Here is a 55571-nt window from a genome sequence, read left to right as displayed (position 1 = left end):
CCTTCAGCCGCAGACGGTCGCCCGGCTTGAACCGCAGGGCGTCGGCGCGCAGGAGTGTGCGCCAGGCGGTCTGCGGTGTCCGACCGTCGTCGCCGTCGTCTCCCTGAGGACTGAGATAGAACGTTCGTCCGTCCTTGGGGTTCTCCAGCAGGGGTACGTACGGGGCGGGCGCGCTGCATCCGGCCAGCAGCAACGCGGTCGCGCACAGGCAGGCCGCGGTACTGCGCCGCAGCGGACCGGCGACCGCCCAGGTGCTCTTCCGGTGGGCCGACCGCTGCAAGCCGGTGGCTCCGTCGCCTTCGTTCCGCTGGCGCAACATCGCTCCTGTCTGCTCGATGGCCGAGCGGACCCCGATTCATGGAGGCCGCAGACTCACCCTGACGTGCGAGGCAGGGATGGGTGGGCCAGCACGCGGAGTTCGGCTCAAGACATGCCTGATTGGCCTCCTGCCGGTACCGCTGACGGAGACCCGGAGACGCTCCCGAGACAGGCGTGCGGCATGATGACGCTCATGTCCCCGCAGTTCCAACCGGTCCTGGAGCGCATCGCCGCCGAGATCGAACGGACCCCCGGCCGCGGCAGGCCCGCCGACTACATCCCGGCGCTCGCTGCCTGCGACCCGCGCAGCTTCGGCATGGCCGTCGCGGAGCTGGACGGCACGGTCTACGGCGTCGGGGACTGGCGCGTGCCGTTCTCGACGCAGTCCATCACCAAGGTCTTCACCCTCGCGCTCGACCTGGCCCGCGAGGGCGACCAACTCTGGGAGCACGTGGGCCGCGAGCCCTCCGGCAACCCCTTCAACTCCCTGGTCCAGCTGGAGTACGAGAACGGCATCCCGCGCAACCCGTTCATCAACGCGGGCGCGCTGGTGGTCACCGACCGCCTCCACAGCCGTACCGGAGACGCGGCCGGCGAACTGCTCGACTTCCTCCGCTCGGAGTCCGGCAACCCCACCCTGGACTTCGACATGGAGGTCGCCGCCTCCGAGTCCGCGCACGGCGACCGCAACGCCGCCCTGGCCCACTTCATGGCGTCGTACGGCAACGTCGGCAACCCGGTCCCGGTCCTGCTCGACCAGTACTTCCGGCAGTGCTCGCTGCGGGCCTCCTGCTCCGACCTCGCTCTCGCCACCACGTTCCTGGCCCGGCACGGAGTGCGCGCCGACGGCACGCGGCTGCTCACCCAGAGCCAGGCCAAGCAGGTGAACGCAGTGCTGCTGACCTGCGGGACGTACGACGCGGCAGGCGACTTCGCCTACCGCGTGGGCCTGCCCGGCAAGAGCGGTGTGGGCGGCGGCATCATCGCGGTGGTCCCGGGCCGCTGCACCCTGTGCGTATGGAGCCCGGGTCTGGACGAGCGGGGCAACTCCGTGGCGGGGGTGGCGGCCCTGGACAGGTTCACGACGCTGACGGGTCTGTCCGTGTTCTGAGCGGGGGTGAGCGCATCGCACCCGACCACGCACCGGTCACACCCCGGTCGTCACCGCGTCGCCTTCCAGCCACCCGAAACTGACACGCTGCTGACGTGTTGGCCAAGGTTCCCGTAGATCTCCGTCGCTGCCAGATCCTCGGTCTGGTCGGCACCGCCTTTCTCGCCGCAGGTGGCGAGACCTCAGGAGCTCTGCCCGTCCGTGAACTCCTGACCCCGGCCTCGCCCCAGGCGGCACTCGGCCTGGTCGGTGCCTACTTCGGCGTCGTCCTGCTGATAGCGGCCTGGCTCCTCCTCGGCCGCCTCGTGCGCAGCCCCGAACAGCGGCCCAGCACGCGCGAACTCATGGCCGTCCTTGTCATCTGGTCCATTCCGCTGCTGCTCGCGCCGCCCCTGTTCAGCCGGGACGTCTACAGCTACCTCGCCCAAGGCGCCATGGCCGACGCCCACATGGACGTCTACAGCCATGGCCCCGCCCTGCTCGGCGGTCCCCTCGCGGACGAGGTCGCCCCGACGTGGCGCAACACGGCCGCCCCGTACGGCCCCGTGTTTCTCGGCGTGGCCTCCGCGCTGGCGAAGGCGTCCCACGGCGAACTCCCCGCCGGTCTGCTCGGGATGCGGCTCGTCGCCCTGCTCGGCGTCGCTCTCATGGCGGCCGCCCTGCCCCGGCTCGCCCGCCACAGCGGCGCAGATCCGGCTGCCGCGCTCTGGCTCGGCGCCCTCAACCCGCTCGTGCTGCTGCACCTGGTCGCCGGTGCCCACAACGACGCCGTCATGCTCGGTCTGCTCGGCCTCGGCCTGGTCGCCGCCCTTGGCCGGTGGCCGATCCTGGGCGCGGTCCTCGTGACGCTCGCCGCGCTGGTGAAGGCGCCCGCCGTCCTGGGGCTGGCGGCGATCGTCGTGCTGCGGATCCGGGCCGGTGACCACCCGGCGAGGGCCGTCCTGACAGCCACCGTCTCGGCGGCCGTCACCACGGTCGCCGCCACGGCCGTCGCGGGCACCGGCTATGGCTGGATCGGCGCCCTCAACACCCCTGTGTCTTCCGGCAACTGGGCCCTCACCAGCCTCCTCGGCCGCGCCACCGGAGCCCTGCTGGAACGTCTCGGCAGCGACCTGGCCCCGCTGGCCGTCCCGGCCTGGCACGCCCTCGGGGTCGTGACAGCCGTCGCCGTCATCGGCCACATATGGCTGCGCCTTCGCCCGCGCCCCGTCTACGCCCTGGGCCTGAGCCTCGCCACCGTCGCCGCCCTCGGCCCGGCGATCCGCCCCTGGTACGCCCTGTGGGGACTGTTCCTGATAGCGGCTGCCGCGCCCAGCGCCTCGGTACGGCACCGGGTGGCCGCCGTGACGGGCGTGCTCGCGCTCGCCACCCTCCCGAACGGCGGCCCGGCCGATGCCGGGCAACTCGTCCTCGCCGTCTCCGGAGGCGTCCTCGCCCTGGTCGTGCTCGTCCAGGCCCATCAGACGGCCCAGGCCCCGATGACGGGACACACGGCATGAGGACATACGGCATGAGGGCGCCGACCACGGATCGCGGCCGACTGCTGCTGGTCCTCGCAGCCGGCGCCGCCGTCACCGCCTTCACGGCGACGGTGCCGCTCCTGCGCGACTGGTTCGACCTGCGCGTCTACCACGGAGCCGTCGACACCTGGATCCACCACGGCGGACGGCTCTACGACTACCGGGTGCCGGGGACGACGTACGGCTTCACCTACCCGCCGTTCGCGGCCGTCGCCATGCTCCCGATGGCCCTGTTCGACCTGCGCACGGCGATCGCCGTGGGTCTGCTGCTCAATCTGGCGGCACTGGCCGTGGTCGTGCGGCTCCTCACCGGCCGGGCCTGGCGGCGGTACGGCTGGTACGGCTGCGCTCTCGGCGCCTGCGCGCTCGCGCTGTTCGAACCGCTGCGCGACACCTTCAGCTTCGGCCAGGTCAACCTCCTGCTGCTGGCCCTCGTCCTGCTCGACGGGTGGCTGCTCGCGACGGGCCGGGAACGCCGGGCCGGTGTCGGAATCGGTCTGGCCGCCGCCGTGAAGCTCACGCCGGCCCTCTTCATCGGCCTGCTCCTGATCGCCCGGCGCTGGCGCGCGGCGGCTGTCGCCACGGTCGTGGCCCTGGCGGCGACGGGGTTCGCGGCCGTCGTGGCCCCGGACGCCTCACGTTTCTACTGGACCGACGCCCTGTGGGACACGACCAGGGTGGGCCGCCTCGACTACGTCTCCAACCAGTCGCTGCAGGGCATCCTGGCGCGGCTCGGCGAACCGGACCGCGCGGTCTGGGCGGTCGCCGTGGCGCTGACCCTCGGCGTGTGGGCCGTACGGGGCCGGCGGGCCGTGGTGGCGGGGGACTGGGCGGCCGCGTTCGCGCTGACCGGGCTGACCGCGTGTCTGGTGAGCCCGATCACCTGGGTGCACCACCTGGTGTGGCTGCTGCCCTCCTTCGCCGTGCTCGTGCGTACCGGGCACCTGCGGATCGCGGGCGCCCTGTACGCGGTGCTGTGCACCAGCGTGGTGTGGCTGTGGTTCGACGACGCGTCGGGCATCGACGGCTTCCTCGGCAGCAACACCTACACCTGGATCACCCTCGGCCTGCTGCTGTGGCTGCCGGTGGGTCAGCCGCGAGGGGCAGGCCCGAGCCGGGACCGCAGCGCCAGGGCCATCGACCCCGCACCGAGTCCGGCGGCGCCCAGGATGGCCCAGGTCTCCAGCCAGCCCGGCCCGTCGTCGGCCGGTGCGACCGCCGCCGCGACCGGCACGGCGTCGGGCCCCGGCCGCGGTCTCGCCCGCAGCGCGTCCAGCGAGCCCACCGGATCCACCCGCCCGGCCGCGCCGAACCCCCAGTCGAGCAGCCGGCGCGCCTCCTCGTAGACCGCGAAGCCACCGCCCGACTGAGGGTTCATCACCGTCACGACCAGCGTCCGGTCGCCCCGGCGGGCGGCGGCGACGAGCGTGTTGCCCGCATGACTTGTGTAGCCGTTCTTGATCCCGATCAGCCCGTCGTAGGGCTCCACCCCGTCGGCGCCGGTCAGCAGCCGGTTGGTGTTCCGGATCCCGTACGACCATCCGCCCGGGCCGGGGAACGCCGCCTCGGCCGTGCCGCAGTACCGCGCGAAGTCCGCGTTGCGCAGCCCCGCCCGGCCGAAGACCGCCAGGTCGTACGCGGAGGAGACCTGCCCCGGGGTGTCGTAGCCGTCGGGGGAGCGGACGTGGGTGTCACGGGCGCCCAGGGCGCGCGCCTTGGCCTGCATCCGGGTGGCCGCCGAACGCCAGCCGCCGCTGAGCCGGGCCAGGACGTGCACGGCGTCGTTCCCGGAGTTGAGGAACACCCCGCGCCACAGGTCGGCCACTTGATAGGTCTGTCCCTCGGCCACCCCGACGAGACTGCTGCCGGGGCCGATGCCCGCGAGGTCCTCCGCGCCGACCGTGTGCCTGAGGCCGCCGGGCAGCACCGGCAGGACGGTCAGGGCGAACAGGGTCTTGAGGGTGCTGGCAGGCGGCAGCCCGCGGTGGGCGTCGTGCGCCGCGAGGACCTCTCCGCTGTGGGCGTCGGCCACCACCCACGACAGCGCGGACACGTCAGGGACCCGGGGTGCGCCCCGGTGCGGCCGGACCTGGGTGCCGGCGTGGTACAGCAGGTCGGGCGATGCGGCCGCGGCCATCGGTCCGCCGGGCGCGGCGGGGTCGGAGCCCGTGCGCGCGGCCGCCGTCGCGGGGGCGCACACCAGAAGTCCCGTCATGCACAGTGCGCAGGCCGAGACGGCAAACCGGGAGGGAAATCCGATAGTCATACTGCAAAGCTAGGAACGGACCGGCCCTGTATCGCGCTGGCCGGGCCGTGGGGCGGGCCCGAGCACCCGGATGCCGCACACCGCCCGGCGTGTCGCGGCGCTCCGCACGGGCTGGCCGACAGGCCCCGCCTAGCCGACGGGCAGCGTCGGCTGGATTCGGCGCAGGAAGGTCGCGTTGTCCGGCGTCTCGCGCATGCGCTCCAGGAGCGTCTCCAGGTTGGCCTGGCCGTCCCGGCTCTGCAGTGCCCGGCGCAGACCGTGCACGGTCGCCAACTCGGCCGGGGGCAGGAGAAGTTCCTCGCGGCGGGTGCCGGAGGGGTTGATGGCGACGGCCGGGAAGACGCGCCGGGAGGCGAGCTCGCGGTCCAGCCGGAGCTCCATGTTGCCGGTGCTCTTGAGCTCCTCGAAGTAGAAGTCGTCGGCGCGCGAGCCGGTCTCCACCAGGGCGGTGGCGAGGATGGTGAGCGAGCCGCCCTCCTCGGCGAGCCGGGCGGCTCCGAAGAACTTCTTCGGCCCGATCAGCGCGGTGGCGTCGACGCCACCGCTGAGGGTGCGGCCGTTGCCGGGGGCCGCGTTGTTGTGGGCCCGGCACAGCCGGGTCAGGGAGTCGAGCAGGATCACGACGTCCTCGCCGGCCTCGACGAGCCGCTTGGCCCGTTCGATCACCAGCTCGGCGAGCGCGATGTGCTCCTTGGGCGTGCGGTCGAACGTCGAGGCGAACACCTCGCCGCGCACGGAGCGCCGCATGTCGGTGACTTCCTCGGGGCGTTCGTCGAGCAGCACCACCATCAGGCGGCACTCGGGATGGTTGCCGGCGACGGCGGCCGCGATCTGCTGGAGCAGTACGGTCTTGCCGGTCTTGGGCGGGGCCACGATCAGCCCGCGCTGGCCCTTGCCGACGGGTGCGATCAGGTCGGCGACCCGCCCGGTCAGGCCGGACGCCGGGTGTTCGAGACGGATCCGCTCGCGGGGGTGCAGCGGGGTGAGGTCACGGAAGTGACGGCGATTGTTGTCGGGTGTACGCCCGTTGACCCGGGCGACCTCGGTGAGGGCGCGCTGGGTGCCGCGCACCCCGTCGACGACGTCCCCCTTGCGCAGGCCGAACCTGCGGATCAGCGCCGGGGAGACCTGGAGGTCGGTGGGTGAGGGCAGCAGGCCGGCGGAGCGCAGGTGGCCCTTCCCGCCCGCGTCGATGTCGAGGACGCCGGTGACGGCCCGGACCGGGGGCTGCTGCTGGACTGGAGGGTGTTCGAGAGTGGTGGTCATGGTGGTCTGTCCTTTCGAGGACGGAAGGCATGGGACATGCGGAAGGAAGGGGGGAAGCCGCGAGAGGGAAGGCGGACAGCGCCTTCGGCGGCGGGAAACAGCACCTCGGGTGTGGCAGGGCCACTGATCACGAGATGATGAGGAGAAGCCGGTACACCGACCGGCGAACTGAGGAGGAACTGGCACCGGCGCCCACAGCAGGGCGTACACAAGTGCTGTCGGCAGAGTAGCACGCGGCTGTCAGCGGTGGGCCAGAAGTCCGTAGAGAAGCGGGATCCGCGGCTCGGGAAGACGCCACCAGCCGGACGGCGTGCGCTTCATGTGGGGCCAGCGGGGCCACGGCAGCTCCTCGCTCTCCCGGAGCCGCCGGACACTCAGTCCCGCCCCCGTCAACGCGCCCAGGACCTCACCTATTCCGTGCATCCACTCGTAGCTTTCGGTGGCCCCCTCGACGGGCGGGCCGTCGGTGTAGGTGTGGGTCGCGTCCCGGTGCACGGGCCCCTCGCCACCGAGGTAGTCATGGCGCAACAGCAGCTCGGGGCCCTCGCCCGGCGCGGGCTTCGGGCCCAGCGAGTTGAGCAGCGGATGGAACTCGACGACGTACAACAGACCGCCAGGACGCAGCAGTTGGGCGATCACGCCGGCCCATCGCTCGAGGTCGGGCAGGTAACACAGGGCGCCCTTGCCGGTGTAGACGACGTCGAAGCGCCGCCCGCCCAACGCCTCGACGGCGTCGTAGACGTTCGCCTGTACGTACTCGACGGCCACGCCCGCCCGCGCCGCGATTCCGGCCGCGGCCGCCACCGACGCCTCCGAGAAGTCGAGCCCCACCGCGCGGGCGCCACGGCGGGCCAGGGCGAGCGTCTCCGTGCCGAGATGGCACTGGAGGTGGAGCACGTCACGGCCGGTGAGGTCGCCGAGGTCCTCCCACTCGAAGGCGGCGAACCAGCGCTCGGGATCGAGGTCCCGGCCGCCGAGACCGTAGAACCGGCTGGCGAGGTGGACGGGGGTGCGGGCGTCCCAGTTGGCCTGGTTGGCCCGCATCAGCCGAGCGTGCTCGTCGGACGTCATGCCACCATCCAACCAGCCGTACGGGTGCCCATCATTTTTCGTGCGCGTCGGGTGTCGATTCGGGTCTGCCCCGTTCGTCGGGTGGGTGTAGGAAGCTCATGAGGACCGGGAGGATCCATGAAGTACATGCTGCTCGTCTGCGGCGACGACACCAACGACGCCTCGGGCATGGCCCCCGTCGAACCCTGGGTCGAGGAACTCGGGGACCGTGGCGTGCGGCAGCACGGGCACCGGCTCGCACTGCCCGCCGACGCGGTCACCGTGCGGGTGCGCGGCGGTGAAGTGCTGCGCACCGACGGGCCGTTCGCGGAGACCAAGGAGTACGTCGCCGGCTTCGACATCCTGGAGTGCGACAGCCTGGAAGAGGCGATCGAGGCGGCGGCGAAGCACCCCGTGGCCACGATCGGCGCCATGGAGGTGCGCCCGTTCTGGGAGGACGAGGATCCCGAAGGGGAGATCCGCCGCCTCGACGCCGAACTGACGGACGCGGCGCGCGCGGGCGACGCAGAGCGGGTGATCGCCTGCTACGCACGGGACGCGGAGGTCGTGTCGCACGTCGACCACCACAGGGGCGCCGAGGCGCTCCGCAAGGCATGGCAGGCGAGGGGGCCGGTCACCCGCGAGGTGCTGGAGTTCCGTATCCACGTCGACGAGAGCGTCGCGTTCGGCCACGCCCTCATCCGCACCGACGGAAACCTGCTGCGCGTCACCACCGGCTACCGCAATGTCGGTCCGCGCTGGCTGATCGTCCACGAGCACGTCACGGAGGCCACGTCATGAAGTACGTCCTGCTGATCTGCACCCCCGCCGGCGGCGCGGAACTCAGTCCCGCCGAGATCGCCGAGGATCCCCGCTTCACGTCCTACATCGAGGAAGTCCGCAGCCGCGACATCGTCAAGGGCGGCGCCCGGCTGCGTCCCGCCTCCGACGCCACCACCGTGCGCGTCCAGGGCGACGAGGTCCTGCTCACCGACGGCCCGTTCATCGAGTCCAAGGAGTACATCGCCGGCATCGACATCATCGAGGTCGCCGACCTGGACGAGGCGATCTCCCTCGCGTCCCGGCATCCCGCGGCGCTCGGGGGCGGCTCGGTGGAAGTACGGCCAGTGTGGGAGTGACGGCCGAAGAGGCGGTCGCCGCCGCCTTCCAGGAGGAGTGGGGCCAGGTCGTCGCCACCCTGATCCGGGTGACCGGCGACTGGGACCTCGCCGAGGAGTGCGCGCAGGACGCCTTCGCCCAGGCCCTCGACCGGTGGCGGCGCGACGGCGTCCCGCGCCGCCCCGGTGCCTGGCTCACCACGACCGCCCGCCACCGGGCCATGGACGTCCTGCGCCGGGAGGCGGTCGGGGCACGGAAACTGCGGGAGGCGGCGATGCTCACGGCACCCGAGGAGCCGTACGACGACAGCGGAGTCCAGGACGACCGGCTGCGGCTGATCTTCACCTGCTGCCATCCCGCGCTGCACATCGAGGCCCGGGTCGCCCTGACCCTGCGCACCCTCGCGGGCCTGACCACACCGGAGATCGCCCGCGCCTTCCTGGTCCCCGAGGCGACGATGGCACAGCGCCTGGTGCGCGCCAAGAAGAAGATCCGCAACGCCGGCATCCCCTACCGCGTACCGCCCGCCCACCTCCTGCCCGAGCGCACGACCGGCGTGCTCGGCGTGCTCTACCTGCTGTTCAACGAGGGCTACGCGGCCACCTCGGGGGCCGATCTCGTACGACGGAACCTGTGCGCGGAGGCGATCCGGCTGGCCCGCGTGCTGGCCCGGCTGATGCCGGACGAACCCGAGGCCCTCGGTCTGCTCGCGCTGCTGCTCCTGCACGACGCCCGCCGCGAGACCCGTGTGGACGCGGACGGCGGACTGGTGACGCTGGAGGACCAGGACCGCACCGCGTGGGACCGCGCCGAGGTGGACGAGGGCGCGGCGCTGCTGGAGACCGCGCTGCGCCGCGGCCGTCCCGGGCCGTACCAGATCCAGGCCGCCATCGCCGCCTGTCACACCACCGCCGCCACGGCCGAGGACACCGACTGGGCCGACATCGCCGCGCTCTACGGCGAGCTGCTCCGCTTCGTGCCCTCGGCCGTGGTCCGCCTCAACCGTGCGGTGGCGGTCGGCATGGCCCAGGGCACGGACGCGGGACTGGCGCTGGTCGCGGAACTGGAACAGGAGGGGGAGCTGAGCGGCTACCACCTGCTTCCGGCCACGCGCGCCGACCTGCTGCGCCGCAGCGGCCGTAAGACCGAGGCGGCGCAGGCGTACGAGCGGGCCCTGGAACTGGTGGAGAACGACGCCGAGCGGCACTTTCTCGAGAAACGTCTCGGGGAGTGTCGATCCGCCTAGTGGCCGTTCGTCGGTGGGGTGAAGGCAACCCCGACACCGGAGGTCCCCATGACCGCCACCGACTCCCGCCGCTGGTACGCCCTTTGTCTGCTCTGTGTCGCCGGTTTCATGGTGATCCTGGACGCGCAGATCGTCGTCCTGGCCCTGCCGTCGATCGCCGACGGCCTCGGGTTCTCCGCGAGCGGCGCTCAATGGGTGATGAGTGCCTACCTGCTCAGTTTCGGCGGACTGCTGCTGCTCGGTGGCCGGGTCGCCGACCTGCTGGGCCGTCGCAGGGTCTTCATGACCGGCACGCTGCTGTTCGGGCTCTCCTCGCTGCTGTGCGGGTTCGCCGGTACGGCGGCCGTGCTGGTCGCCGCGCGTGCCGTGCAGGGCGTCTCGGCCGCTGTCATGGCGCCCACGGCGCTGTCGATCCTGCTGAACACCTTCGAGGAGGGTCCCGAGCGCAACAAGGCCCTCGCCCTGTGGTCGGGCAGCGGCGGCTTCGGCGCCACTGCCGCCCTACTGATCGGCGGCCCTCTCACCGACGTGCTCGGCTGGCAGTGGGTCTTCTTCCTCAACGCACCCGTCGCCCTGGCCCTGCTGGTCCTGAGCCCGCTGCTGCTGCGCGAGAGCCGCACCGAGGTGCGCACCCGCTCCTTCGACCCGATCGGCGCCCTCACCGCCACCGGCGCCCTGGTCGCCTGTGTGTACGCCGTCGTCGAGGCACCCCGCGCCGGATGGGTGTCGCCGCGCACGACCGGCCTGCTGGCCCTCGCCGTCGTCCTCGCCCTTGTCTTCCTGCGTACCGAGTCCAGGACCCCGGCCCCGCTCGTCCCCCTGCGCCTACTGCGTGCCCGGACGGTGAGCGGCGCCAACCTGGTCGTGTTCCTGCTCGGCGCCACCGCCTTCGGGATGTCGTACACCCTGTCCCAGTACGGCCAGGGCGTCCTCGGCTGGTCGCCGCTGCGCTTCGGCCTCGCCAACGTCGTGATGCCACTGGGCGCGGTCGCCGGGTCGTACGCCGGACAGGCCCTGGTCACCCGGATCGGCGCCCGCCCGGTCGCCGTGGGCGGACTGACGCTGTGCGCGCTCGCCGCCCTGCTGCTCTCCGGGGTGCCGGTGGACGGCGGCTTCCTGCGCGACCTGCTCCCCGCGCTGCTGCTCTTCGGACCGGGTGTCGGGGCCTGCGCGGTCGCCGGGTCCATCGCCGCCCTGACCGGCGTCGGCGAGCGGGACTCGGGAGTCGCCTCCGGCATCCAGACGGCCGCGTTCCAGATCGGCGGGGCCTTCGGGGTCGCCGTCGTCACCTCCGCGAGCGTGTCGCACACCGCCGGCACCGAGCGGCTCGCGGCCCTGACAGCGGGCTATCAGGCGGCGTTCACCGCGTGTGTCGCGCTCGCGGTGACCGGTATCGGCTGTGCGTGGGTGCTGCTGCGCGCGCCGCGGAGCCGGACGGTGGAGCCCCCGCGATCAACAGCCACGTCGGCAACACGGGGGAGTACGGCTATGGGATCTACGCCATCGGCGACGCCACCGTCCGCGTCCTCGCTTCCCGGTCAGTGAACCCGGAAGCGTGATCTCAGGAGGCGGCCGCGGCCCGTGCCTCCGCCTCCTTCGCGATCTGCTCGAACCGCGCCCCCATGGCCGCCGCCAGGGCCTGCGCGCCCGACAGCGGACGGACCATGACCATCAGCCGGTCGATCAGGCCGTTCTCGTCGAGGTGGATGAAGTCGCAGCCGTCCAGCGCCCGTTCGCCGACCCGGGTCGCGAACACCAGCGCGTGGTCGCGCCCGTCCTCGCTGCTCAGCTCGCTCACGTAGCGGAAGTCCTCGAAGACCTTGACGACAGTGCCCAGGATCGCCGCCGTGATGGCCTTGCCCTCGTACGGCTTGAACACCACCGGACTCGTGAAGACCACGTCCTCGGCCAGCAGGGCCTCCACGGCGTCGAGGTCACCCGCTTCGACCGCTTCTCGGAACGCTCGCATCGAGCCTCCATAGCAAATTTGTTGAGTAGGTGCGGAGTAGATTAATCACCTGCTGCTAGCCTGTCCATATGTCGCTCAAGTACGCCGTCCTGGCGGCCCTGCTGGAGGGCGAGGCCTCGGGCTACGAACTGTCCAAGGCCTTCGACGTCTCGCTGGCGAACTTCTGGCCCGCGACACCTCAGCAGCTCTACCGCGAGCTGGAACGACTGGCGCAGGACGGGCTGGTCGAGGCCCGCGTGGTGCAGCAGGAACGCAGGCCCAACAAGCGGCTGTTCACCCTCACCGAGACCGGCCGACGCGAGTTGCGCGCGTTCGCCGCGGAACCGCCCCGCAGACCGGCCGCCCTCCGCGACGAGTTCCTGATCAAGATCCAGGCCATGGACGGCGTCGATCCCGGGGCCACCCGGGCGCTGGTCGAGGAGCGCATGTCCTGGGCGCGCGGGAAACTCGCCCGCTACGAGCGGGTACGGGAGAGGCTCCTGGACGGCCGCACCGAAGAGCAATTTCTCGCGGAGGCCGACCGGATCGGCCCCTACCTCACGCTCATGGGCGGAATCACTCTCGAAACGGACATCATCCGCTGGTGCGAGCGCGCTCTTGCCATTCTGAAACGCCGCGCTCCCCTAAGCTGACGCGGATGTTCAGCCCAGAAGGTCCCAGCCTCCGTGAACTCGCCGTCCAGGCACTGTCGTCCGTCGAGCGCGGTTACGACCTGCTCGCCCCCAAGTTCGACCACACCCCTTTCCGTACGCCGGACTCGGTGCTGGACGCGGTCGCGTCCGCGCTCCACCGCATGGGCCCCTTCGACGCCGGGCTCGACCTGTGCTGCGGTACCGGCGCCGGAGCCCGGGTGCTGACGCGGGTCTGCCGGGAGAGCGTGACCGGGGTCGACTTCAGTGCCGGGATGCTCGATGTGGCCCGACAGCGGACGCGGTCCGGGGGCCCGCGTGTGAACTGGGTACGGGGCGAGGCGCGCGCCCTGCCGTTCGCCCCCGCCTCCTTCGACCTCGTCGTGAGCTTCGGGGCCTTCGGCCACTTCCTGCCGGCCGAACTGCCCGGTCTGTTCGCCCAGACCCGCGAGGTGCTCCGGCCGGGCGGCGCTTTCGCCTTCCCGGTCGTCGCCCCGCCTCGTCCCTCGTCTCCCGCCTACTGGGCGCTCCTCGGGTTCGACTCCGCGATGCGGGTGCGCAACGCCCTCTGGCGACCGCCGTTCGTCATGTACTACCGGGACTTCCGGCTCGGGCACGTACGACGGGAACTGGAAGGGGCCGGCCTTCGGGTGGAGCTGTACGCCCTGCCCGAGTTCGGCGTGCGCGGGGACGGCAGCCCACGGGTCCGGATGGTCGTGGCGAGGCGTCCTGTCCGACCGTCGTGAACCATCGAGGACGTCCCGCCGTCACCGCACGCTGTACAAGGCGTCGATCAGTGCCATCTTCCGGGGATCGTCGGCGATGTGAGGACCCATCCGGTTCATCACGTAACCCAGTGATACCCCTGCCTCCGGGTCGGCCAGACCGCACGATCCGCCGAAGCCGTCATGTCCGAAGGCCCGCGGATTCGGCCCGTACGAGCCGTTCGGTCCGCTGAGCCACAGGCCGAGCCCGAGCTCCGTCTCGCTGTCGAGCCCCGCGCCCAGCACCAGGTCGCGGCACCTGCCCTGGCTCTCGCGGACCCGCTCGGCGGCCTCGGGGGACAGGACCCGGTGACCGTTGTGGGAACCGCGGCCCGCGAAGATCCCGTAGAGCGCGGTGACCGCCCGCGCGGTGCCGTGGCCGTTCGCGGCCGGGATCTCCGCGGCTCGCCACTCGCGTGTGTTCGCCTCCCCGGCCCCCGCCCCGGGGTTGGCCAGCGCGGCGATCGCCGCGGGCGCCAACTGGGCGAAGATCGCGGCCTGTTCGCTTGCCGACGCGGCCGGCGGATGCACCAGCTCGGCGGCCCGCCCGGCCTCCTTCTCCGGCAGCCCGATGGTGAAATCGATGCCGAGCGGCCCCGTCACCTCCCGCTCCAGGAAGGCGCCCGGCAGCAGCCCCGAGACCCGCCGGACGACCTCCCCGACCAGGAAGCCGTACGTGAACGCGTGGTACCCGGACACCGTGCCCGGCTCCCACCAGGGCTCCATCGCCGCGAGCCGCTCCGTCGTCAGCTCCCAGTCGAAGAGCTCGGCGAGCGAATGGGGCTCGCGCAGCCCGGACAGCCCGGCCCGGTGCGACAGCAGGTGCCGTACCAGGACCTTCTCCTTGCCCTCGGCGGCGAACTCCGGCCAGTAGGCGGCCACCGGGGCGTCGAAGTCGAGCAGGCCCCGGTCGGCGAGGATGTGGGCGCACAGGGCCGTCGGGCCCTTCGTCGTCGACCACACGTTGACCAGCGTGTCGTGCTCCCAGGGGCGGGTGCGGGCCGCGTCTGCCCAGCCGCCCCACAGGTCCACGACCGTCTCGCCGTCGACCACGACGCTCACCGCGGCGCCCAGCTCGGCACGGTCCCGGAAGTTCTCCTCGAACGCCGTGCGCACCGCCGTGAAGCGCTCGTCGCAGTGGCCGTGGACACGTGGCTCGTGCTCGGACATGGGCCCTCCGTCGTCGCCGGAAGCCCGGACCGCGACACTGCGATCCGGGTGTCCCGAACATACCGACTGGTCGGACTGGAGGGAAGATCTCAGGCGGGACTTCGGACAGAGCTCAGGCGTACGAGCGCAGCCAGCTCAGTTTCGCCGCCTGCTGATACGGGCCGCCGCCCTCATGGTCGTTGAAGTCGTAGACCTCGATGGCCTTGTCGTCGTGGCCCCAGGCGTTGAAGGCCGCGAAGACGGTGGAGGGCGGGCAGGTCTGGTCCTCCAGCGCCGCCGAGAACAGCGCCGGCGTACGGCCGCGGCTCGCGAAGTGCACGCCGTCGAAGTAGGCGAGGGTGCCGAGCACGTCCTCGAAGCGGCCGCGGTGCGTCTTGAGATAGAGGCCGATCTCCCGGTACGGATGACGGTCCGTCACGGTCGCCGCGCGCGGGAAGTCGCACAGGAACGGCACGTCCGGGGCGACCGCCGCCAGATCCGGCACCAGGCCGCCGACCGCGATCGAGATGCCGCCGCCCTGGCTGCCGCCGAGCACGACCGTGCGCGCCGGGTCGGTCAGCGGATGCGACCGGGCCGCCTCCACCGCGCGCACCGCGTCCGTGAACACCCGGCGGTAGTAGTAGTTCTCGGGCGCGTCGATGCCCCGCGTCATGAACCCGGGATACGCGGGCGCGCCGGCCACCGGGTCCGCAGTGCCGCCACCGCCGCCCCAGGCACTGCCCTGACCGCGGGTGTCCATCACGAAGTGCGCCCGGCCCGTCGACGCCCACAGCAGATGCTCGTGCGGCAGTCCGCGCCCGCCGCCGTACCCGATGAACTCCACGACCACCGGTACCGGGGCGGAGACCTCGGCGGGGATCGTGAACCAGCCCTTGACCGGGTGGCCGCCGAACCCGGCGAACGTCACGTCGTACACCTTGACCGTGGTCAGGCCCGTGTCGACGAGGTCGAAGCGGGCGTTCAGGTCGAACTCGCGGGCCTCCCGAAGGGTCTTGGACCAGAACGCGTCGAAGTCCTCGGGCTCGGTGGACTCGCTGCGGTACTCGCGCAGCTCGTCGATGGGGAGGTCGAACAGGGCCATGTAGGACCGCCTTTGCGAAAGGGACAGTGCCGGATGATCACACCGTACGTGCGTGGTCGGACGACTCGCCAGGCCTTTGCCGTGACGGCTGGCTACCATGATTGCCATGTCGACAGCCGTGGACCTGCTGGTCAAGGACGCCGGACTGCTGGTCGTGGACGGGGAGCGGGAGATCGCCGGCGGCTGGCTGGCGGTCGCGAATGGTCGGGTCACCGCCGTCGGCACCGCGGGCACCGAACCCGAGGCCCGGACGACCCTCTCGGCGGCCGGCCGCCTCGTCACGCCGGGCCTGGTCAACACCCACCACCACATCTACCAGAACCTCACCCGCTCCTACGCCCCCGCCGTGAACGGCTCCCTCTTCGACTGGCTGACCACCCTCTACCCCCTGTGGGCCGCTCTCGACGAGGAGGCCGCCTACGTCTCGGCGTATGTCGGCATGGCCGAGCTGCTCATGGGTGGCTGTACGACGTCCTCGGACCATCTCTACGTCCATCCGCGCCCCCTCCTCGCCGACGCGGAGATCCGCGCCGCACGGGACATCGGCTTCCGGTTCCACGCGACGCGGGGTTCGATGACCCGCTCGGTGGAGGACGGCGGGCTTCCGCCGCGGAGCGTCACCCAGACCGAGGAGGAGGTCCTCGCCGACAGCGAGCGACTCATCAGGGCGCACCACGACGCCTCGCCCGGCGCGCTCGTCAGGGTCGCCCTCGCTCCCTGCTCCCCGTTCTCCGTCACCAAGGAGCTGATGACGGCGACCGCCGAACTCGCGGAGCGCCACGACGTCCGGCTGCACACCCACCTCGCCGAGGACCGCGACGAGGACACGTACTGCCTCGAGACGTACGGCTGCCGGCCCGTCGAGTACTTCGAGGAGACCGGCTGGATGAGCGACCGCACCTGGGTCGCGCACTGCATCTACCCGAACGACGCCGAGCTGCGCCGCCTCGCGGCCGCGGGCGTCGGCGTGGCCCACTGTCCTAGCTCCAACATGCTCATCGGCGGAGGGACCGCGCGGGTGGCGGAGATGCGCGAGCTCGGGATGCCGGTCGGTATCGGCTGCGACGGTTCGGCCTCCACCGACCACGCCTCGCTCTGGATGGAGACCAGAGGAGCGCTGCTGCTCGGCCGCTACCGGGGCGGACCCCGCGCGATGACCGCACGCGACGCGCTGGACCTCGCGACCAGGGGCTCGGCCCGCTGTCTGGGCCGCGCGGACGAGATCGGTCACCTGCGCCCGGGGGCCTGCGCCGACCTGGTCGTCTGGGACCTGCACGAGGTGGCGCTCGCGGGCGCGCTCACCGACCCGGTGGAGGCGTGGCTGCGCTGCGGCCCGGCCCGCGCCTGGACCACGGTGGTCGGCGGACGCACCCTCGTGGACCGGGGCGAACCCGTGCTGCCGGGGCTGACGGACGCCCTGCGCACCCACAGGGCGATCGCGCGCCGGATGCAGCAGCAGGCGTAGGCGCATCCGCCCGGGAACCGCGGACACGGTGCCGGCCGTCGCTCGGTCAGGCCCGGCGGCGGGTCCACTGCGGTTCGGTGAGGGCCCAGTCCCGTTCCCACTCGACGAGCCGGTGGCGGGTCGCCGCGCCGCGGACGAGCGAGTGGCCGAGGAGGATCACGGCGACCGTGGCGCCCGCGCCGCAGGCACCCATCGTCACGGTGTGCTGCCAGACCGCGGTCTCGTCCGGCGGCGGGGCCACGCTCCGGCCCCGGGAGTCGAACCACACGTCGACCTTGTCGCCCTTGTCGGTACCGGACGGGACCCGGGCGGTGGCCGTCTTCGCGGCGCCCCCGGCCTCCGTCCAGCGCACGGTCACCCGGTAGGAGCGCTCCCGGCCGCCCTGGATCGTGGGCAACGAGTCCGGAACCCTGCCGACGACCTCCGCGTGGACCCGGTGGCGTTCGGAGCGTTGCTCCGCCGCCATCGCACGGGCGTCGTCATGCGCCCACCAGCCCACCACCGCGCCCACCAGCGGGGCACCCAGCAGCATCAGGGCAGCGATAGCCAGCACTGTCCACGCCTCGACGACGTCGGACCGGCGCCTGAGCGGATTGCGCCGCCAGCGCCAGCCGCGCACCCGGGTTCGCATGTCGACCTCCGCACCACGCCCACCTGCGAGTGGTCACACAGATGTAGTACCCCTCCATCCGCGACGTTCACTTGTGGGGGAGCGCACATAGGCACCCATGGTCAGCCGAAGCGCTCGATCCGGATCCGGTCCACCGGCTGACCGGCCTCCACCAGCAGCCGTGAGGCGTGCTCGGCGAAGGCGTTGGATCCACACACATAAGCTTCCCACCCACCCTCGGGCTGCGCAGCCAGGAGCGGCGCCACATGTGCGGCTGCCATACGTCCCACCGGCACCCCCTGGGGAGCGCTCCGCGTGAACACCGGGGTCGTCTCCGCGCCGAACTCCCGCGCGTAGATGAGGTCCTCGGGGCTGCGCGCCGAGACCAGCAGCCGCAGTGGCACGGACAGCCCGTGCGCCCGGTGGTGCCGCACCATCGACATCAGCGGTACGACACCGGAGCCGGCCCCGATCAGCAGCGCGGGCCGGTCGCCGGGCCAGGCGAAGAATCCGCTGAGCGGACCGCGTACCTCGATCTCGTCACCGGGCTCCGCCACGGTGTGGAACCACCCGGAGACCTCACCGCCCTCGACATGGTCCAGGGTCAGTTCGATGTGCCCGGAGTCCTCCGGCGGGGACGCGATCGAGTAGTGGCGCTGGGCGGTGTAGCCGTCCTCGGCGGTCAGCCTCAGCATCAGATGCTGGCCGGGCAGATGTCCCTGCCAGGCGGGCACGGCGAAACGGAACGTGGAGGTGTACGGGGTCTCGCGGCGGACCTCGGTGAGCGTGGCGGTCTGCCACTCGGCGGCGGCGCGTTCGCTCACCGCGATACGTCCTGGCACCGCGAACCTCGTGTCGGGGGCGAAGGTCTCAGTCACCGGAGTACCGCTGCTCCTCCCACGGGTTGCCCCGCGCGTGATAGCCGTTCTGCTCCCAGAAACCCGGCTCGTCGTGATCCAGCAGCGTCAGTCCGGCGACCCACTTGGCGCTCTTCCAGAAGTACAGGTGCGGCACCAGCAGCCGCGCCGGCCCGCCGTGTTCGGCGGGCAGCGGCTTCCCGTCGTACTCCCACGCGATCCACGCCCGTCCGCCGGTCAGGTCCGCGAGCGGCAGGTTCGTGGTGTACCCGGTGTGCGAGTACGCGACGGCATGGGTGGCGGACCCATGGGGCCGCACCACAGCCAGGAACGCGTCCAGCGACACACCCGCGAACCGCACCCCGAACTTCGACCAGCTCGTCACACAGTGGATGTCACCCTCGTAGGCCGACGCGGGCAGTGTGTGCGCCTCGTCCCAGTCCCAGGTGCGGGGCTGTTCGACCAGTCCGTCCACCCGGAACGTCCAGTCGGCGGCCGAGAGGTCCGGCGTGACCTCGGCGGAGAGCACGGGCCAGTCGTCGCCCGCGTCGTACTGGCCCGGCGGGAGCCCGATGTTGTCGACGCGGGGGCGTCCGGTGAAGCCTCGGGTGACGTTCATGCCTAAACCGTACGCCGTCGCCGCGCGTGCTCCGTCCCAGGTCAGTGCCCCGATCATTGCGGCCGTATGAACACTGCGCGGAGCCGGGAATAGCCGTCGCGCGCCGCTCCTTGGCGCTGGAGTGCGGGGCCGGTGGCCCGGTGACAGTGCGAGGAGAGCGAGGAAGCAGATGCCCAAGGCGTACGTCTTCACGCGGTACGGCGGACCGGAGACCGAGGCGTTCGTGGACGTGGACCGGCCGAGTCCCGGACCCGGTCAGCTCCTGGTGGCCGTCCGTGCGGCGGGCGTGAACCCCGTCGACTGGAAGATCCGCTCGGGCTACCGGCGGCCCGGCGACAGCGGTGAGCGAGCCTTCCCCGCGGTGCTCGGCAGCGAGGTCTCCGGTGTCGTGGCGGAGCTCGGCGAGGGTGTCGAGGGGTTCGCGGTCGGGGACGAGGTCTTCGGCAACACGCTCGACGGGGGCTACGCCGAGTACACCCTGGTGCCGGTCGCCATCGCCGCGCACAAGCCCGCCGAACTGTCCCACGCGGCCGCCGCCACCCTGCCCGTCGCCGCCGCGACCGCCTACGACGGCGTCCGCCAGCTCAATCTGCCCGCGGGCGCGACGCTGCTGGTGACCGGCGCGGGCGGGGGAGTCGGCGCGGCGGTCGTGCAGATCGCCCGTGCCTTCGGACTCCGCGTGGTCGGCGTCGCGAGCGAGGGCAAGAAGGGCTTCGTCCAGTCGCTCGGCGCCGACCACGTCCCCTCCGGGCCGGACTGGGCCGAGCGGGCCCGGGCGGCCGCGCCGGACGGCATCGACGGGGTGTACGACCTCGTCGGCGGCGAAGTGCTCGCCGAGGCCGCCGAGTTGCTCACCGACCGGACGAGGCTGATCACCGCCGGTGCCCCGGAGGAGGACGTGCGGCGGCTGGGCGGTACCCGTGTGGCGCGGGCCCGCAACGCTGCCGTACTGGAGGAGCTGGCGCGGCTCGTGCTCAAGGGCGACCTGGACCCGCACATCACCGAAACGTTTCCCCTCGACCGCGCCGGCGAGGCGCTGCGCGCGGTCGAGGAAGGCCACGCCCGCGGCAAGACGGTCGTCGAGGTCGCGCGATGACCGCCGGCGCCCCGCACGTCCTCGACAACCCCGCCCTCGCCTCCCTGACCGGCCCGCACGCCCACTTCGCCGAGAAGCGCGGCCGGGTCCTGCGTTATCCCGTCGACGTCTCGCCGTGGCTGGCCATGCCCGACGCGCCCGACGCCGGCGACTGGGCCGACCTGGCGGCGCTCGCGGGCCCCGGCGCCGAGGTGCCGCTGACGGCCTACGCGGGACAGCTCCCGGTGGGGTGGGAGATCACGTTCCACGTCGAGGGCGTACAACTGGTCGACGACGGCCTCACCACCGCACCCGACCCGGAGGCGGTCCGCCTCGGGCCCGCAGACGTCCCCGAGATCCTCGACCTCATCGAACGGACCCGGCCCGGACCCTTTCTGCCCCGCACCATAGAGATGGGCACCTACCTGGGCATACGCCGGGACGGCGCGCTCGTCGCAATGGCGGGGGAGCGGCTGCACCCGCCGGGCTGGACCGAGATCAGCGCGGTCTGCACCGACCCCGCCGTCCGCGGTCAGGGCCTCGCGACCCGGCTGATCCTGGCCGTCGCGCACGGCATACGCGAGCGCGGCGAGACCCCGTTCCTGCACACCGGCGCGCAGAACACCGGTGCCATCCGGCTCTACGAGTCCCTCGGCTTCCGGCTCCGGCGCACCACCGCCTTCCTCGCCGCACGGGTGCCCGAGCGGTTGCCGGAGGCGGTGTCCTAGAAACCGTCAGCCGGAGTGCGGCCAGGCGTTGTATCGCACCAGGTACCCGGCGAACCGCTCCAGGTCCTCCTGCGACCAGTCCGCGAGCCGCTCGCCGACGGCCGCTCGGCGGCTCACGGTGACCTGGCCCAGGATGCGGCGGCCCGCCTCGGTCAGATGGAGTACCAGGACCCGGTGGTCCTCCGGGTCCTGGCGGCGTTCGACGAGGCCGGCCCGCTCCAGAGCGCTGACCTGGCGGCTCACCGTGGACTTGTCCAGGGCGTAGTGGGCGGCCAGGTCGGTGGCGCGGCAGCCGTCGCGCTCCTCCAGATGCCCGAGGAGCGTGTACGACACCAGCGACAGCTCGGGGTGCAGACGGCCCGCCGAGGCCCGGGCCCGTCGCGCGAAGACCGTCATCTCGCGCTGGATCGTCTCCACGGCCGTGGCTGCTTCCATCTGACCTCCCTCGCAGTACTGGTTGTAGAGTACAACTCGTGCCGTTCTGGGGTAGGGTGGCGCTCCGGCTGAGGGCGGTCCCAGCCGTGCGGGACCAAGGAGGTGAGACCCATCAACGCTGTGTCAGATCGGGTGCTCCCTCCTCGAATCGGCGCGGATCACCGCCTGTAGGTGACCGCGGGAGCGCCCTTCGGCTCACGAAAGGCTCTCGGCTTCCATGCCTTCACTCTCTCCCCGCTTCACCTCTGCCGACTCCGTCGTCGCCGCACTCCGCACCGCGGGCTGTGTCTTCGCCGAGGACGAGGCCCGGCTGATCCTCACCGCCGCCCGCACCCCCGGCGAACTGGCCGGCATGGTGGACCGGCGGGTCACCGGCCACCCCCTCGAACTCGTCGTCGGCTGGGCGGAGTTCCGAGGACTGCGCATCAGCGTCGGCCCCGGCGTCTTCGTGCCCCGCCGGCGCACCGAGTTCCTCGTCGAACAGGCCCTCGCCCAGGCGCCGGACGCCTCGGTCGTCGTGGACCTGTGCTGCGGCTCGGGTGCGGTCGGCGCCGCGCTCGCCGCCGCGCTGGGCCCCATCGAGCTGCACGCCGCCGACATCGACCCGGTCGCGGTGGACTGCGCCCGCCGCAACACCGCCGACGCGGGCGGCCGGGCCCACACCGGCGACCTCTTCGACGCCCTCCCCGCCGACCTGCGCGGCCGTGTGGACATCCTCGCCGCCAACGTCCCCTACGTTCCGACCGACGAGGTCGCCCTCCTCCCCGCCGAGGCCCGCGACCACGAGCCCCTGGTCGCCCTCGACGGCGGCGCGGACGGCCTGGACATCCTGCGCCGCGTCGCCACCGAGGCCCCTCGTTGGCTCGCCCCCGGCGGCTGCCTCCTCGTCGAGACCAGCGAACGCCAGGCCTCCGCCGCCATCGACGCGTTCACCCAAAGCGGCCTGACACCCCGCCTCACGGTCTCCGAGGAGCGCTACGCCCACGTCGTGATCGGCACCAGGGGCTAGGCCCAGCCAGGCGCCCACGTCCCCACGCCCGGCGGCTCGGGCCGGGTGGCGTGCAGGTGTGCCCGGAGGGCGGCGAGTGCCGGATGGGAATTGTCGGCGCGCCAGATCAGGGAGTGAGGGTAGACCGGCGTGGGCCCGTGCACCGGGATGCGGCGCAGGTCCTGGTCGGACGGCCAGACCAGACGGGTCAGCTCGCCGACGAGGGTCGCCAGGGCCGGGGAGTCGGCGATGGTGTCGAGAAGGGGGTCGGTGCCGAAGTCGGGGCCGGTGACCTCGATGGTGAGGCCGAAGGCGGCGGCGAGGTCGTCGTAGTAGGTACCCCACTCGGTGCCGGTGACCAGGCCGGGCATCCAGATGCGGTGCCCGGCCAGTCGGGCGGGTTCCACCGAGCGGGCTCCCGCGAGCGCGTGGTCGGGGCCGGTGAGCAGTTGGACCGGCTCGTCGTAGACCCGTACGGACTCGATACCGTCGGTCGACTGCCCCGCGGAGTGCGGGATCGCGCGGAAGGTGGCGTCGATCGTGCCGGACCGGAGTGCGGCGACGGCCGTGTCGGCGTCGAAGAGGGTGACGACGTCGAGCTCGATGTCGGGGTGCGTGCGGTGGAACGCGCGCAGCAGTTCGGCCGGCGCGAGGCGGCGGCCGATCACGTCCACACGCAGGGCCCGGCTGCCCGGCCGTACCGAAGCGGCCGCCCGTTCCGCGGCCCGGAGCAGTTCGCGGGCGTGGGGCAGGAACGCCTGTCCGTCGATGGTGAGCCGGGCACCGCGCGGGGTGCGGGTGAACAGCCGCGCCCCCAGGTCTTTCTCCAGCGCGGCGACCCGCTTCGACACGGCCTGCTGGGTGACCGCCAGCCGGTCGGCGGCCTCCTGGAACCGCCCCGCGTCCGCCACGGCGACGAAGGTGCGCACGGCATCGAGATCCATGCCGGAAGCCTAGGCCGTCAAGGCACAACCCGGGGTTGTGGAGCGTCGGTGCCGTGGTTGTTTGATCTGCGTGCCCGGCAGTCGGTTGGATGGCTTCGGTCAACGTGCGGTTGTCGACGAGGAGGTATCGGCGTGGGTGGGAGGCGGTCGCTGGGGCGGCGGTTCGGGTGGCTGTGGGCGGCCTACGCGGTCAGTGCGTTCGGCACCTCGTTGTCGTTCGGCGCTTTCCCGCTCGTCGCCGTCCTGGTGCTGCACGCCGGCCCTGCCGCGGTGTCTGCGCTGGCGGCCGTGGGGCTCGCGGTCGGGGCCGCGATGGCGGTGCCGCTCGGACCCTGGGTGGAGTTCCGCCGCAAAAGACCGGTGATGGTCACGATGGACCTCGTCCGGTTCGCCGCCCTGCTGAGCGTGCCCGCCGCGTACGCGCTCGGTGTGCTCGGTTTCGTCCAGCTGCTGGCCGTGTCGGTGGTCGTGGCGGCGGCCGACATCACCTTCGGCGCCGCCTCGGGAGCCTTCCTCAAGTCCCTCGTCGGCGGGGACGACCTGTTGATCGCCAACGGGCGGTTCGAGGCCACGAACTGGACCGCCATCGTGATCGGGCCTCCCCTCGGCGGTGCCGCCATCGGCCTCTTCGGTCCTGTGACGACCCTGCTGGCCGACGCCGTCAGCTATCTGCTGTCGGCGCTGGGGATCCGGGCGATCGGTGGCGGCGAGCCACGGCCCGTGCCCACCGGGGCGGCGAAGGGATCCCTCCTGGAGGGCTGGCGGTACATCCTGGCCAGTCCCGCCCTGCGCCCGCTGTTCTTCAACACGGTCCTGGTCAACGCCCTGATCATGGTGCCGGTGCCGCTGCTGACCGTCCTCATGCTCGGCCCGCTGGGCTTCGCCCCCTGGCAGTACGCCCTCGCCTTCTCGGTGCCCTGTCTCGGGGGCCTGCTCGGCTCACGGATCGCGCGCCCCCTGGTGGTCCGGTTCGGACGGCACCGCGTCCTGCTCGTCTCGGGCGTCCTGCGCGCGTGCTGGCCGCTCGGCCTGGCCTTCGTCGGCCCCGGCACCGCCGGGCTGCTGCTCGTGATGGCCGTCGAACTCGGAGTGATCACCTCCAGCGCGGTCTTCAGCCCGGTGTTCTCCACCTTCCGGCTGGAGATGACGCCGACGGACCGCGTGGTCCGCACCCTCTCGGCCTGGTCGGTCACCGGCAAGCTGACCACCGCGGCCCTGACCGCTCTGTGGGGCCTGCTGGCCACCTTCACCGGAACCCGTGAGGCGATCGCGCTGGCTGGTGTGCTGCTGCTGGCCACCCCGCTCCTGCTGCCCCGACGGCCCGCCACCGTCCCCGAGACGAGTCGGGACGCCCTGCCCTCCTCGGCCGGGTCCACCTGACGCCGCCGTGCCGGGAGGCCCGCCGAGGAGGGGCCGTTCTCGCAGGTGCCGGTCAAGCCCTGGGCGGTGGTCCTGGTGTCACCGCGGTGAGCCTGCCGGTCCCACCGTTTCGGAGGTGCCGCCGCCGACGACCCTGGTGTCGCTGCTTACGGCGACCCGGCCGCCGTCGATCTCCTCGACGTGCCCGCTGAACCGCGGTCTCCTGCCGTCCGGTGACTGCGACCAGGAGGCCGCCTCGGAGTCGTACCGCCGTAGGGACGTATGGGTGGTGCCGCCGGCGGCCAGGACGCCTGTAGGTACCGGTGAGGGCAGACCCCGTCAGGTCACCGGCGTCTGCACGCGAGCGATCAGCAGCGCCACGTCGTCGGAGTTGTCGGGCTGGTGCAGTGTGCGCAGCAGCAGGTCGCAGACCTCCTCCAGCGGACCGTCGGGGCCGTCGAGCAGGTCGAGGAGGGCGTCCAGGCGCTCGTCGAGTGGATGCTGCCGCGTCTCGACGAGACCGTCCGTGTACAGGACGAGCCGGTCGCCGGGTGCGAGGTCGACGGTGGTCGTGGAGAAGGCGACACCGCCCACGCCCAGGGGCGCCCCGGTGGGCAGTTCGAGCAGCTCGGGCGGCCGGCCGGGGCGCAGCCGTACCGGAGGCAGGTGCCCGGCGTTGGCGATCCGGCACTGTCCGAGTCGCGGATCGTGCACGGCGTAGACGCAGGTGGCGATGGAGTGGTCCAGGTCCTCGGTGATCCGGTCGAGGTGTTCGAGAAGTTTGGCCGGGTCGAGGTCGAGGGAGGCCAGGGTGTTCGTCGCGGTGCGCAGCCGGCCCATGGTCGCGGCGGCGGTGATGCCGCTGCCCATCACGTCACCCACGACCAGGGCGGTCTTGCCCTCGCCCAGTGGGATCACGTCGAACCAGTCGCCGCCGACCTCGGCGGTGGCGCCCGCGGGCTGGTAGCGGGAGGCGACCTCCAGGCCGCCGGTCACGGAGGGGTGGCTTGGCAGCAGGCTGCGCTGCAGGGTGAGAGCGGTGTTGCGGGCGTCCTGGTACCAGCGGGCGTTGTCGATCTGCACCGCCGCGCGGGCCGCCAGCTCCCGCGCGAGCAGCAGGTCGTCCTCGCCGAACGGTTCCGGATTGTGGGCGCGTTTGAGGTCGAGGGCGCCGAGCACCTCGCCTCGCGCGATCAGCGGTACGGCCAGATAGGAGTGCACACCGGCCTTGGCCAGCAGCGCGGCCGCCTCCGGTGAGCGGGCGATACGGGCGAGGTCGTCCGGCCCGACCTGCGCCACCAGGACCGGGCTGCCCGTGCGGACGCACTCGGTGACCAGGCGCTCGGGAGCGTAGCGGGCGACCTGCCCGGGCGGATCGGCCGCGCCCAGCACCTCCGGGGCACCGGCCGCGTCGACGGCCAGGGGACGCATCACGGCGGGCTCGGTCGGGCCGAGGGTGCTGGGTCTGCCCTGCACCACCGCCTCCAGCAGGTCCACGGCCGCCACGTCCGCGAGCTCGGGTACGGCCACGTCGGCCAGCTCACGCGCGGTGCGGTCCAGGTCGAGGGTGGTGCCGATACGGGCGGAGGCGTCGGCGACGAGCGCGAGGCGGCGCCGGGCCGTCTCGACCTCCATGGTGGCCAGATGCTGTTCGGTGACGTCCAGCACCGAGCCGGCCACTCCCAGGACGGTCCCCAGCGCGTCCTCGAGGCGGTACAGCGAGACCGACCAGGCGTGTTCCGTGTCCGGGTCCGCGGGTGTGTACCCGACCGTGTGCTGGTCGACGAGCGGTGTGCCGGTGCGCAGTACCTCGCGGGCGGCGGCCTCGAAGGCGGCCACGTCGAGATGTGGCAGGACCTCGCCGATCTTCCGTCCGACGTGTTCCTCGGCCGGCACACCGTTCAGCTGCTCCAGGGCCGGATTCACCGAGACGTATCGCAGCTCGGTGTCCAGCACGGCCAGCCCGATCGGGGACTGCGAGATCATGCGTGTCGAGAGCGCCACGTCCCGCTCCAGGCGGCGCACGGTCTGCTGGTCGGCGCACAGTCCCAGCGCGTAGACGTCCCCGTGGTCGTCCAGCAGCCGCATGTTGCGGAACTCGACCAGCTTGGTGCCGCCGTCCTTGTGCCGGACGGGGAAGGCGCCGGCCCAGCTCTGCCCGGTCTCCATGACGTCGGCGAACAGTTTGACGACCAGGTCGGCATGCTGTTCGTGGATCATCAGATGGGCCGCGTACTGCCCCAGCGCCTCCCGGGCGCTGTAGCCGAACAGCTGCTCGGCCTGCGGGCTCCACAGCACGATGCGTCCCTCGGCGTCCAGGACCACCGAGGCCATGCCCAACTCGTCGAGCAGCCCGCTCGGCCGTACCGCCCCGCGCGGGGGCTCTGCGCCCTCGGCCGCGGGTATTCCGGCTGCACCCATTGCACGAACCGCCTTAGACCGTCCTCGCGGCACGCCGTACCCCCGTGCCGACTCCCCTTGTTCTACCGCGCTCAACCGTCTCCGTGACCACGCGGTCGTGTTCTTCCACCATCCCTCAACACGGGGGCGCGCGTCCGGTGAAGTCCGACGCGGTGACGAAGTCCGCTTGTTCATTCGATTGGCCTGTACATGACCGTCGTGGGGGCGCCAGACTGTCCGCCGACCCACCTCACCCCGTCCCAGGAGCCTCAGGAGTCATCCATGCCCCTGCGCGCCAGACAGCGTTGTCACGCGCTCCTCGCCGCACTCGTCACCCTTACAGCGACGGCCCTCCTGGCCGCCGCCCCGCCGGCCTCGGCCGCCGACACCTGGACGGAGTCCGGCTCCGACCGGGCCAACCCGCTCACCGAGAGTCAGGGTCTGACGTCGGTGGAGGTCCCTGCCGGATCGGCCAACCGGTACACCGGCATCGGCACCATCCCCCTCGGCGTCTCCAGCCGCGGCTGGAACCACGTGGGCGACCCGGACGCCTCCTACGACGGCCACTACATCGAGCCCTACCAGGCCGACTCCGGCACCGCGAAGATGTACCGCGTACAGGCCCCGGACGGCACCTGGTCCGAGTACGTCCACACCCTCAGCTCCGGGGAGGCGCTCAACAACTCCTGGGTCGCGATCTCACCCGACGGACAGTGGATGCTCTCCGGTGAATGGGGCACCATGACCCGCTTCCTGGTCTTCCCCACGCCCGGCGTCAACGCGAGCACCTCGCCCTCGGCGAACCTTCCGCAGGCGGCCACCGTCACCCTCGACCACGCCGTCCGCGACGTACAGGGCTGCGACTTCCTGAGCGCCACCCAGTTGCTGTGCTCCTCCGACGACCCGGCGGGCACGCTCTTCGGCTACACCAAGCCGCTCCTCCAGATCGACCTGTCCGCCGCCCCGACCGGCTCGGCGAACGTCACCGGCCATGTCACGGCACTGCGCCAACTGCCCCTCAGGAGCTCCTGCTCGGGCGAGTTCGAGGCGGAGGGCATCGACTACGACCGCCGTACCGGAACCCTGCGTGTGATCGTCGTCTCACCGGGCTTCTGTGTGCTGACGGACAGCAAGACGTACCGCTTCACCAGGAGTTGAGCCCTTCACGGGCGGGTGCCGGCCCTTGCGGAAATGAGGGTCGGCACCGATGGCGGGGCCCTGCGGCCGGATGTGACGGTGGGTGACACGAACACCCCGACATACAAAGGGAGATCCCGCATCCATCCCCGTGAAGCACGGCCCGCACGTCCTTCCGCGCCCTCGCGGGAGGTGAACCATGGGACACGCTGACACCCTGCTCGCCATGGGCGGCGCCTTCCTGGCCGCCGCGTTCCTCGCCCGCCTCGGCGGCCGCATCGGACTGCCGACCATCCCGCTGTTCATGCTCGCCGGCATCCTGCTCGGCCCGCACACCCCGGGCCTCGTCCTCGTCGAGGACGCGCACGACTTCGAGATGCTCTCCGCGCTCGGCCTGGTGCTGCTGCTGTTCTACCTGGGGCTGGAGTTCCACGTCGACGACCTGCGCACCGGCGGCAGGCGCCTGCTCGCCGCGGGCGGCATCTACCTCCTGGCGAACGTCGGCGCCGGTCTCGGCTTCGGGTTCGCCCTGGGCTGGGGAACCCGGGAGGCACTGGTGCTCGCCGGGGTCCTCGGCATCTCCTCGTCCGCGATCGTCACCAAGATCCTCATCGACCTGGGGCGGATCGGCCGGCCCGAGACTCGGCTGATCCTCGGCGTGATCGTGGTGGAGGACATCTTCCTCGCGCTCTACCTCGCCGCGCTCCAGCCGGTCATCAGCGGCGCGCGCGGGCCGCTGGAGGTGCTCCTGCAAGCGGGCAAGGCCTTCGGGTTCCTGCTGGTGCTGGCCGTCGCCGCCCGGTACGGGACGCGCTGGATCGGCCGGTTGATCCATGTCCGCGACGACGAACTCCTGGTCATCAGCTTCCTCGGCGCCGCGGTCCTCGTCGCCGGAGTCTCCGAGGTCCTCGGCGTCGCCGACGCGATCGGTGCCTTCATGGTGGGACTGATCCTGGCGGGCACGCCCTCAGGCCCTCGCATCCGCCGACTGGTGCACCCGCTGCGCGACGCTTTCGCCGCGATTTTCTTCTTCGCCTTCGGGCTGTCCATCGACCCCGGGGTCGTCACGTCCGTCGCCGGACCCGTCGCCGCCGCGGCGGCCGTCACCGTCGTCATGAACGTCGTCGCGGGCCTGCTCGTCGCCCGTCTCTACGGCTACGGCGCCCACCCCGCGGCCGACATCGCCACGACTCTCGTCGCCCGGGGGGAGTTCGCCCTGATCCTCGGCGCGATGGCGGCCAGTGCGGGACTCGACGCACGTCTGGCGCCGTTCATCGCCGGGTATGTCCTTGTCCTGGCCGTTCTCGGCCCGGTGGCCGCGGGGCGGGCCCATCTGCCGGCCCGGGTGCTGGGGTCACGTCGTGCCCGGGAGCAGGGGGACGACGTCACACCGGAGCCGGTCCCGGTCGCGGTGGGGACTGACGCCGAACGGTAGGGCCCCGCGAAGGAGGAGCCATGCGCCAGCCCGACGACGAACACCTGGTCGATCTCGCGGCCCGGCTGGAGCGTGACGACCCACGGTTCACCCGCGCACTGGGGTCGGGCCGCCCCGCCCGGCCCCGCGAGTACCGGCGTACCCGCGCCTGGGGGAGCCTTGCCTTCGCGGTGAGCCTCCTGGCCGCGGGGATGGCTTTGCCCGAGGGCATTCTCGTGGCCGCGGGCCTGGTGCTCGCCGGTATCGCCGTCCCCTTGTTCGACCCGCACCGGGATCGCCCGCCTCGCTGACCCCCCGCCGCCGGTAGTGCTCCGCGAAAGGTGGTGCTTTTCTGAGGGTGTGGCGCGGTTCGCGGGGAACCCGGCGGTCCGGTCATCGCCACGAGAGGAGCGATCACGATGGATCGTGAACGAGCGCACGAGGAGTCCGTCTCCCTGGAGATCAGCGGTTGCAGCAAGGAGGACGCCCGGATCGTCTTCGACACGCTGGCCGCGTGCTTCGAGTCCGACCGGGGGGCCAACGAGGTGCCGCAGCAGCTTCACGAGTCGCGGCCGATGGTGTGGCTGGGGACGTTCGAAGTGACGGAAGCGCGTTCATGTCCGCCGCCGGCGCCGTTGTCGTCCTCGGTCGAGGCGGATGCGCAGGGAGGTTATTGGGCCATCGAGAGGCTCCGGAAGACGTTGGACTCGATGTTCACGGTGCGGGACCTCGCGTCCGCGTCGGGGGATCAGGAGCGGGAGCTGCATGTGCGGCTCGAGAGTCGTTGACGGCTGGTTGTTCTTCCGCGGCGCCGTGGTGGCCGGTCGCGCCCTTTCCGCACCGGGGCGCGACCGGCCACCATCGCGGCGAGGGAATCGAGGTCGCGCAGATCGACGGCGACAACGACACAGACGCCTGAGGGCACCGGCGTGGTCCGTATCACCCCTCCCTGGTTGTGCAACTAGTTGCACAAAGATGGCGCGGTCCTCTACAACAGAGGGGCACGAGACCGCGACGGAGGGGCCCCATGAGCCGTTACCCGCACCTGCTCAACCCGCTCGACCTGGGCTTCACCACGCTGCCCAACCGCGTCCTGATGGGCTCCATGCACGTGGGCCTGGAAGAGGCCGAGCTCGGCTTCGAGCGCATGGCCGCCTTCTACGCGGAGCGAGCGCGCGGGGGAGTGGGCCTGATCGTCACCGGCGGCATCGCGCCCAACGACGAGGGCCGGCCCGGCGAGGGCGGCGCCAAGCTCACCACCGACGCGGAGGCCGAGCAGCACCGGGCCGTCACCGAGGCCGTCCATCGCGAGGGCGGCCGGATCGCGATGCAGATCCTGCACTTCGGCCGGTACGCCTACCACCAGGACCTCGTCGCCCCCAGCCCCCTCCAGGCGCCGATCAGCCCCTTCCCGCCCCGCGAACTCACCGACGCCGAGGTCGAGCGGACCATCGGCGACTACGCCCGCGCCGCCCGCCTCGCCCGGCAGGCCGGCTACGACGGCGTGGAGATCATGGGCTCCGAGGGCTACCTCATCAACGAGTTCATCGCCGCGCAGACCAACCACCGCACCGACCGCTGGGGCGGGTCGTACGAGAACCGCATGCGCTTTCCCGTGGAGATCGTGCGGCGGGTGCGCGAGGCCGTCGGCGAGGACTTCATCATCGTCTACCGGCTGTCCATGCTGGACCTCGTTCCGGGCGGCTCGACGCTGGACGAGGTGATCACGCTCGCCAAGGCCGTCGAGGCCGCCGGGGCCACGATCATCAACACCGGCATCGGCTGGCACGAGGCCCGCATCCCCACCATCGCGACCTCGGTGCCGCGCGGCGCCTACACCTGGGTGACGAAACGGCTGATGGGCGAGGTGTCGATCCCGCTCGTCACCACCAACCGCATCAACACCCCTGAGCTGGCCGAGGAGTTGCTCGCCGAAGGGTACGCGGACATGGTGTCGATGGCCCGCCCGATGCTCGCCGATCCGGAGTTCGTGAACAAGGCGGCCGAGGGCCGTCCCGAGGCCATCAACACCTGCATCGGCTGCAACCAGGCCTGTCTCGACCACACCTTCAGCGGGAAGATCACCTCCTGCCTGGTCAACCCGCGCGCCTGCCACGAGACCGAACTGGTGCTGTCCCCGACCCGGCTGCGCAAGCGCGTGGCGGTCGTCGGAGCCGGCCCGGCGGGACTCGCCTGCGCCGTGTCCGCCGCCGAACGCGGCCATGACGTCACGCTCTTCGACGCCGCGAGCGAGATCGGCGGCCAGCTCAACGTGGCCCGCCGGGTCCCCGGCAAGCAGGAGTTCGACGAGACGATCCGCTACTTCCGCCACCAGCTCGACGCCCACGGCGTGGCCGTACGGCTGAACACCCCCGTGGACGCGGGGGACTTGTCCGCCTACGACGAGGTCGTCGTCGCCACCGGCGTCACCCCGCGCACCCCCGACATCCCGGGCGTCGACCACCCCAGCGTGGTGGGCTACCTCGATGTCCTGCGCGACGGTGCCCCCGTCGGCGACCGGGTGGCGATCCTCGGCGCCGGGGGCATCGGCTTCGACGTCGCCGAGTTCCTCACCGACGGCGGCGACAAGGCGCACGAGAACCCCGAGACGTACTTCCGCCAGTGGGGCGTCGACATGGACTACACGGCACCCGGCGGACTGGCGGCCCCGGAACGTCCCGCCCCGCCGCGCACCGTGCACCTTCTCCAGCGCAAGACCGGCAAGGTCGGCGCCGGGCTCGGCAAGACCACCGGCTGGATCCACCGCACCGAGCTCAAGCACCGGGGCGTCACCATGGTCCCGGGTGTGCGCTACGACCGTATCGACGACGCCGGACTGCACGTCACCGTCGGCGAGGAGAGCACGGTCCTGGAGGTCGACACCGTCGTGCTGTGCACCGGGCAGGACCCGCGCCGGGACCTGTACGAGGAGCTCGTCGCCGCGGGCCGCAGCGCGCACCTGATCGGCGGGGCCGACGTGGCCGCCGAGCTGGACGCCAAGCGGGCGATCAAGCAGGGCACCGAGGTCGCGGCCGCCCTCTAGGGGGCCTCCCTAGGATGACTCCATGTCACTCCCGCACGCGATCCTCACCGCTCTGCTCGAAAGGCCGTCGGCGGGGCTGGACCTGACCCGCCGGTTCGACAGGTCGATCGGCTACTTCTGGTCGGCCTCGCACCAGCAGATCTATCGCGAGCTGGGAAAACTCGAGGCCGAGGGCCTGATCCGGGCCCTGCCCGCGGACCGGCCGACCCGGGGGCAGAAGAAGACCTACGAGGTCCTGCCCGCGGGCCGCGCCGAACTCGAACGCTGGACGGCCGCAGCGCAGGACCCCAAGCCGCACCGGGACACGCTGCTGCTGCGGCTGCGCGCGGCGGCCGTCGTCGGCACGCAGGGTCTCGAAGCCGACCTGCGCCGCCATCTCGACCTGCACCGGCGGCAGTTGGCCGAGTACGAGGAGATCCAGAAGCGCGACTTCCCGCCCGGAAACGACAGCGCGCAGGCCAGGCTTCAGCACCTGGTCCTGCGCGCGGGCATCGAACTGGAGACCTTCTGGACGCAGTGGCTCACCGAGGCACTGGAGGAGTTCGCCGAACTCCCGGACAGCTGAGGCTTCCGGAGGCAGCCGAACGCTTTCAGAGGCGGTACGGCCGTGACCGGCGGCGCAGGAACCAGGCCGTGGCCACCCCGCCGATCGCCACCAGGCCGCCGCCGACCGCCAGGGTCAGGGTGCCGTAGTCCTTGGTGGCGCCGCCCAGGCCGCCCATGACACCGCGGGACGGGGAGGCCGTGGCCGTCGCCGAGATCGTGGGCGTCGCCGTCCCCGAGACGATGATCGACTGGGTGCCCGCGGTGCTGTTGTTGAAGGCGCACCTCACGATGACGGTGTACGTCCCGGGACTCACGCTCGACCAGGCCGCGGACTGCAGTGAGGTGGTTCCCGACAGGGCCACCTGCCGGCCCTGGCTGAAGTTCGCCTGGCTGCTGGTGAGAAGCGAGGCGGTGCCCCAGCCGCCGGTGGCCGCGGTGCGGGAGCATGTCGTGGTCGTGACGGAGACCGTGGATCCGGAGGTGCTCACGGAGATGCCCGACGCGGCGGCGGCCGGCCCGGCGGTCAGGGCGAGCGGCAGCGCGGCGACGGCCGCGACGGTCAGGCCGGAGCGGAGAAGAAGCTGAGTAGTGCGCATGGACTGCCCTCCGGCGGCACGGTTGGCGGTACATCCGTGGCGCCGCCGAGGTGGGGGAAGGGCCGTGCTGCCTCAGGGAGAGCCAACGTGCATACGGACCGGCCCGCATGCGGAGCGCCGCCGGCCAGGTGACGGGCTCCCCCGTCCGGCGCAGGCGTGAGGAGCCGTCACCGCTCACCGGCCCGGCCCGTCGTCACCGTCCTCTCGGCCGACAGTCCGCCCCAGGTGCCGTCGGGCAGCCGCGCCCGGATCCGCACCCGGTGGCTCTGCCCGGCCTCGCGTCCCAGGTAGAAGCTGTACGTCGCCCTCCCGCGCGGAGGCGTCCCGCCGAACACCAGCGAGGTGGCCGCTCTGCCGTCCAGGTGCACCTGGTACTCCGTGACGACGCCGTCGGTCTCGGGCGGCGCCCAGGCCAGGTCGAGGTAGTACGCGCCGTCGGTCTCCCGTCGCGCGGTCGCACGGAAGTCCGTCGGAGCGGTGCCCCGGCCGTCGTCGCTGCCCGGTGTGGTCAGACGGACGCTGTTCCCGGCCGGCGACATGTTGTCGGCCGCGTCCCGGGCCCGGACGGTGAAGGAGTACCGGGTGCCAGGACGCAGCCCGGTGACCACGGCCGCCGTCTGGGCGCCGCCCACACTGTGGATCTTCGTATCGCCCTGATAGATGTCGTACGACACCACGTCCCGGTCGTCCGCCGAGGCGCCCCACATCAGCTGGACGGCCCGGCTGCCCGCCGTCCGGCCCCGCAGTTCGCCGGGGCGTGTCGGGGCGGAACGGTCGGCCGCCGTGGCCGCCGGAGTCGTCGCCCGTACCTCACGGCTGGGCGGGCCGAGGCGTCCCTCCGTGTCGCGGGCCCGCACGCTGAAGACATACGGGGTGGCGGGCCTGAGCCTGGTGACATCCACCATGTGCTGCGAACCCGGCACCTCCTGAACCTTCGTGGTGCCGCGATATACCTCGTAGCCGTGGATGCCCGCCTCGGAGGACACGGCGTTCCACATCACGTGCACGCTGGTCGCGCTGCCCGCGGCGGCGGTGACACCCACGGGTGCGGCGGGCAGCGGGCCGCTCTCGCCGTCGTCGGCCCCGCCCCACGCGCAGGAGACGAGCAGCGCGAGCAGTGCGCAGAGCAGCGCGGAACGCCGTAGGGGAACGGGCACGTCGTTGCCTCCCCGGCCAGGACATCACTGCAATGGTCCGGACCAATATGGCGCCGCCGCGCGTTCATATCAAGAGCGCGGACCATGCGGGCCGGGGCTCGGGAGGGTTACGTATGCTGAATGTCTTCACGGCCGAACGCCCCATGAGGAAAAGGGAGTTCGTGCTGGTGGCGCGGGCCGCTGTCGTCGCTGTCCCCGCGCCGTACGGGCGGCCGGGAGGCCCGGGTTCGTCGAGGGCCCGGGCTCCCGGTCCTGCCCCGTCCGGACCCCTACGGTGGCCGCATCGCTGAGACGGCATCAGATTGGGCTGAGTGCTCGTCGATGCCTCCAAGGAGAGGGTCCCTTATCGTGCGTGTCCAGTCGCTGACGCTGGCCGTGGCAAGTGCCGCTCTGCTCGCCCCGACGACGTCCCCCGCCACGGAACTCGCCGACGCCCGGACAGGGCCGACGGTGCGCCACGAGGGCGACGTCGAGGCCGCCGACCTCCTCGCCAGGGTGCGGGAGTGCGCTCCCGTCTCACACGGCCGCTACCGCAGTGACGACGGCACGGCCGCGACCATCCCGGTCTGCGGCACCAAGGAGGCCGTCTTCTGGAAGGCCGACATGGACATCGACTGCGACGGCCGGCCCGGCAGCCACTGCAACCGCCGCACCGACCCGCTGTTCTCCGACGCCACCGCCTACCAGCAGTCCGACGGCCGCTACCTGAGCGCCGAAAGCCTGCCGTACATCGTGGTACCGGCTGCGAGCGGGATCTGGGACTACCGCGATCACGGCGTGCGCGGCGGCGCGGTCGCGGCCGTCGTGTACGGGGACCGGGTGCAGTACGCCGTCGTCGGGGACGTGGGTCCGGAACACATCATCGGCGAGGCGTCCTACGCCACCGCGAAGGCCCTCGGGATCCGTTCCGATCCGCGCGGCGGCGGAGCGCCCTCCGGTGTCACCTACATCGTCTTCAAAAACGCGCAGGTGAAGCCGATCGAGGACCATGCCGCCGCCGTCGCGACGGGGGAGCGGCTGGCGAGACTGTTCGTGGGTAAATGACGGGGCGAATCCGTCAGACAGCCGACCAGCCGTCGTCCACGGGCAGGACCACGCCGTTGATGTTGCTCGCCGCGTCCGAGGCGAGGAACACGATCGCGGCGGCCTGCTCCTCGGGCTCGGCCAAACGGCCCGCATTGACGAAGTGCGGGCCCAGTGCCGCCGGGCCGTGGGCCTCCTGGTCGGCGTCCACGACGATGGAGGTGGCGGTACCGCCCGGGGCGATGGCGTTCGCGCGGATCCCTTGCTTGCGGTACATCACCGCGAGGTTCTTCGTCAGCCCGACCACCCCGTGCTTCGAGGCGGTGTAGGCGGCGCCCGCCGTGCTGCCGCGCAGGCCCGCCTCGGAGGCGGTGTTCACGATCGCGCCCTTGCCCGCCGCCAGCATGTGCGGGAGTACGGCCCGGGTGAGCAGGAAAGGCGCGGTCAGGTTTACCCGTAGGACCCGCTCCCACTCCGCGTCGCTCACGTCCGCGAGCGCCGACATGCGGTCCATGATCCCGGCGTTGTTCACCAGGACGTCCACGCCGCCGAACCGCTCCACGGCGGTTCGCGTCACCTGGTCCACCACGGACTGCTCGCTGAGGTCGCCCGTGACGGCGACCGCCGTGCCGCCCGCCTCGGCGATCTCCTTGACGACGGTCTCCGCGGCCACGGCGTTGAGGTCCGCGACCAGGACCCGGGCGCCCCGGGCGGCGAAGGCAAGGGCTGTCGCGCGCCCGATGCCTGAACCCGCTCCGGTGACGATGACGCCGCGTCCCTCGAATTCCTCGGCCATGGGGTGCTCCCGTCGTTCGGTGCATGGTTCCGCGTGGGCACTCCGCCCCTGCGCTGTCGCCACCATACGACTTAATGTCGGTGAGTGACATAAAATCCTGAGGGAGAATTCCCGGGAGCACGGACACATGATCACCGTGATCACCGGAGCCGGAGGAACTGATGACCGCAACACGCGGACGCACCGGACGACCGCCTCTCACCGAGGAGCGCAAGGCCGAGACACGGCTGGAGATCGCCCGGGCCGCCGTGGAGCTGTTCGTCACCCAGGGCGTGGCGGCCACCACCGGTGAACAGATCGGACAGGCGGTCGGCGTCTCCGCACGGACCGTGTGGCGTTACTTCCCCAGCAAGGAGAGCTGCGTGAGCCCGCTCTTCTCGGAGGGCATCGAGCTGATCGCAGCCCTGCTGCGGGAGTGGGCGCCGGACGAGCCCCTGGAGCGGCTCTTCGACCGGACCCTGGCAACCGAGATCGGCGTGATCGGCGGACTCGAACGGGCCACGGTCGGCGACCTGGTCCGCCTGACCCGCACCGAGCCGGGCCTGCGCGCCGTCTGGCTCCAGACGTACGACGAGGCGGAGCCGGCGTTCGCCCGCGCGCTGGCCGAGCGCGCCCGACTCCCCGCGGACGGACTCGAACCGAGGATCCAGGCGGCCATGTTCAACGCGGTCCTGCGCGCGGCGGTCGAGCACCACGCGTGGCGCACCGCCGACGCAGGCACCGATGGCGCGACGGCGGAGACCGAGCTGATGGACACCCTGCGCTCGGCCCTCGCCGTCGCGGCGGGAGGGATCGGATAGGGGTTGTGGGATCGGACGCGGCTGTGGCGGCCCGGTCAGGGCTGTGGCAGGAGCCGTCAGACCTTCCGGTAGCTGTACGCCTCCGCGGCGGCCGCCTCCACCGCCCCGAGGTCCGCTCCCGTCGCCGCCGTGACGACCGCGGCCACCGCCCCCTCGACGAACGGAGCGTCCACCAGGCGGGTGCCGTCCGGGAGCTCGTCACCCTCCGCCAGCAGCGCCTTGACCGTGAGCACCGCGCTGCCGAGGTCGGCCAGAACGGCGATCCCGGCTCCCCGGTCCACGGTCGCGGCGGCGCCGGCGATCAGCTCCGCACTCGTACCGAGTCCGCCGCCCTCGGTGCCCCCGGCCGCCACGACGGGCACCTCCGCGCCACCGCCCGCGAGCCCCTTCGCCAGCTCCGCGACGGACGCGGCGACCTCCGCGCTGTGCGACACCAGCACGATTCCGACCAGCTTTCCGTCACTCACCTGAGACCTCCGCGAGCGCGGCGATCAGCAGCGCGGCCGAGGTCGCGCCAGGGTCCTGGTGGCCGATGCTGCGCTCGCCGAGATAGCTCGCCCTGCCCTTGCGGGCCTGCAACGGCGTGGTGGCCAAAGCTGCCTGCTCGGCGGCCGTCCGGGCCGCGGCGAAGCCGGTGCCGAGCGCGTCGACGGCAGGCACCAGCGTGTCGATCATGGTCTTGTCGCCCGGGGCGGCCCCGCCCAGCGTCATGACCGCCTCCACCCCCGCCCGCAGCGCCTCGGCGAGCTGTTCCTCACTGACCTCGCCGGCGTCGCCGAGTGCCTTGCCGGTGCGCCGCAGCAGCGTCCCGTACAGGGGCCCCGAAGCGCCGCCGACCGTCGAGATGAGCCGGCGTCCGGCGAGGGTGAGGACCGCCCCCGGGGTGTCCGGGGTCTCCTCCTCCAGGGTCGCGGCCACCGCGGTGAAACCGCGCTGAAGGTTGCTGCCGTGGTCGGCGTCCCCGATGGGGGAGTCGAGAGCGGTGAGCCGTTCCGCCTCGCGGTCCACAGAAGCGGCGGTCGCCGTCATCCAACGGCGGAAGAAGTCGGCGTCGAGCACTGGATCTCCTTGCGTGGTCGGTACGTTGCTCGCTTGCTCACACTCCCCAGCGCAGCCCCGGCGTCTTCACCGGCGCGTCCCACAGCCGCAGCAGCTCCTCGTCCACCTGGCACAGCGTGACCGAGGCGCCGGCCATGTCGAGCGAGGTGACGTAGTTGCCGACCAGTGTGCGGGCGACGGCGACGCCGCGCTCGGTGAGCCCCCGCTGCACCTCGGCGTTGAAGCCGTACAGCTCCAGGAGCGGGGTGGCTCCCATGCCGTTGACCAGGACGAGGACGGGATTGCGTGGGCTCATGTCGTCCAGGATCGCGTGCACCGAGAAATCGGCGATCTCCCGCGAGGTCATCATGGCCCGCCGCTCCCGGCCGGGCTCACCGTGGATGCCGACCCCAAGCTCCAGCTCGCCGGCCGGCAGATCGAAAGTGGGGCTGCCCTTGGCGGGCGTGGTGCAGGCGCTCAGCGCGACGCCGAAACTCCGCGAGTTCTCGTTGACCTGCCGGGCGATCGCCTCAACCCGCTCCAGCGGCTGCCCCTCCGCCGCCGCGGCGCCCGCGATCTTCTCCACGAACAGGGTGGCGCCGGTGCCCCGCCGGCCGGCCGTGTAGAGACTGTCGGTCACCGCCACGTCATCGTTGACCAGGACCTTCGCAACCTGAATGCCCTCGTCCTCGGCGAGCTCGGCCGCCATGTCGAAGTTCAGCACGTCCCCCGTGTAATTCTTCACGATGAACAGCACACCGGCCCCACTGTCCACGGCGGCCGCCGCCCGCACCATCTGGTCCGGCACCGGGGACGTGAACACCTCGCCCGGGCAGGCCGCGGACAGCATGCCGGGTCCCACAAAACCGCCGTGCAGCGGCTCGTGCCCCGAGCCACCACCGGAGATCAGGCCGACCTGCCCGGCGACGGGAGCGTCCCGCCGTACGATCACACGGTTCTCGACATCCACGGTCAATTCGGGATGGGCGGCCGCCATACCGCGCAGGGCGTCCGCGACCACGGTTTCCGGGACATTGATCAGCATCTTCATGGGTTCCTCCGGGTCAGGATGGCAGATGGGCTCGTCGTCTGCGTTCTAACAGTTCAGAACCAGTGTGGCCAGTAGCCGACAATGCCGTCGGCGGGTCGGTCCGACAGCCCGTGGCTCGAAGCCGAGTGCCGCGTCCGCACCGGCACCTCACGCCGTGAGCAGTTCCCGGCCCAGCCAGTCGGTGGAGTCGCGGACGCCGGGCAGGGCGAAGAAGTAGCCGCCGCCGGTCGGGGAGATGTAGTCGACGAGGGGTTCGTCGATCAGACGGGTCTGGGTGGCCTCGAACTGGCGCTGTACGTCCTGCTGGTAGCAGCAGAAGGCCAGGCCCATGTCCAGATTGCCGACGTCGTCGATCCCGCGGTCGTAGTTGTAACCCCGGCGCAGGACGCGGGAGTTGTCGGTCCTGCTGGTGCGCGGGTTGGCGAGGCGGATGTGGGCGTCGAGGGGTATCGCGGTGCCGTGCGGATCCTTGGCGTAGCGCGGGACGTCGGTCTCCTTGGCACCGTCGAGCGGGGCGCCGGTGTCCTTGCGGCGGCCGAACATCAGCTCCTGTTCGGTCAGCGAGACCCGGTCCCAGAACTCGACGAGCATCCGGATGACGCGGATGACCTGGTAGGAGCCGCCGGTCGCCCAGGCCGGCTCGCCCTGTCCGGCCCCGACCCACACGAGCCGGTTCATCTCACGGGCCGAGGTCACCTCCGGGTTGGCGATGCCGTCCTTGAAGCCGAGGAGGTTGCGCTGGGCGCCGCTGGGGCGGGGGACGTTCTGGAAGCCGTCGACGCGCCACTTGATCTGCATCGCGCCTCGGGTGTGCTTGGCGATGTCGCGCAGGGCGTGCAGCACCGTGTCCTGGCGGGCGGCGCAGAGTTGCAGCGACAGGTCGCCGTGGCAGGCGGCCGGGTCCAGGTTGTCGTTCGGGAACGTCCGCATCGGGGTGAGCCGGCGCGGCTTCGCCTTCGCGAGGCCGTAGCGGTCGTCGAAGAGCGAGGCTCCGACACCCACGGTGACGGTGAGGGCGTCGGCGGGGACGTCCGGGCCGAGGATGCCGTTGTCGGAGGGTGGGGCACCGACACCGAGGTCGGCGGGGGTGCCGCCGGAGGTGAGGAAGCGGGTGCGTGTTGTCAACGTCCGCAGCAGGTCGGCCAGTTGTGCGCGGTCGTCGGTGATGACGTCGAAGGAGACGAAGGTCGCCGCGGCCGGTGCCGGGGTGAGGATGCCCGCCTGGTGGGCGCCGTGGAAGGGCACCTTCGCGGTGCCGGAGGTGTCCGCGGCCTGCGCCTCGGTCGTGCCGCCGCTCGCGCTCAGCGCGAAGGCGCCGCCGGCCAGTGCCGCGCCCGCGGCCGAGGCACCGAGGGCCGTCCGCACGAAGGAGCGGCGGCCGGCACCCGCAGGACAGCCTGACGCTTCGGTGGACGGCATGAGGTGGTTCCCTTCGGGGTGCTCGCGGTCGTGGCTCATCACGCGGACTTCCTGATCTCCAGCAGGTCCGGCACCGGCGAGAGATCCTCCAGAAGCTGCCCGGTGGCCCCGTTCAGCCGCGCCCGCGCGGTCGCCTCGAGACGATCGACCGGGGTCCAACTCCCGCTGTGGTGCGCGGAGTCGAGGAGCTTCTGCAGCCGGGCGAGGTCCGCGTCGACGGTGGGGAGCAGGTGCGGAGCACGAGAGGTCAGCAACGGCCGCAGTACGGTGAGGAGTTCGCGGGTGCCGGTGATGTTGGCGTCGGCGGTGGCGAGTTCGGTGCCGCTGCCCTGGTCGGCGTCGCCGGTCAGTTCGAACTGGAGGGTGTTCTCCAGGATCTCGTGGGCGCGTAGGGGCAGGTCGCCGGGGTCGAAGTCCTGGGTGGGGAAGGCTTTGCGCAGCCCGGCGGCGTCGGCGGCGAGTTGCTGGGCGGGCGCGGTCAGTTCGCTCGCGCTCTGACCGTGCCAGAGGCCGTACTCGATCCGGCGGAAGCCTGTGAAGTCCTTGTCGTGCACTCCGCCGGGAAGCCCGTCGGGCCGTCCGTCGATCTTCTGGTCGTAGGCCTCGAACGTGCCGTAGGCGGCACCGAGCGAGGCGTAGGTGCGCTGCGCGGTCAGCCAGTCGGCGCGGGCCGCACCGAGACGGCCGGCCGTGACGTCGTCGCTGAGCCGGTGAGCCTGGGTGACGAGGGCGGCCAGACCGTGGTCGACGTATGCCTTGTACGACTTGAGGGGCGCGGCGAGGTCCTGGGCGGAGACGGGCACGATGGCCGTCGTTCCACCGCCACCCGTGACCCGGACCGCGCGGGAGGTGACCGCCTTGCCGCTGCCGGCCACACAGCGCCAGGCGTACGTGCCGCCCGCGACGGTCGCCACCAGGTCACGCGTGGTGCCGGGAGCGAGGCCCTCGACCTCTCCGTAGACTGCGCCGGTGCCCGGGTCGACGAGGTACACCTCAGAGGTTCTGTCGCCGGTGTTGCGCATCCGGAAGGTCTGCCGCCCGGCCTTCGGCGCGGTGAAGCCCTTGCCGCAGTCCGTCTCCGACACGGCCACGGTCTGGGCACCGGCGGGCCGGGAACCACCGAGGGCGACAACTGCTCCCGCCAGTACGGCGGGTGCGGCGACGACCGCGACGGGGGCCACCCAGGCGGGGCGACGGCGGGCGGATGGCATACCGGCGGGCTTCGTCCGCGGTGCCTTCGTCTGCGGTGCCTTCGGGGCGGGGTCCGCCGGCCGGGTCGACGCGCCGCGCAGGAAGAGCGTCATCACGACGGCGAGATAGCCGGCGTACCCGGCCACCTGCAGCCAGGTCATGGTCGGCGTCAGGTTGAACACGCCCTGCACCAGGGTGCTGTACCAGGCCCCCGCGTCCACGCTGCCGCCGAGATCGACGGCGTACGACGTCCCGCCGGGCAGCACTCTGCCCTCCTGGAGGTCGCGCAGCCCGTACCCGAGCACGCCGGCCGCGATCACGATCAGGACGGCGCCGGTGGCGGTGAAGAACTTCGTCAGGTTGATGTGCAGGACACGGCGGTACAGCCCCCAGCACAGGCCCGCCGCGAGGACCAGGCCGATCCCGGCGCCGGTCAGCGGGCCCGCGGACTCGCCGGCCGCGCGGGCCGTGGTCCACAGGAACAGCGCGGTCTCCAGGCCCTCGCGGCCCACCGCCAGGAACGAGGTGACGATCAGCATGCCCGCGCCCATGCCCAGCGCTCCGGTGACCTTCTCCCGGATCTCGCTGGAGAAGGTGCGCGCCGAGCGGCGCATCCAGAACACCATCGCGGTGACGAACCCGACGGCCACCACGCTCAGCGCGCCGCCGAACGCCTCCTGGGCGGTGGCGGACAGGGACGCGGCGGTGAAGGTCAGCACCGCGCCGAAACTCAGCGCGAGGGAAATCGCGGCCAGGACGCCCGTCCACACCTGCGGCAGCCGGGACCGGGCACCGGAGCGCACCAACGTGGCGATGAGAACGGAGACGATGAGCCCGGCCTCGAGACCCTCCCTCAGCCCGATGAGAAAGCTCGGAAACGCGTCGTCCCACATGGCCGCGGCTACCCTTCCTGACAGTTGACCTCGGCCGCCGTCGTCGCTGGTTAGCGAAGGCACGCCTTACCTACGCCGACCATCATGCGTGCGGGTCTGCCGCTGTCCGGTCATGGATCAGCAGTTATCCGGTCATGTCCGCGCAATGGGGCAGCAAAGATCGCTGGCAGCGCGAGTTCAGGCGGCGCGATGCCGAACTCAATGCCGCGCGCCGCCTGCCGAACCCGTGGTGACCGGGCGGGGAGTCAGGCTGCCAGCGGATTGGCGCCGGCCGCGGCCAGGAGGTACCAGGCGGTGGCGCCGGTGTGCCGGTAGGGGTAGTAGCCGAACCCGAAGCCGGTGTCGAGCGGGCTGCTCGCCGAGACGACCCCGGCGCGGGCGGGGAGGGCCGTGCCGCCGATGGTCTGGGCAGTGCCGAGGAGGCCCTGGGCGCGTTCGATCGAGGTGAGGAGGCGGCGGGCGCGCTTCTCGTCGCCGGGGTGTCCCCGGTGGCGCAGGGCGAGCGCGAGGTGGGCGGTGCCCTCGAACCAGACGCCGTTGCGGTCCGGCCGGGGCTGGCCGTCGGCGATGGGGGCACCCTCGTTCGCCAGCAGGCTCGCGGAACTGAAGGTGACGCCCTCGTAGGACTGACCGGAGGGGACCGTGCTGTTGGGGCGGTCGGCCGTGTCCAGCGCGGCCAGCTCGCTCGCGGCCCAGTCGAGGGAGCGGGAGTGGGCCGGGGAGGCCAGGGCGAGGTGGGTCCAGGTCTGGGTGTCCTCCGGGATCGGGGACTTGTTGATCGTCACACCGTCGTTGCTGCCCGTGTAGAAGAAGCCCCCCGACGGCTCCCACATCTTCTCGACGAACGCTCCGGCCCGCGCACGGCGCTCCCGCCAGACCTTGTCCCCGGTCAGCTTGGCGAGCCGCCCGAACAGGCCGACCAGGTCGGTGTTGTGCTCGGTCGAGGTGAACGGCAGTCTCTGGTTCGCCCCGTCGACACCGAACTTGTAGCCGCCGAGCGGTTCGTCGGTACGTCCCACCCGCTCGATCCACTCGCCGATCCGCACCGCGCCGGTGAGGAAGCGCCGTTCACCGGTGCGCCCGGCGAGCGCGCCGAGCGCGATACCGGCCCAGGCCATGTCGCCCACGGCGGTCCCGGTGAAGCCGAACTGCGTACCGACGTTGGCCGTGCCGTCCGCCTTGACGAACCCGTCCGGCTGCGGGGAGCCGTCGTAGAAGGTGTACGGCCCGACGTTGTACGCCTGCCGCAGTCGGCCGTCGTCGTACGCCGGGTCGTGGGCCTGGGCGTACAGCAGCGCGTCACCGAGGGCCACGGCCCGCGACTCGCCCGCGGGGCAGGCGAGTTGGGCCAGGATCGCGAGGGCGTTGTCGTACGTGAACGCCGTGCTGAACAGTCCCGCCTGGTCCGTGTAGCTCTGGGTGAGCCGGATCGTGCCGTGGTCCGGGTAGGCGTCCATGGCGGCGGCGAGGAAAGCCTGCGCACGCCGTGGCGCGGAGGCCGCGGAGGGGTTCTGCGCGGCGCGGGCCGTGCCGGTGCCGGCCGCGGCGAGGACCGCGACACCGAGACCTGTCCCGATGAGCGTACGGCGGCTGAGGGGTGGGCGGGGGCGGCCTGTCATGGGTCTCCTCGGGAGGTACGAGCGAGCCGTGAGAGCGCTCTCACAGTGGCGGGATCATTCTGCTGTCGGTCCAGGGGTGGGTCAACGCTTGTGATCCGAACAGCAGTTGGCGCCTGGAAGAAGCGACGATCGCGCGAGGGGACGCGATCAGGGGTCGATCAGCAGACGGCGCCGTCCGACCGTGCGCGGGCGCCGGACCGCTGCGGAGACGGCTCCATGACAGCTGCCGTCGCGCTGCCCCAGCCCCGGCGGACCGGGCCGGACCGCACCGCGCCGGACGGGGCCGAGACGGCGACTGCCCGTGCGGGTCGCTTACCCGCCAGGGCTGCACGTCGACGGCGGACGCCTGCGCGAGGAGGGCGAGTTCCCGCGGCTGACGTACGGGGCTGCGGGTGCGTACCGGGTCGGGTCGGTGTGCTCTTCCGCCGGAGTCGGACGCGGGCGGGTGCCGACATTCGGCGCACCGTCACGCCGGAGGCCGTAGGGGTCGGCCTGCCGTGGGCGATGAGGCAGGCGGCCGGGTGCTGCGTCAGCCGAGGTGGCTGCGGTGGTGGCGGGGAGCGGCGGGGTGCGGAGCCGAGGGAGGTGTGACGGGTCGGGGTGGGCGGGGCCGAGGGAGGTGTGAGGGGTCGGGGTGGCGGTGGGGGCCGGTCCAGCGGGTTGCGTCGGCGAGGCGTTGCTCCAGCGGGTCGCGGCGTTGGCCGGGCGTCGGCCTGGCTGGTTGCGGTCCACCTCGGGCACACCGGCACTCAGAGCCGTCGGATTCCCGGGAGCGCGGGTCGCTGCGGCGTCGGCTCTTCGTCCCAGCTCTGCGACCCCGGCCCCCAGACCCGTGGCTCGGCGGCCCCTGGTACTCCGCCAGCGCCCCGCACGCCGACCTCGTACTCCCTGGCCCGTGGCTCGAAGGGGCCCCGGCTACTCCGCGAGCGCCTTGCACGCCAGTCCGGTACCTCCTGGCCCCTGGCTGGACGGCCCGGGTACTCCGCCAGCACCTCGCACGCCGACCTCGTACTCCCTGACCCCTGGCTCGACGGGGCCCCGGGTACTTCGCCAGCGCCCCGCACGCCGACCCCGTACCCCGTCGTCCCCTGGCCCCTGGCTCGACGGCCCCCGGTAGTCCGCGAGCGCCTTGCACCCCGGCCTCATACCCCTTGACCCCTGGCTCGACGGGGCCCCCGGGTACTCCGCCAGCCCCCCCCGCACGCCGACCCCGTACCCCCCGACCCCTGGCTCGACGGGCCCCGGGCATTCCGCCAGTGCCCCGCACGCCGGCCCAGTACCCCCCGACCCCACACCCGCCCACCCCCTCCGCCACCCCCGTTGATCCCCCCGCCCCCGGGGTACCCGAACGCCATGAGCACCCCCTTCCCGCCCCATGCGCTGCACGACTACGCGCTGCTGGCCGACGGAGAGCGCGGGGCGCTCATCGGGCCCGATGGCGCCATCGGGTGGCTGTGTGCGCCCACCTGGCACGACGAGGCCGTGTTCAGCGATCTGGTCGGGGGGCGGGGCGTGTACGCCGTCACTCCCACCGGCCGGTACGTCGTCGGCGGGTACTACGAAGAGGGCACGCTCATCTGGCGCAGCCGCTGGGTCACCGACGACGGAATCGTCGAGTGCCGTGAGGCGCTGGCCTTCCCCGGCGACCCGGACCGGCTCGTCCTGCTGCGGCAGCTGCACGCGGTCGACGGGCCCGCCCGCCTCTCCTTGGTCCTCGACCCGCACAGCGGGTTCGGCACAGCACCGGTCGAGTCCGTCCGCCGTAGCGATGACGGAGTGTGGGAGCTGCGCACCGGCAGCCACCGTTTGCGCTGGCAGGGCGCCCCACAGGCCGTCGCCGGGGAGCGGGGCCTCACCGCCGACATCGAGCTGAAGCCCGGCGAGCGACATGAATTGGTCCTGGAGTGCGCCGTATCCCCGCTGCCGGCCGACCTTCCGAAGCCGGAGCAGGCCTGGGCGGCGACCGAGGCGGCCTGGCACGAGACGGTCCCCGCGCTCGACGGCACCGTCGCACCCCGCGACGCGCGGCGGGCGTACGCCGTCCTGCGCGGCCTCACCACGCAGGGCGGGGGCATGGTCGCGGCGGCCACGACCAGCCTGCCCGAGCGCGCCGAGGAGGGCCGCAACTACGACTACCGGTACGTGTGGATCCGCGACCAGAGCTACGCCGGACAGGCCGCTGCCGCCGCAGGAGCCCACGACCTCCTCGACGCCGCCGTCGGCTTCGTCACCGCACGCCTGCACGCGGACGGCCCCCGCCTGGTGCCCGCCTACACCGTGCACGGCGACCCGGTCCCCGCCCAGCGCGAACTCGACCTGCCCGGCTACCCCGGCGGCTTCGACCGCGTCGGCAACCAGGTCGGCGAGCAGTTCCAGCTCGACTGTTTCGGCGAGGCCCTGCTGCTGCTCGCGGCCGCCGAACGCCACGGGCGGCTCCACGAGGAGCACTGGAAGGCCGTCGAGATCTCCGTGCGGGCCATCGCCGACCGGTGGCGCCAACCGGACGCGGGGATCTGGGAGTTGAGCGACCGGCTCTGGACCCACAGCAGGCTCATCTGCGTCGCCGGTCTACGTGCCGTGGCCGCCGCAGCGCCCCACCGTCCACTCGCCGACACGTGCACCGCCCTGGCCGACACCGTCCTGGGTGCCGTCGAGCGGACCTGCCTCCACCCCGACGGCCACTGGCAGCGCACCCCCGACGACCCGTCGCTGGACGCCGCCCTGCTGCTGCCCGGCGTGCGCGGCGCCCTGCCCGCCACCGACCCGCGCACCCGTGCCACCCTCGCCGCATGCCGTCGCGAACTGGCCGACGACCACTTCCTCTACCGCTTCCGCCACGACGAGCGCCCTCTGGAAGAGGCCGAGGGCGCGTTCCTGCTGTGCGGTTTCGTCATGGCACTCGCCGAACACCAGCAGGGCCGGACCGTCGAGGCGTTCCGCTGGTTCGAACGCAACCGCGGCGCCTGCGGCGCGTCCGGCCTGTACGCCGAGGAGTTCGACATCGCCCAGCGCCAGCTGCGCGGCAACCTCCCGCAGGCCTTCGTCCACGCAGTGCTGCTGGAGGCGGCCGCCCGGCTCGGTGAGTGAGTGAGCCGGGCGGCCGCCTCCAGCCGTTCCAGGGTGGTTCTGGCCGATGAGGGACGTGGGGGACGATTGCCCCGATCAGGCTCGATGTGAAGGGCCGACCGCGCGAGACGGCCGTAGAGGTCAGCTGCCCCCCGGCCCGCCACTGCCGAACGAGCCGCTGCTGCCCTCGTTCCAACGGGGCCGTCCTCCTGCCGGGCCTGTCCGGGTCGGACTGTTGCCGTGGCCCGGAAGCTCGTGGGGGGTCAGCCGGGTGTCGCTCCTGGGTACCTCGTCGGGCTCCCGGTTCTCCCTGACCTCGCGGACCGGCCCGCCCTCCGGCAGCCTCGGCTGTTCCTCGGGCGTGGGCGGCGGCGACTCGCGGCGCTTGACGCGGATACCCAGCCAGAAGGCGCCGATCAGCACGGCCACGACCACGACACCCGCCGCGATCACTCCGGCCGCGAGAGCGCCCCGGCCCGCGGCCATGTCCATCCATTCGGTGTTCAGGGCTTGGTTCATGCCACGCGAGTACCCCTGGCGTCCGGGGCGAACCGACTCGTCCTCCGGACGGAGGAAACCCCGGGAACACCGGGTTTGGCGGCTCGGACCGCGGCTACCCGCCCGGTGTGACGACTTCGACTTCCCAGCAGGAGCTCTTCCGGTTCCTGGAGGACCGCTTCGCGTGCGCCCAGGCGTGCACCGAGTGCGCGCGGGCCTGTGCGCTGCGTGCGAGCCTGGTCGATCCGGACGGGACCGAGGAGCAGGAACTACTCCGACGCAAGGGCATCATGTGTGCCGAGGTGTGCGACGCCACCTGCCGTGTGCTGTCCGAGGACAACCATCTCGACGAGGCCGGCATCCGTGTCCAGCTGGAATGGTGCCGGTCGGTCTGCCTGGAGTGCGCGCAGGTCCTCGACCGGCATGCCGGCGCCGAGGACGCGGCCAAGGCGTGCCGTGAGTGCGCCCAGGCGTGCACGGACTTCATGGCGACCCTCGTCTGAAAGAGGCTCTTCCGCGCCCCGGGCGCTCGCTCCGCGCCCGACGGACCCCTCCTGGCCGTTCCCAATTTCTGGAACACGTTCTACGGTGTGCGCCGTCAGGACCGGTTCAGGGGAGCCTGGAGGGCGCCGTGCATCTCGACCACACACCCGAGCAGCAACGGCTGCGCATCGAACTGCGCACCTACTTCGCCGAGCTGGTCCCGGACAACGCGCACGCCCGCTTCACCGACCGCGAGGCCCAGAAGCGCTTCTACCGTGACACCATCCGGCGCCTCGGATCGGACGGCTGGCTCGGCGTCGGCTGGCCCAAGGAGTACGGCGGCCGCGGCCTGACCGCCATGGAACAGTTCATCTTCTTCGACGAGGCCGCCCAGGCCGGCGTACCGCTGCCGCTGATGGCCCTGAACACCGTCGGGCCGACGATCATGCGGTACGGCACCGAGGAGCAGAAGTCCTGGTTCCTGCCGCGCATCCTGTCCGGGGAGATCGACTTCGCGATCGGCTACAGCGAGCCCGGCGCGGGCACCGACCTGGCCTCCCTGAAGACGCGCGCGGTGCGGGACGGCGACGAGTACGTCGTCAACGGGCACAAGATCTGGACCACCAACGGCGACACCGCCGACTGGGTCTGGCTCGCCGTGCGCACCGACCCGGACGCCCCGCCGCACAAGGGCATCACCATGCTCCTGATGCCGACCACCGACCCCGGCTACTCCTGCACGCTCATCAACACCCTCGCCTCGCACGACACCACGGCCAGCTACTACGAGAACGTCCGCGTCCCCGTGACGCACCGGGTCGGCGAGGAGAACCAGGGCTGGCGGCTGATCACCAACCAGCTCAACCACGAGCGGGTCACCCTCGCCGCCCACGGCACCATGGCGATCCGCGCCCTGCAGAACGTGCAGCGCTGGGCCATGGAGACCAAGCTCGCCGACGGCCGCCGGGTGATCGACCTGCCGTGGGTGCGCCGCCGCCTCGCCCAGACCCACACCCGCCTCGACGCGCTCAAGCTCCTCAACTGGCGGATGGTGGGCGCCGTGGAGGACGGCACCCTCACCCCGCAGGACGCCTCCGCGGTCAAGGTCTACGGCTCCGAGGCGCGCCGGGACGCCTACGCGTGGCTCATGGAGATCGTCGCGGCGGCCGGCGCACTGAAGGAGGGCTCCGCGGGTGCCGCCCTCCACGGCGAGCTGGAACGGGGCTACCGCTCGGCGGTGATCTTCACCTTCGGTGGCGGCAACAACGAGATCCAGCGGGAGATCATCTCGTGGATCGGTCTGGGGATGCCGCGGGTGCGCCGGTAGCTCGCTGTGACGAGGATTTATAGTTGGCACAAAAGATGGATAGTTGGCATCAAGATCGGTGTCATTTCTCAGAGGTGACGACGCATCACTTCGATGCACGTGGCTCGGGCCGCGTTCGATCGGTCCCGGGAGTACGGGACTCCGAGGTTCAAGCCGCTGTCGGTGCTGATCGGTGGCTGCTGCCAGGCGAGGCTCATCTGCGCGCCGGCCTCCGCTCGCGCCGTGGCCACGAGGGTTGCGTAGGGGCCCGCGACGGTTGTGGCCTCGATCTGGAGCCATGCCTGGTGGAAGGCCATTCGTGCCAGCAAACTGCTGATCTCGTCGGTGCGGACGCCGCTACCTCTCGCTCGCAGCCATCGAAGCCTTCGCCCGTACTGCCGGCATCGCACCGGGGATCGTCGTCGGGCTGCTCCAGCACGACCGGGTCTATGACTGGGGTCAAGGCAACGGCCTCAAGCGGAAGGTCACGCTCGGCTGACAGCGGCCACCGTGTCGTCAGTCCTTGAGATCAAGGGCGTGGTCATTTGTTTCCATTGTCCAGTGCAGGTCTCCCGTCTCCTGAGTGATTGCCCAAGCGGCCAGCAGTCCCTTGGTCACCAACTGGTCGAGCAGCAGGGGAAGTATCACGACCTCGGATCCGAACTCGCGCGCCATCAGGTCCGCTTCCGCGGATCCGTGGTCATTTTCTCTCGTGATGCGGGTGGCCAGAGACAGGGCGGCAAGCTGCTGGAGAGGCGTGGGGTCGGCTCGGACCTGGGACGCGGTGCGCAGGGCCCAGTCAGCTGCCTGAAGTCGATCGGGCCGAGCCGGGTGTTGTGCGAGCAAGCCCGCGTCGAGAATCTGAACCCTCACTCCCTGACAGGCGGGCGGAGCTGTCTGCAACCAGCGTGCCTGGCGGAGTTCGTCCCAAGAGGCCGCGGCCGGTGCAAGTCGAAGACCGCGCAAGACACCGAAGGGCAACGTGACCTGAGCCGCGTCGTTCATGCGCAACGCGCACTGGAGGGCGATCAGCCGGGCGGCGGCTCCCGTTTCGGCCGGTAGAGCGGTGGCGAGGTAGTTGAGCATCTCGCGTGCCCGGGTTCGGCTGTCGGGTCCTTTGGGGTGGCGCCGTTTCCGGCTGGAATTGGCGCGTCCGCACGGTGATGCCCTGGTGGCCAGGATTGTCTCGGGAACCACGGCTGCGTGAGACGTGGCCGCAGCGCAAGCTGTGCATGCGTCGGCGAGTCGCCAGATTCGACCGCCGGGCTTGCGCGTGAGCAAGAGCCGGATGGGGCCGTGGCATCCCCGATGGCGGGGATGCCACTCGCAACCGCGTTCATGGCATTGGCACGTCCGAAGATGTGGCGGCACGCGATCCCAGCGGGCGTGCGATGCGAGGTGGGCCAGGAGCTCGGCTCGGGCCGAGGGGCCGTTGACTGGTCGGTTGTTGTGGGCGCAATGTCGGCACACGAGGACTGGGCCGCCAGGCTGTGGGCGCAGTTCCACTGTCCAGGTGCGCCGCACTCTGGGGTGGGCGAAGTGGAGCCTCATGGCGCGTGCGTTCCTCCTGTTGTTTCCGCGCTGGCCCCCGTCGGGCTGGGGTCGACCGCACACGGTAGTGCAGAGCTCTGCCCTCGCTGAGCCACTGACGGGGAGAAATAGGGCAGAGGTCTGCACTGACAGGGCAGGTGTCTGCACCGTCGGATGGTCGGGTGACGATCTTGCCGCCCGACCCGGACTTCGACGCTCTGCGTCTGGAGCTCGCTCGGCTGCGCGCGGCGCGGAGATGGACGTACGACGAGCTGGCCGACCGGAGCGGCTTGGCCAGAAGGACTCTCATCGAGATCGAGCAAGGTCGCACGATCGGCACCCTCAAGACGTGGCACGCCCTCGCTCACGCTCTCAGCACTCCGCTCGACGAACTCTTCGGTGCCCTCTGTCGCGGGCACGAACCCCCTCAGCGGACGAGCGACTGACAGGCTGTCTAAACCTGCGTACCAACCACCCGATCAGTGGGCCCAGGGTGAACGTTTGATCGGGAATCGAATGCGGGTTGGTACGGATGGGGCCGTTCGGTGGACTCCATCGGCCTGGACGGCGCGCGTACGGCGTGTTGCCTGGCACCTTCACGTGCATGCGCCCCTCATCTACACACCGACACTGGGACGGCAGGCCCGTTCGGGCCCACCAGCGACGGTCATTGCTTGTCGAGCCCGACAGCCCCACCCGGCTTCTGCGCTGTGCTCAGCGCGACCGTTGCCGTGAGTGCGGCAACCCTGTCGAGTGGTACCACCGAGTTTGTGACCGCCCAGTCCGCCTGCATCCACGGGAGCTGTCGGCGGCCGAGGTGCCCGCCGACTACCGCTGGCACGTCAGCTCCGGCCTTGCACATCCCGCCGGGGACGGCAGCGCCTGGTGCCGACTGGCCCACGCCGTTGTCTGCCCTGCTCGTGATGGCGCCTCCGTCACCACCCCCGCGCTGACCGGGCTACGGCGGGTGCTGGCGGTGAACACGCGCCGTCTGACCGACGCCGGCGCCTTCAAATTGACTGTGGCCTCGGACCGTTCGGCGGAGCAGAAGGACGCCTGTCGACCCGCCAGGCCCATCGTTCAGATCCTCTACGTCCGCTACCTCGCGGCACGCCCCGTGAACGAGATCCAGTGTGTCGCCCAGACACGGCATCGTGATCGCTGCACCCGCACCATGCTCGCTCCGAACGGTCCCAGGGGCACCTGGACCTTGGTTCCTGCGACAACCACGCGAGGCCAACTGGCGCTTCCTGCTGAGGTGATGGCTCTGTACGACCTCTCCTCCCTGCCGTACGCAGAGCAGTTGCGCTGGCGCACGCAGCGCTGCCCTCAGCATGCCGCCGCCCGAGCCGCAGCGGACCTCGCACTGACCGACTGGGAGCCCTTCGACCCACTCGTCCACCACGCCTACGTGAACCCTCGACTCCCCACCCACGGTTGTCGGCCACGCCCTGACGGCGATGCGCGGAACGCGGTCCGGCGATGAGGCGGCAACATGCTGTCGAGGTCATCGTGACCAGGTCCGCTACCCACCGCGAACTTCACCGGGCCTGCCGTGTGGTGCCGCTCGCAGCGAACGCCGACCGCACCCGGCTGATGACAACGCGCCGCGCCAAGTCTCCTGGCCAGGCTCTGCGGTCGCTTCGCCGCGAGCTCGATCGACTCCTGCCCGTCGACGTGCTGACGACCCACTACTCCGACCGGTCGGGCCGGGTACTGCTCAACCTTGTCCTTCCTCGTGCCACATGCTCGGTGGTCCGCCGGGACGCAGCAGCCCAGGGGCAGAAACCCGGAGACTTCCTCGCCCGAGCCGTCGTAGCGGCCCTCGAACGGGACGAGAGGAACCGCTCTTGGCAACTGGCTGCCCAGTTCGAGAGCCTCCTCGTCCACCACGCCCCCGAAGACGTCCTGACATGTGCGGCCCGCGCCGTGCCGCACCGCCGGCACCCAGGGCACACCTCTCACTCGACTCATTAGCCCCTCTCCTCTGCGGAGCCTCCGTTGCACACGCCCACAGACGAACAGGCACACGCCGTTGACGCCTTCCGCGACGGTCACCACCTTGTCCTCCAAGCCGGTGCCGGCACCGGCAAGACCGGCACGCTGTGCCTGCTCGCCGCGAGTACCGGACGCCGTGGCCGGTACCTCGCCTTCAACAAGGACATCGCCAACGACGCCGCAAACCGCTTCCCCCGTTCCGTACTGTGCAGGACCGCGCACGCGACGGCCTATGCCGCCCTCGGCCACCGCTTCGCTCGCCGTCTCAGCAGCCCCCGCCAGCCCGCATGGCGGATCGGACAGGCCCTCGGCATTAGGTCGCCGGTCCGCATCGGCGATCACGAGATCAGTTGCAGGACGTTGTCCCACACTGTGCTGCGTACGGTCACCCGTTTCTGTCAGTCCGCAGACAGGACTCTTGCACCCCACCACGTACCGGTCCTGCGTAGGCTCGGAGCCCCGGACGAGCGCGCCCAACTCGTCGACGTGGTCATGCCGTACGTCGGGAAAGCCTGGACAGATCTGCAGAACCCCGAGGGAGGCGTGGTTCGCTTCGAGCATGACAACTACCTGAAGATGTGGGCTCTGACCGGGCCGAAGATCGAGGCCGACTTTCTCCTCCTCGACGAAGCCCAGGACACCAACCCCGTCCTTGAACAGATCTTCACCGCTCAACGCGACCACGCCCAGCTGGTGATGGTCGGCGACTCAGCCCAGGCCATCTACGGGTGGCGCGGTGCCCGGGACGTGATGACCGGCTTCGACGCCACCCACCTCACCTTGACCCGTTCCTTCCGATTCGGCCCTCTCCTTGCCGATCAGGCAAATCGCTGGCTCGCGTTCACCGACACGCCGATCCGGCTGACCGGTACCGAAGCTATTCCCACGGAAGTCGGCCTGGTCACCTGCCCGGACGCAGTGCTGTGCCGGACCAACATCGGCGCCGTGACAGAAGTCATGAGGCAGTTGGACGCTGGACGCCAGGTGGCTCTGACACGGGGCGGACAGACACTCGTCGCACTGGCGAAGGCCGCCCGAGATCTCAAAGACGGCGGTCGCACCTCCCACCCTGAACTGGTTCTCTTCGCCTCCTGGGGCGAGTTGCAGGACTACGCGGAGTACGATCCCGCTGGCCGCGATCTCCAGCCGTTCGTGGAACTCGTCGACACTCACGGCCCCGAAGCCATCATCGCCGCCGTCGACGCGCTGACCGACGAGTCCAAGGCCGAGGTCACGGTCTCCACCGCCCACACGGCCAAAGGCCGGGAATGGACCCAGGTCAGAATCGCCGACGACTTTCCCCCGCCACCGGACAGTGACCGGCAGGACCACAGAGGTCGCCCGATCCCGGAACCCGTGAGCGATACGGACGCGCGCCTCGCCTATGTCGCCGTCACTCGTGCTCGCCGCCGACTGGACCTCGGAGGGCTCGCATGGATCGAGAACCAACAAGGTGCCGACGATGGCCGGTGACGAGCCGAGGAACAGGGCTGCACGCGCTTGCCAGAGCCGCACGTACTTGCCAGAATCTCCCCGGAGAACGGACCTGTCAGGGCAGCACGTGCATGGCCAGGACGGAACCGTCCGCGTGCATCGAGACGGGGCCGCTCCACTCCTCGTCCCTGGGGCCCGAGGCCGCCAGTGAGCGGCTGGATGTCGCGCCGGCTCCCGGGCCCGGTCCTCCTTCCGATGGCCTATGGGTCGAGCGGTACCTCGTTGAGCTCGCAGGCGCTGTGGCGTGTCACCCGGGTCTACCGCGCGCCTCATCACCGCAGCGACATGATCCAGATCGCTCAGGCCTTGACCGGGAGGCCAGGGCACGATCTGTTCACGAGTTCCGTGCAAGGTTTCGCTCAAGCCCCCAGGCACCCGCAGTAGCTACACGATTCGTGGGACAGCACAGACCGTGCTGACGGGGCAAAGCACGGCCGCGGCACATGTCTGACGTGCCACGGCCATGGGAATGACGCGGGCCGAC

52 protein-coding genes and 1 pseudogene (1 of these 53 running past the window's edge) are annotated in these 55571 nt (G+C 71.6%); 28 read left to right on the top strand and 25 right to left on the bottom strand.

The genetic code is table 11. From position 1 onward, the window contains the following. A protein-coding gene (locus BFN33_RS05865) for a right-handed parallel beta-helix repeat-containing protein (protein ID WP_176742305.1) crosses the window boundary here: on the bottom strand, positions 1-319 show its start. It extends 1433 nt beyond the left edge of the window; 319 of the gene's 1752 nt are visible here — the first part of the coding sequence; it begins with the start codon at positions 317-319; the stop codon falls past the left edge of the window. Positions 320-499: 180 nt separating this feature from the next. On the opposite strand from BFN33_RS05865, the gene BFN33_RS05860 reads away from it, so the two are divergent. The 3 genes from BFN33_RS05860 (at position 500) to BFN33_RS54120 (ending at position 4295) form a co-directional block, all read left to right on the top strand. Continuing rightward, entirely contained in the window at positions 500-1429 is a 930-nt protein-coding gene (locus BFN33_RS05860; RefSeq protein ID WP_069758708.1) for a glutaminase, read from the top strand. Between the two features lie 95 nt (positions 1430-1524). After that, entirely contained in the window at positions 1525-2928 is a 1404-nt protein-coding gene (mptB, locus tag BFN33_RS05855) for a polyprenol phosphomannose-dependent alpha 1,6 mannosyltransferase MptB (RefSeq protein ID WP_069758707.1), read from the top strand. An 11-nt stretch (positions 2929-2939) separates the two neighbouring features. Next, entirely contained in the window at positions 2940-4295 is a 1356-nt protein-coding gene (locus BFN33_RS54120) for a glycosyltransferase 87 family protein (protein WP_069758706.1), read from the top strand. A gap of 83 nt (positions 4296-4378) precedes the next feature. Here BFN33_RS54120 and BFN33_RS54115 read toward each other — a convergent pair. The 3 genes and pseudogenes from BFN33_RS54115 to BFN33_RS05840 all read right to left on the bottom strand — a co-directional run. Beyond that, positions 4379-5086, bottom strand: a pseudogene (locus BFN33_RS54115) (D-alanyl-D-alanine carboxypeptidase family protein); the annotation flags it as partial. Between the two features lie 258 nt (positions 5087-5344). Next, the gene (gene rho, locus BFN33_RS05845) at positions 5345-6481 is read right to left on the bottom strand and encodes a transcription termination factor Rho (protein ID WP_069758705.1); all 1137 of its coding nucleotides are present in this window, start codon (positions 6479-6481) and stop codon (positions 5345-5347) included. A 240-nt stretch (positions 6482-6721) separates the two neighbouring features. Next, entirely contained in the window at positions 6722-7552 is an 831-nt protein-coding gene (locus tag BFN33_RS05840; RefSeq protein WP_069758704.1) for a bifunctional 2-polyprenyl-6-hydroxyphenol methylase/3-demethylubiquinol 3-O-methyltransferase UbiG, read from the bottom strand. A gap of 117 nt (positions 7553-7669) precedes the next feature. On the opposite strand from BFN33_RS05840, the gene BFN33_RS05835 reads away from it, so the two are divergent. From BFN33_RS05835 to BFN33_RS05820, 4 genes are read left to right on the top strand one after another with little or no spacing between them, the layout of a single operon-like run. After that, complete coding sequence (locus BFN33_RS05835) at positions 7670-8332, top strand: YciI family protein (protein WP_069758703.1); 663 nt, start codon at positions 7670-7672, stop codon at positions 8330-8332. After that, complete coding sequence (locus BFN33_RS05830; RefSeq protein WP_069758702.1) at positions 8329-8670, top strand: YciI family protein; 342 nt, start codon at positions 8329-8331, stop codon at positions 8668-8670. The genes BFN33_RS05835 and BFN33_RS05830 overlap by 4 nt, the downstream gene beginning before the upstream one ends. After that, positions 8667-9896 carry an RNA polymerase sigma factor gene (locus BFN33_RS05825; protein ID WP_069758701.1) on the top strand — a complete coding sequence of 410 codons (1230 nt, stop codon included), beginning with the start codon at positions 8667-8669 and terminating at the stop codon, positions 9894-9896. The genes BFN33_RS05830 and BFN33_RS05825 overlap by 4 nt, the downstream gene beginning before the upstream one ends. A gap of 48 nt (positions 9897-9944) precedes the next feature. After that, positions 9945-11441, top strand: a complete 1497-nt coding sequence (locus tag BFN33_RS05820; RefSeq protein WP_256122643.1) for an MFS transporter — start codon at positions 9945-9947, stop codon at positions 11439-11441. Positions 11442-11457: 16 nt separating this feature from the next. Here BFN33_RS05820 and BFN33_RS05815 read toward each other — a convergent pair whose 3' ends face one another. Beyond that, a complete protein-coding gene (locus BFN33_RS05815) occupies positions 11458-11865 on the bottom strand; it encodes a nuclear transport factor 2 family protein (RefSeq protein ID WP_069758700.1) in 408 nt (135 codons plus the stop codon). Positions 11866-11933: 68 nt separating this feature from the next. Here BFN33_RS05815 and BFN33_RS05810 point away from each other — a divergent pair, with 68 nt between their 5' ends. Both BFN33_RS05810 and BFN33_RS05805 read left to right on the top strand, forming a co-directional pair. Continuing rightward, the gene (locus tag BFN33_RS05810; protein ID WP_069758699.1) at positions 11934-12497 is read left to right on the top strand and encodes a PadR family transcriptional regulator; all 564 of its coding nucleotides are present in this window, start codon (positions 11934-11936) and stop codon (positions 12495-12497) included. 5 nt (positions 12498-12502) lie between these two features. Next, positions 12503-13240: a class I SAM-dependent methyltransferase gene (locus tag BFN33_RS05805; RefSeq protein WP_069758698.1), complete on the top strand. Its 738-nt coding sequence runs from the start codon at positions 12503-12505 to the stop codon at positions 13238-13240. 21 nt (positions 13241-13261) lie between these two features. Here BFN33_RS05805 and BFN33_RS05800 read toward each other — a convergent pair whose 3' ends face one another. Together BFN33_RS05800 and BFN33_RS05795 are read right to left on the bottom strand one after the other, a co-directional pair. Next, positions 13262-14428 (bottom strand): serine hydrolase domain-containing protein, encoded by a 1167-nt coding sequence (locus tag BFN33_RS05800; RefSeq protein ID WP_069758697.1) that lies wholly within the window; start codon positions 14426-14428, stop codon positions 13262-13264. A gap of 112 nt (positions 14429-14540) precedes the next feature. After that, positions 14541-15509: an acetylxylan esterase gene (locus tag BFN33_RS05795; RefSeq protein WP_069758696.1), complete on the bottom strand. Its 969-nt coding sequence runs from the start codon at positions 15507-15509 to the stop codon at positions 14541-14543. 106 nt (positions 15510-15615) lie between these two features. Between BFN33_RS05795 and BFN33_RS05790 the strand changes: the two genes are divergently transcribed. Further along, positions 15616-16974: an 8-oxoguanine deaminase gene (locus BFN33_RS05790; RefSeq protein WP_069758695.1), complete on the top strand. Its 1359-nt coding sequence runs from the start codon at positions 15616-15618 to the stop codon at positions 16972-16974. A gap of 46 nt (positions 16975-17020) precedes the next feature. Here the strand turns inward: BFN33_RS05790 and BFN33_RS05785 are convergent, their stop codons facing one another. The 3 genes from BFN33_RS05785 to BFN33_RS05775 form a co-directional block, all read right to left on the bottom strand. Continuing rightward, positions 17021-17605 (bottom strand): DUF3592 domain-containing protein, encoded by a 585-nt coding sequence (locus tag BFN33_RS05785; protein ID WP_069758694.1) that lies wholly within the window; start codon positions 17603-17605, stop codon positions 17021-17023. Positions 17606-17706: 101 nt separating this feature from the next. Next, positions 17707-18462, bottom strand: coding sequence for a ferredoxin reductase (locus BFN33_RS05780; RefSeq protein ID WP_069758693.1), 756 nt, complete (start codon positions 18460-18462; stop codon positions 17707-17709). Then, positions 18455-19060 carry a sulfite oxidase-like oxidoreductase gene (locus BFN33_RS05775; protein WP_069758692.1) on the bottom strand — a complete coding sequence of 202 codons (606 nt, stop codon included), beginning with the start codon at positions 19058-19060 and terminating at the stop codon, positions 18455-18457. The genes BFN33_RS05780 and BFN33_RS05775 overlap by 8 nt, the downstream gene beginning before the upstream one ends. A gap of 169 nt (positions 19061-19229) precedes the next feature. On the opposite strand from BFN33_RS05775, the gene BFN33_RS05770 reads away from it, so the two are divergent. Next, the gene (locus tag BFN33_RS05770; RefSeq protein ID WP_069758691.1) at positions 19230-20156 is read left to right on the top strand and encodes an NADP-dependent oxidoreductase; all 927 of its coding nucleotides are present in this window, start codon (positions 19230-19232) and stop codon (positions 20154-20156) included. Next, on the top strand, positions 20153-20863 hold the full coding sequence (locus BFN33_RS05765; RefSeq protein WP_069758690.1) for a GNAT family N-acetyltransferase: 711 nt from the start codon (positions 20153-20155) through the stop codon (positions 20861-20863). The genes BFN33_RS05770 and BFN33_RS05765 overlap by 4 nt, the downstream gene beginning before the upstream one ends. Positions 20864-20869: 6 nt before the next feature. Here BFN33_RS05765 and BFN33_RS05760 read toward each other — a convergent pair whose 3' ends face one another. Further along, entirely contained in the window at positions 20870-21298 is a 429-nt protein-coding gene (locus BFN33_RS05760; protein ID WP_069758689.1) for a MarR family winged helix-turn-helix transcriptional regulator, read from the bottom strand. Positions 21299-21515: 217 nt separating this feature from the next. Here BFN33_RS05760 and BFN33_RS05755 point away from each other — a divergent pair, with 217 nt between their 5' ends. Continuing rightward, positions 21516-22307, top strand: a complete 792-nt coding sequence (locus tag BFN33_RS05755) for a putative protein N(5)-glutamine methyltransferase (RefSeq protein WP_069758688.1) — start codon at positions 21516-21518, stop codon at positions 22305-22307. Here the strand turns inward: BFN33_RS05755 and BFN33_RS05750 are convergent. After that, on the bottom strand, positions 22304-23230 hold the full coding sequence (locus BFN33_RS05750) for a LysR family transcriptional regulator (RefSeq protein WP_069758687.1): 927 nt from the start codon (positions 23228-23230) through the stop codon (positions 22304-22306). The genes BFN33_RS05755 and BFN33_RS05750 overlap by 4 nt on opposite strands. 132 nt (positions 23231-23362) lie before the next feature. On the opposite strand from BFN33_RS05750, the gene BFN33_RS05745 reads away from it, so the two are divergent. Continuing rightward, complete coding sequence (locus BFN33_RS05745; protein ID WP_069758686.1) at positions 23363-24610, top strand: MFS transporter; 1248 nt, start codon at positions 23363-23365, stop codon at positions 24608-24610. A gap of 318 nt (positions 24611-24928) precedes the next feature. On the opposite strand, the gene BFN33_RS05740 is transcribed toward BFN33_RS05745, so the two are convergent. Beyond that, on the bottom strand, positions 24929-27010 hold the full coding sequence (locus BFN33_RS05740) for a SpoIIE family protein phosphatase (protein WP_069758685.1): 2082 nt from the start codon (positions 27008-27010) through the stop codon (positions 24929-24931). Between the two features lie 261 nt (positions 27011-27271). Here BFN33_RS05740 and BFN33_RS05735 point away from each other — a divergent pair, with 261 nt between their 5' ends. The 6 genes from BFN33_RS05735 to BFN33_RS05710 all read left to right on the top strand — a co-directional run bounded on the left by BFN33_RS05735 (position 27272) and on the right by BFN33_RS05710 (position 33148). After that, positions 27272-28147, top strand: coding sequence for a hypothetical protein (locus BFN33_RS05735; RefSeq protein ID WP_069758684.1), 876 nt, complete (start codon positions 27272-27274; stop codon positions 28145-28147). Positions 28148-28325: 178 nt separating this feature from the next. Then, positions 28326-29561: a cation:proton antiporter gene (locus BFN33_RS05730; protein ID WP_069758683.1), complete on the top strand. Its 1236-nt coding sequence runs from the start codon at positions 28326-28328 to the stop codon at positions 29559-29561. A gap of 20 nt (positions 29562-29581) precedes the next feature. Then, positions 29582-29851: a DUF3040 domain-containing protein gene (locus tag BFN33_RS05725; RefSeq protein ID WP_069758682.1), complete on the top strand. Its 270-nt coding sequence runs from the start codon at positions 29582-29584 to the stop codon at positions 29849-29851. A 108-nt stretch (positions 29852-29959) separates the two neighbouring features. Continuing rightward, positions 29960-30328 carry a hypothetical protein gene (locus BFN33_RS05720; RefSeq protein ID WP_069758681.1) on the top strand — a complete coding sequence of 123 codons (369 nt, stop codon included), beginning with the start codon at positions 29960-29962 and terminating at the stop codon, positions 30326-30328. A gap of 239 nt (positions 30329-30567) precedes the next feature. After that, positions 30568-32583, top strand: a complete 2016-nt coding sequence (locus BFN33_RS05715) for an NADPH-dependent 2,4-dienoyl-CoA reductase (protein WP_069758680.1) — start codon at positions 30568-30570, stop codon at positions 32581-32583. Between the two features lie 22 nt (positions 32584-32605). Further along, complete coding sequence (locus BFN33_RS05710; RefSeq protein ID WP_069758679.1) at positions 32606-33148, top strand: PadR family transcriptional regulator; 543 nt, start codon at positions 32606-32608, stop codon at positions 33146-33148. Between the two features lie 25 nt (positions 33149-33173). On the opposite strand, the gene BFN33_RS05705 is transcribed toward BFN33_RS05710, so the two are convergent. Next, positions 33174-33725, bottom strand: coding sequence for a hypothetical protein (locus BFN33_RS05705; RefSeq protein ID WP_069758678.1), 552 nt, complete (start codon positions 33723-33725; stop codon positions 33174-33176). A gap of 167 nt (positions 33726-33892) precedes the next feature. Beyond that, positions 33893-34882: a fibronectin type III domain-containing protein gene (locus BFN33_RS05700; RefSeq protein WP_069758677.1), complete on the bottom strand. Its 990-nt coding sequence runs from the start codon at positions 34880-34882 to the stop codon at positions 33893-33895. Between the two features lie 348 nt (positions 34883-35230). Between BFN33_RS05700 and BFN33_RS05695 the strand changes: the two genes are divergently transcribed. Beyond that, positions 35231-35926 carry a glycoside hydrolase family 75 protein gene (locus tag BFN33_RS05695; RefSeq protein ID WP_069758676.1) on the top strand — a complete coding sequence of 232 codons (696 nt, stop codon included), beginning with the start codon at positions 35231-35233 and terminating at the stop codon, positions 35924-35926. 13 nt (positions 35927-35939) lie between these two features. Here BFN33_RS05695 and BFN33_RS05690 read toward each other — a convergent pair whose 3' ends face one another. Next, on the bottom strand, positions 35940-36701 hold the full coding sequence (locus BFN33_RS05690) for an SDR family NAD(P)-dependent oxidoreductase (RefSeq protein ID WP_069758675.1): 762 nt from the start codon (positions 36699-36701) through the stop codon (positions 35940-35942). A gap of 161 nt (positions 36702-36862) precedes the next feature. Between BFN33_RS05690 and BFN33_RS05685 the strand changes: the two genes are divergently transcribed. Continuing rightward, a complete protein-coding gene (locus BFN33_RS05685) occupies positions 36863-37501 on the top strand; it encodes a TetR/AcrR family transcriptional regulator (RefSeq protein WP_069758674.1) in 639 nt (212 codons plus the stop codon). Positions 37502-37557: 56 nt separating this feature from the next. Here the strand turns inward: BFN33_RS05685 and BFN33_RS05680 are convergent, their stop codons facing one another. The 6 genes from BFN33_RS05680 to BFN33_RS05655 form a co-directional block, all read right to left on the bottom strand. Continuing rightward, positions 37558-37968, bottom strand: coding sequence for a PTS-dependent dihydroxyacetone kinase phosphotransferase subunit DhaM (locus tag BFN33_RS05680; protein WP_069758673.1), 411 nt, complete (start codon positions 37966-37968; stop codon positions 37558-37560). Beyond that, entirely contained in the window at positions 37961-38560 is a 600-nt protein-coding gene (gene dhaL, locus BFN33_RS05675) for a dihydroxyacetone kinase subunit DhaL (RefSeq protein ID WP_069758672.1), read from the bottom strand. Before dhaL ends, BFN33_RS05680 begins: the two co-directional genes overlap by 8 nt. A 37-nt stretch (positions 38561-38597) precedes the next feature. Continuing rightward, entirely contained in the window at positions 38598-39590 is a 993-nt protein-coding gene (dhaK, locus tag BFN33_RS05670; RefSeq protein WP_069758671.1) for a dihydroxyacetone kinase subunit DhaK, read from the bottom strand. 147 nt (positions 39591-39737) lie between these two features. Further along, positions 39738-41009 (bottom strand): iron uptake transporter deferrochelatase/peroxidase subunit, encoded by a 1272-nt coding sequence (efeB, locus tag BFN33_RS05665; RefSeq protein WP_069758965.1) that lies wholly within the window; start codon positions 41007-41009, stop codon positions 39738-39740. Positions 41010-41047: 38 nt separating this feature from the next. Further along, a complete protein-coding gene (efeU, locus tag BFN33_RS05660; RefSeq protein WP_069758670.1) occupies positions 41048-43093 on the bottom strand; it encodes an iron uptake transporter permease EfeU in 2046 nt (681 codons plus the stop codon). A 245-nt stretch (positions 43094-43338) separates the two neighbouring features. Next, positions 43339-44712 carry a Tat pathway signal sequence domain protein gene (locus BFN33_RS05655; RefSeq protein ID WP_069758669.1) on the bottom strand — a complete coding sequence of 458 codons (1374 nt, stop codon included), beginning with the start codon at positions 44710-44712 and terminating at the stop codon, positions 43339-43341. Positions 44713-46065: 1353 nt separating this feature from the next. Between BFN33_RS05655 and BFN33_RS05650 the strand changes: the two genes are divergently transcribed. Beyond that, entirely contained in the window at positions 46066-47799 is a 1734-nt protein-coding gene (locus BFN33_RS05650; RefSeq protein WP_069758668.1) for a glycoside hydrolase family 15 protein, read from the top strand. 120 nt (positions 47800-47919) lie between these two features. On the opposite strand, the gene BFN33_RS05645 is transcribed toward BFN33_RS05650, so the two are convergent. After that, the gene (locus tag BFN33_RS05645; RefSeq protein ID WP_069758667.1) at positions 47920-48297 is read right to left on the bottom strand and encodes a DUF6479 family protein; all 378 of its coding nucleotides are present in this window, start codon (positions 48295-48297) and stop codon (positions 47920-47922) included. A gap of 107 nt (positions 48298-48404) precedes the next feature. On the opposite strand from BFN33_RS05645, the gene BFN33_RS05640 reads away from it, so the two are divergent. Next, the gene (locus tag BFN33_RS05640) at positions 48405-48779 is read left to right on the top strand and encodes a ferredoxin (RefSeq protein WP_059208767.1); all 375 of its coding nucleotides are present in this window, start codon (positions 48405-48407) and stop codon (positions 48777-48779) included. A gap of 128 nt (positions 48780-48907) precedes the next feature. After that, positions 48908-50086, top strand: a complete 1179-nt coding sequence (locus BFN33_RS05635) for an acyl-CoA dehydrogenase family protein (RefSeq protein WP_069758666.1) — start codon at positions 48908-48910, stop codon at positions 50084-50086. A gap of 68 nt (positions 50087-50154) precedes the next feature. On the opposite strand, the gene BFN33_RS05630 is transcribed toward BFN33_RS05635, so the two are convergent. After that, entirely contained in the window at positions 50155-50382 is a 228-nt protein-coding gene (locus tag BFN33_RS05630; protein WP_256122642.1) for a hypothetical protein, read from the bottom strand. 199 nt (positions 50383-50581) lie between these two features. After that, positions 50582-51151 carry a hypothetical protein gene (locus tag BFN33_RS54110; protein ID WP_242436170.1) on the bottom strand — a complete coding sequence of 190 codons (570 nt, stop codon included), beginning with the start codon at positions 51149-51151 and terminating at the stop codon, positions 50582-50584. Positions 51152-51777: 626 nt separating this feature from the next. Here BFN33_RS54110 and BFN33_RS05620 point away from each other — a divergent pair. The 3 genes from BFN33_RS05620 (at position 51778) to BFN33_RS05615 (ending at position 55066) form a co-directional block, all read left to right on the top strand. Further along, positions 51778-52041 carry a helix-turn-helix transcriptional regulator gene (locus BFN33_RS05620; RefSeq protein ID WP_057617642.1) on the top strand — a complete coding sequence of 88 codons (264 nt, stop codon included), beginning with the start codon at positions 51778-51780 and terminating at the stop codon, positions 52039-52041. 86 nt (positions 52042-52127) lie between these two features. Next, a complete protein-coding gene (locus BFN33_RS54105; protein ID WP_347336170.1) occupies positions 52128-53081 on the top strand; it encodes a DUF6083 domain-containing protein in 954 nt (317 codons plus the stop codon). Between the two features lie 515 nt (positions 53082-53596). Next, complete coding sequence (locus tag BFN33_RS05615; RefSeq protein ID WP_069758664.1) at positions 53597-55066, top strand: UvrD-helicase domain-containing protein; 1470 nt, start codon at positions 53597-53599, stop codon at positions 55064-55066. Positions 55067-55571 lie beyond the last annotated feature (505 nt).

The sequence above is a fragment of the Streptomyces sp. LUP47B genome (assembly GCF_001746295.1).
Lineage (GTDB): Bacteria > Actinomycetota > Actinomycetes > Streptomycetales > Streptomycetaceae > Streptomyces.
This window is presented reverse-complemented; position numbering and strand designations above follow the sequence as displayed.

Bases quoted from the DNA above. Each gene is read 5' to 3' on its own strand.
- BFN33_RS05860 (WP_069758708.1), top strand. From the start codon at position 500: ATGATGACGCTCATGTCCCCGCAGTTCCAACCGGTCCTGGAGCGCATC.
- BFN33_RS54120 (WP_069758706.1), top strand. From the start codon at position 2,940: ATGAGGGCGCCGACCACGGATCGCGGCCGACTGCTGCTGGTCCTCGCA.
- rho (WP_069758705.1), bottom strand. From the start codon at position 6,481: ATGACCACCACTCTCGAACACCCTCCAGTCCAGCAGCAGCCCCCGGTC.
- BFN33_RS05840 (WP_069758704.1), bottom strand. From the start codon at position 7,552: ATGACGTCCGACGAGCACGCTCGGCTGATGCGGGCCAACCAGGCCAAC.
- BFN33_RS05835 (WP_069758703.1), top strand. From the start codon at position 7,670: ATGAAGTACATGCTGCTCGTCTGCGGCGACGACACCAACGACGCCTCG.
- BFN33_RS05830 (WP_069758702.1), top strand. From the start codon at position 8,329: ATGAAGTACGTCCTGCTGATCTGCACCCCCGCCGGCGGCGCGGAACTC.
- BFN33_RS05820 (WP_256122643.1), top strand. From the start codon at position 9,945: ATGACCGCCACCGACTCCCGCCGCTGGTACGCCCTTTGTCTGCTCTGT.
- BFN33_RS05815 (WP_069758700.1), bottom strand. From the start codon at position 11,865: ATGCGAGCGTTCCGAGAAGCGGTCGAAGCGGGTGACCTCGACGCCGTG.
- BFN33_RS05810 (WP_069758699.1), top strand. From the start codon at position 11,934: ATGTCGCTCAAGTACGCCGTCCTGGCGGCCCTGCTGGAGGGCGAGGCC.
- BFN33_RS05805 (WP_069758698.1), top strand. From the start codon at position 12,503: ATGTTCAGCCCAGAAGGTCCCAGCCTCCGTGAACTCGCCGTCCAGGCA.
- BFN33_RS05800 (WP_069758697.1), bottom strand. From the start codon at position 14,428: ATGTCCGAGCACGAGCCACGTGTCCACGGCCACTGCGACGAGCGCTTC.
- BFN33_RS05795 (WP_069758696.1), bottom strand. From the start codon at position 15,509: ATGGCCCTGTTCGACCTCCCCATCGACGAGCTGCGCGAGTACCGCAGC.
- BFN33_RS05790 (WP_069758695.1), top strand. From the start codon at position 15,616: ATGTCGACAGCCGTGGACCTGCTGGTCAAGGACGCCGGACTGCTGGTC.
- BFN33_RS05785 (WP_069758694.1), bottom strand. From the start codon at position 17,605: ATGCGAACCCGGGTGCGCGGCTGGCGCTGGCGGCGCAATCCGCTCAGG.
- BFN33_RS05775 (WP_069758692.1), bottom strand. From the start codon at position 19,060: ATGAACGTCACCCGAGGCTTCACCGGACGCCCCCGCGTCGACAACATC.
- BFN33_RS05770 (WP_069758691.1), top strand. From the start codon at position 19,230: ATGCCCAAGGCGTACGTCTTCACGCGGTACGGCGGACCGGAGACCGAG.
- BFN33_RS05765 (WP_069758690.1), top strand. From the start codon at position 20,153: ATGACCGCCGGCGCCCCGCACGTCCTCGACAACCCCGCCCTCGCCTCC.
- BFN33_RS05760 (WP_069758689.1), bottom strand. From the start codon at position 21,298: ATGGAAGCAGCCACGGCCGTGGAGACGATCCAGCGCGAGATGACGGTC.
- BFN33_RS05755 (WP_069758688.1), top strand. From the start codon at position 21,516: ATGCCTTCACTCTCTCCCCGCTTCACCTCTGCCGACTCCGTCGTCGCC.
- BFN33_RS05750 (WP_069758687.1), bottom strand. From the start codon at position 23,230: ATGGATCTCGATGCCGTGCGCACCTTCGTCGCCGTGGCGGACGCGGGG.
- BFN33_RS05740 (WP_069758685.1), bottom strand. From the start codon at position 27,010: ATGGGTGCAGCCGGAATACCCGCGGCCGAGGGCGCAGAGCCCCCGCGC.
- BFN33_RS05735 (WP_069758684.1), top strand. From the start codon at position 27,272: ATGCCCCTGCGCGCCAGACAGCGTTGTCACGCGCTCCTCGCCGCACTC.
- BFN33_RS05730 (WP_069758683.1), top strand. From the start codon at position 28,326: ATGGGACACGCTGACACCCTGCTCGCCATGGGCGGCGCCTTCCTGGCC.
- BFN33_RS05725 (WP_069758682.1), top strand. From the start codon at position 29,582: ATGCGCCAGCCCGACGACGAACACCTGGTCGATCTCGCGGCCCGGCTG.
- BFN33_RS05720 (WP_069758681.1), top strand. From the start codon at position 29,960: ATGGATCGTGAACGAGCGCACGAGGAGTCCGTCTCCCTGGAGATCAGC.
- BFN33_RS05715 (WP_069758680.1), top strand. From the start codon at position 30,568: ATGAGCCGTTACCCGCACCTGCTCAACCCGCTCGACCTGGGCTTCACC.
- BFN33_RS05710 (WP_069758679.1), top strand. From the start codon at position 32,606: ATGTCACTCCCGCACGCGATCCTCACCGCTCTGCTCGAAAGGCCGTCG.
- BFN33_RS05705 (WP_069758678.1), bottom strand. From the start codon at position 33,725: ATGCGCACTACTCAGCTTCTTCTCCGCTCCGGCCTGACCGTCGCGGCC.
- BFN33_RS05690 (WP_069758675.1), bottom strand. From the start codon at position 36,701: ATGGCCGAGGAATTCGAGGGACGCGGCGTCATCGTCACCGGAGCGGGT.
- BFN33_RS05685 (WP_069758674.1), top strand. From the start codon at position 36,863: ATGACCGCAACACGCGGACGCACCGGACGACCGCCTCTCACCGAGGAG.
- dhaK (WP_069758671.1), bottom strand. From the start codon at position 39,590: ATGAAGATGCTGATCAATGTCCCGGAAACCGTGGTCGCGGACGCCCTG.
- efeB (WP_069758965.1), bottom strand. From the start codon at position 41,009: ATGCCGTCCACCGAAGCGTCAGGCTGTCCTGCGGGTGCCGGCCGCCGC.
- efeU (WP_069758670.1), bottom strand. From the start codon at position 43,093: ATGTGGGACGACGCGTTTCCGAGCTTTCTCATCGGGCTGAGGGAGGGT.
- BFN33_RS05655 (WP_069758669.1), bottom strand. From the start codon at position 44,712: ATGACAGGCCGCCCCCGCCCACCCCTCAGCCGCCGTACGCTCATCGGG.
- BFN33_RS05650 (WP_069758668.1), top strand. From the start codon at position 46,066: ATGAGCACCCCCTTCCCGCCCCATGCGCTGCACGACTACGCGCTGCTG.
- BFN33_RS05645 (WP_069758667.1), bottom strand. From the start codon at position 48,297: ATGAACCAAGCCCTGAACACCGAATGGATGGACATGGCCGCGGGCCGG.
- BFN33_RS05630 (WP_256122642.1), bottom strand. From the start codon at position 50,382: ATGGCCTTCCACCAGGCATGGCTCCAGATCGAGGCCACAACCGTCGCG.
- BFN33_RS54110 (WP_242436170.1), bottom strand. From the start codon at position 51,151: ATGCTCAACTACCTCGCCACCGCTCTACCGGCCGAAACGGGAGCCGCC.
- BFN33_RS54105 (WP_347336170.1), top strand. From the start codon at position 52,128: ATGGGGCCGTTCGGTGGACTCCATCGGCCTGGACGGCGCGCGTACGGC.